We start from the raw sequence: 57,671 nt of genomic DNA, 5'->3' as shown, positions 1-57,671 counted from the left end.
GGGTTCTGATTCGAGGGAATTTTTGAATAGGCGGTTTTCTTTGCAGTTAGTACTCTTTCCAAGCCGGTATTTTGGGACTGAGGAGGCGAAGCTGTACATAATGGTGCCAATTGTTGTCAGCCATTTACACACTTAAATAGGATAGCATGACTGTATCTTTTCTTTGGAGGGTTGGTTGCCTTCAGGGTTTTTTGATGGCCTTTTTGGTTGGTTTTTTGCAGGCGCAGTCTTTACAGGATATACAATCTGTTAAGGTTGACAACCTCTCCGATGCCCAAATCGAGCAGTTGATCAAACGGGCCGAGTCGCAGGGTCTAAACGAGCAGCAAATGGTAAACATGGCGGCAGAGCGGGGTATGCCCATGGCAGAAGTCGGCAAGCTTAGGCAGCGCATCAACTCCCTCAAAAGCGGAGGAGGCAGCAACCTTCAATCCCAGCAGGGCACACGACCAAGCCAGTTGCGACAGACGCAGGGCGCCGTGTCCTCTGAAGATTTGTTTGATTCGCTACGTAAATCCGACCCCTATTACGATCTCAGCCCTTTTCAAAAGCGTATTTTTGGTTTCAAACTTTTTCATAACCGTAATCTTACCTTCAGTCCAAGTCTCAATGTGCCTACTCCTCCCAGCTACGTCCTGGGTGCCGGTGATCAGCTGCTTATAGACGTGTATGGGGCTTCCCAGCAATCCTACGATGTGACGGTTAACCCCGAGGGTCGGATTTTTATCCCAAATGTTGGGCCGATTGATGTGGGGGGAGCGACCATCGCAGCGGCCACGCCCCGGATCAGATCGTCGCTTTCACGCATTTATTCAGGGTTGGCCTCGTCCAATCCAAGCACCTTTATGGATCTACGACTAGGTAATCTACGTACGGTTTCCGTGTCCATGGTGGGAGAGTTGGTGCGTCCGGGCACATATACCCTTCCCTCCTTTGCAACGCCTTTCAATGCGTTGTTTGCCGCAGGCGGTCCAAATGAAAACGGGTCGTTTCGGCATGTACAGGTTTACAGGAACAATCAATTAATGACAGAGATTGACATTTATGATTTTTTGATAGAAGGAGAATTTTCGGCATCTCTTAATCTAAGGGATAATGATGTGATTATCGTCCCTCCGATTCGGTCTAGGGTGGAGATTTCCGGGCCGGTTCGCAGGGAGGGCCTTTTTGAAATGAAACCTGGCGAAACGGTTGATAAATTGATCGCGTTTGCAGGTGGATTTGACAGTCGGGCCTACAGGGAACGTTTGACGGTTACGAGAAGGACCGGGAGCGAAAAGCGCATAGAAGACGTAGATGCCGGCAATTTTGCGTTTTTCCATCCCCAAGATGGTGATGCTTTCCGTGTCGGAGAGATTTTGAACCGCTTTGAAAACAGGGTACAGGTTACGGGAGCACTGATGCGGCCGGGAACCTTTGCCCTTCAGGCAGGGATGGGCGTCAGGGATCTGGTAGAAATGGCGCAGGGCCTTAGAGAGGATGCATTCCTAAATAGAGCTACCCTCTATCGCACGAGGGGAGATTTTTCCCTTGAGATTGTTCCGATTGATGTGAGGGCCATTATGGAGGGGAAGGAGCAGGATATTGTGCTTCGTCGAGAAGATGTATTGAATATCCCCAGTATTTATGAGCTGAGGGAAGAGTATTACGTAAAGATTTCGGGAGAGGTAAACAGGCCGGGTGCTTTTGCTTTTGGGGAGAACATGACAGTGGCCGATTTGGTCCTAAAGGCGGGAGGTTTCAAAGAATCAGCTACCTCTTCCAAGGTTGAGATTGCCCGCCGGGTCAAGGATGACGTCTCGGGGAAACTGGCCGAAATAATTATTTTGGACGTCGACAGGGAATTGAAGGTAAGCGGAACCCGGGCATTGGAGCCACTGAAGCCTTTTGATCACGTGATGATACGAAGGAGCCCGGGGTTCCAGCGCGAGCAATTGGTGAAGGTGGAAGGGGAGGCTTTTTATCCTGGTTCCTATGCCATCGCCCATTCGGATGAGCGGATTTCCGACCTGGTGGCCCGGGCGGGTGGATTGAATGCCTTCGCCTATGCCAAGGGGGCTACATTGATTAGGAGGAATGAGTTTTTTAAGGCTCCCACCGAGGAAGAGATCAAAGCCGAGACCTTGACAGGTGTGAAGTCAAGAATCAGTAGGGATAGCCTGGACAGGACTGAGTCGGACAAGATTCTGGCGGCTCGGATAGACCGGAAAATCGCCGAGAGCAGGGAGTATGACCGTCAGTTTGGCAACGAGGTAGATCCAGACGAACTTAGGCAACAATCTATGCAGGAGACAGGTGCCGCCTTGGAGGGTGTGGGAGAAATCAATATTAGGGATATCGAGTTGATCGGGATCGATTTGGAAGCCATTCTCAGAAATCCACATGGAGCAGAGGACTTGCTTTTGCGGGAAGGGGATGTGCTCAGCATCCCTAGAGAATTGCAGACGGTACGAATGCGTGGAGAGGTATTGTATCCGACCTCCGCCCGGTACAGACCCTACTCTGGTTTTAAGGACTATATTTCAAGGGCTGGGGGATTTACAGAAAGATCCCGCAGGGGGCGGTCTTATGTGGTGTATGCCAATGGGGATGTGCAGCGGACCAAGAAGTTCTTGTTTATAAATGCGTATCCCCCTATAGCGCCGGGAGCTGAAATCATCGTGCCGACCAAGCCCGAACGAGAACCCATGAGTGTGCAGGGCTGGGTTGGCTTGGCGACTAGTTTGACGACGTTGGTGATATTGATTGATAGGGTTCGGAATTAATTCAAAATAACTCGTATTTTTCTATGAAAGGAGAGGCAAATCAAGGAGCCAAGAGGGAAGAAATAGATTTGATAGCTCTTGCAAAAGTGATTTGGGAAAGACGAAATGTAGTGATGTACACAGTAGTATTTTTTATAGTGTTAGGTTTACTTATTGCTTTTCTGTCTCCTGTTCAATTTACAGCATCCACTACGTTTGTGCCACATACTGCTGATGGAAATAGAGCAACTACTTCTCTAGGCGGGCTAGCTTCGCTTGCTGGTATTAACCTGGGTAATCTAGGAGGAGGATCAGAAATTCCCCCAGCTCTATATCCCAAAATTGTAAATTCCGTAACATTCAAAAAGGCATTGTTAGACGCGGAGTTTAAAATAGAAGGCGTAGAAGAGTTAGTTACCTACAGAAAGTATTATGAAACCATCTATTCTCCGGGAGTATTTGAGGTTATTAAGCAGAGTATCTTTGGATTGCCCGGTGTTTTTCGATCGGTGGTTAAAGGCAACCAAGAACAAAGGGAATCCAGTGAGATAGATACAAGACTAGTAAGGATTTCGGAGGAGGAAAACAAACATTTTAAAAGATTGGAAAAGCAATTATCCATAGTCCCTAACGGGAAGGAAGGTTTTGTTGTTGTCTCCTTTTCGTTTCCGGAGCCCACAATGGCTGCGCAACTGACATACTTAGCCCAAGATCTCCTTCACAGGGAACTAATTGCCTATAAGATTTCCAATGCAGAGGAGCAACTGAAATTTACTGAAAGAAGATATACCGAAAAAAAACTGGAATTTGAGGAAATTCGATCTAAACTCGCAACTTACAGGGATAGGAATCAAAATATTGCATCAGCAGCGGTTAACAATCAGTTGCTTCAATTAGAGGCAGAGTATAATTTTGCTTTCAATATTTACACTGAGCTCGCTAAACAGCTAGAGCAAGCTAGGTTCCAAGTAGCTAAAGATACGCCTGTTTTTTCTATAATTCAACCAGTTACTATTCCTAACGAAAAGTCAGCACCTAGGCGCGTTGTTATTCTATTGGTATTTTGTGTTATGGGGGTGATATTGGGATTTGGTTTAATTTTTGGCTTGGAGTTTTTGAAAAGCGTAAAGGAGCAATGGACGGGTTGATGAAATAAATTCAGACCACTAAGGATTTTTCGAAAAATAAGAACTGCTTGAGTACAGAAACAAGGCAAATAATATCGGGAGTTAAATGGACTAGTATCCAGTTTGCACTAAATACCCTATTCAAGTTTGGCGTGAAGCTATTACTGGCCAAGCTACTGTTGCCGGATGATTTCGGTTTGGTGGGAATGACTAGTATTTTTATTGCAATAGCTGAAGCAGCTTCCGAGTTAGGGATGGGGGCTGCTTTGATTCAGAAGAGTTCCGATGAGGAGGCAGTACCATTGTATTCGACCGCATATTGGTCAGGATTGGTTTGGGGGTTGGGACTGTATCTGATAATGGCATTAATTGTCGGTCCATTTGCAGCCTCATTTTATGAGGAGCCGTCATTAAAAGTTTTACTTCCCGTGCTAAGTATAGGGGTGCTGATCAAGCCATTAAACTTGATACACACTGTGATATTAACACGAAAGATGGATTTTAAGAAGTTGGCGTTGATCAATAATCTGTCAGCGCTAATTGCCGGGGTTCTTGGTTTATCTTTAGCGTTTTTAGGGTTTGGGATTTGGTCTTTGGTTATAAATAATGTTTTAGCTATCCTACTCTCAGTCCCAATGTTGTTTTATATAACAAAATGGAAACCTCTTTTTGAATGGAATGCAAGCTACTTTAGAGAGATCTTCGGATTCGGAGCTTTCTCAACAGGTACAGTGATTTTTGGCACAATAACGTATAATGTAGATAACCTGCTGATAGGTAAGTTTTTAGGGGCAAAAATGCTAGGGTCATATACAGTAGCATTTGCGCTGACTGAGCAATTACGAATGACGATCAGTAGTATTTTAAACAAAGTAATGTTCCCGGTGTTCGGTAAAAATCAAAAAAACACAGAACTACTTGGAAAATATTTTTTAAATATTTTGAATATAAACGCAATTTTTATTTACCCGATCATGGGTTTCTTGTTTTTGTTTAGTGAAGTGTTAATCTTAGGTTTTTTTGGAGAAGAGTGGGTTGATGCTATTGTACCATTAAAGCTGCTGTCAGTTGCTGTAATGGTTCATTTAATTGTTAATTCGTTTGCTGCAATAATTCGTGGTATCGGAAAGCCCGAGCTTGAAATGAAAATTATTGTTTCGTTGACTCTGTTCATATTGATTCCAGGTTTGTATTTTGGTATTTCCTTTTTTGGGCTCATAGGTGCCGGATATGCAGTAGTGTTTAATAAAATTGGATTGGCGATAATTGGCTTATATGTATTAAATAGAGAGATTAAAGTAAGAATAGATCAGGTATTTTACGCACTGAAAGGAACTTTTATAAGTATTGGTGTTGCAGGAATAGCTGTTGTTTTGATATTCACCTATTCAAACATAACGTATTTTATTTCTATACCTCTGTATTTTTTGATTTATTTTACATTAATATTCTTTTTGGAAAGAAAAAATATTCAGTCCTTGCTTCGGTCAATGAACTGATTTGTTTTATTTAGTTTTCATCTAATATCTCATTCAATATAAAGTATGAATATTCAAATAGACGGCACGAATAGTTTAAATAAGGGTGCAGAGTTGATGTTTTTTGCTGTTCTTCATCAAATCAAGAAATTTGATCCCCAAGCATCTGTATTTTTTAATTCAAATCAACTTAATGATTCTGGCATTAAATTAGACTCAGAACTTGATGTTAGATCGAATTGGTTTAATCGATTTAATCGTGTTCCAGTAGGCCTCTTGAAAAGACTTGGTCTTCCCTATGCTTTTTTAACATCTAAAAACGCAAGGAGGAATATCGACTTGGTATTGGACGCCGCTGGTTTTCAGTTTTCTGATCAGTGGAATTATAGTAAAAAATCCCTCGATATCTTAGAGAATTACTATTGTGGACTTAAGGACAATGGTACCAGAATAGTTTTTTTGCCACAGGCATTTGGGCCTTTTGCGACAACGAATGGAATTCGATCCGTATCAATTGTGAATAAGTATGTTGATCTGATTTATGCCCGTGAGAAGATTTCATACGATTTTTTGATTGGTGCAGGTTGTGATCCAAAAAAAGTCCGTGTGCGATCTGATTTCACATTACTGCTGGATGGTGTTTTTCCCAATAGGTTTGAGCATCTCAAAGGAAAGGTATGCTTGATACCCAATAGAAAGATGATTACTCATGTTTCCAATGGGCAAAATGTATATCTTCGATTTATGCAGACACTTGCATACGAGCTGCAGAAGAGAAATCTGGAATTTTACATTTTGAATCATGAGGGTGAGGGGGATTATGAAATCTGTAAAGCACTCAGTAACAGTCTACCGGGCAATATAGAGGTCGTTAATAAGCTTGGTGCTCTTGAGGTTAAGGGGCTGATTGGTAGTTCTAATATGGTAATATCTTCACGATATCACGGGGTAGCAAGCGCCCTTAATCAGGGAGTTCCTGCATTGGCTACGAGTTGGAATCATAAATATGAAATGATTTTTGATGATTTTGGGATGAAAGATTGTGTTCTTAATATAGAGGAACGTAGTTGCTTAGGACAAGTAATTGATGATTTTTTAAGTCGTAGGAATTTGATCAATAGTATCCTAACGGTTAAGAAGGCTGAATTAGCAAGCCAAACTGAAAGAATGTGGCAGGAAATTTGGAAGTTTTCCAGTGATAAAAATAGCAATTAGGTGAGAATATTGCATGTGGTTGCTGGAGATCTAAGTGGTGGGGCGGCAAAAGGTGCCTATATTCTTCACAAGGAGTTGCTGAAGCAGGGGGTTAATTCGACTATACTTTCTAATAGTAGTTTTAGAATTTCTGGCGATAATTCTATCTTCTATGTGTCAAAAGTCAATTTTTCTACGTTTATTTCTAATTTACTTTGGAAGGCACTAGAACGCATTCAGTTGTTTAAGTATACAAATCGAATGAATCGGATTTTTAGTACTGGCTTTTTCGGTACAAATTTTTTAAAATATTCCGTATACAGAGAGGCTGACATCGTTCACCTGCATTGGATTAATGCCGGTTTAGTTGATATTAAGACACTTCAGTCTATCGACAAGCCCATAGTTTGGACTATTCGGGACATGTGGCCGATGACGGGCGGATGTCATTATACCATGGGCTGTGATCGGTTTAAGGTTGGATGTGGGAAATGCCCTCAGTTGGGTTCTTTACGATTAAAAGATTTGTCATATGATGTGATCCGTAGAAAAGAGAAATATCTACAAAAGGACATTAGTATTGTGGGTATAAGTGAGTGGGTTAGTGAAATGGCGAGGGTTAGTTTTCTTTTTAATGATTTTGAAGTAATAACGATTAATAACGGAGTTGATACTTCTTCTTTCACTAGGTTTAGCAAGGAGTATGCCCGTAATTGTCTTGGTATTTCTACAAAGAAACGAATTATCCTTGTTGGGAGTGCTAAATTATCGGACTATTATAAAGGGTTCGAAAAATTTTTGGAATCCCTTAGTTACTTAAATAACGAAGAATGCTATTTAATGTTTTTCGGAAATATCGATTCAAATCTATTTCAGACTTTAAATTTTGAGTTTAATTCTCTGGGGTATATAGATAACTACGATAGATTGAGTTTGGCTTATTCTGCTGCCGATGTATTTGTCGCGCCAAGTATACAAGAAGCGTTCGGTAAGACTATAGTTGAATCTATTGCGTGTGGTACACCTGTCGTAACATTTGATGTTGGCGGTCCCAAGTTTATTGTTTCTCAGGGTATTACTGGTTACAAGGCGAAACCGTTTGATTCTAGAGATCTTGCTATTGGAATTTCCTGGGTTTTAGAAAACATTCCTGAGATTAACGTTTCTTTTTGCGATGATGTACGTGCAAATTTTGATGTATATAATATTGCCGGAAAATATATCGATTTATACCAAAAGCGGATAAATGGTCAATGATTATACAGGTAAGCAGGCATTGTTTTTTTCGTTGTCTGTGGTATCCATATCTATTCTTATTAATCCTCTTTTCGTTTTTTTTACTTTACTTTTTAGTCAGGTTATTTTTAGAGATTGTAATCCTGTTTACGTTTTTTTCTCCATACTTTTTCTTACTTGTATTTTTTTCTTTAGGGAATTTGGAGTAGATTGGACTGCTAATTCGACTGATGATTCAATAGAGTATATTGCTAGATATCATAAGTTATCTGAAGTCAGTTTTTTTGAGTTATTTAGTAGGTTTTTTGATCGACTTGGAGATTTAGAGCCTCTTTGGTATTTGCCTTGGTGGATTTTAAAAAAATGGTTTAATGGGTCTACCGAACTTTTTTTGTTTTTTCAGTATCTTTTGTCTTCTTGTCTATTAGTTTATTTATTGATTAAGTTGGAAAGGACATTCTTTCTAATACTTTTAACTTTTTATCTTTTTGTTTTTCCTGATGGGGTATATTCTTTTGTTCACCTTTTTCGTGCGCAGATTGCTTTTCTCATTTTTTCGGTTGGACTAGTTTACTTTCAGGAGAATAGAAAGGTGGGTTTTTTTTTAATGTTTATTTCCGGATTTTTTCAAATTATTTCATTCTTCTATGCTTTCGTTTTTCTCGCATTTTATCTTTTTAATAGGGATTTCAATAGAATTAAGGTAGTCGTATTTTGTTTTATTTGTATGTTTTTGTTTCCTTTCGTTTTTCAATTTTTTTTATATTTTTTGTCTGAATATGTTGGGTTTGTTAAGATTTTAAATTATCTTCAAATTGATGGATCGCTTAGATTTTCGTTCTATATCAAGTCTGTCTTAATTTTTTTATTTTTGTTTATTTATACAATTTTTGGTTCAGGGAATAAATTTGTGTTTGCTTCATTGATTTTAAACTTTGTGTCTGTTTCCTTTTTCGTGGCAATTCCTAATGCGGCAATAATTTACGAGCGTTTGTTTATTTTTACTCTACCTCTACTATCAATTAGTTTTGCTTTGTTTTTAATAGAATTTTTTTCTAAGAGATCTATTTATATTTTATCAGTTCTATTAGTTTGTTTAGCATTTGTTCGAATTTACGTTTCAAGTAAATATGAATCGGGTGTTTATCAGTATTTAGCCTTTGGGGATCTTCTGAGTCCATTTTCTGGATTTTATAGTTGGATATTTTTGCAATGAAATTTTCGATTATTACTGTTGTATTCAACGATAAAGAGGGTGTCCGAAGAACCCTTTCATCCATCAGTGCCCAAACCTATCGGCAAATAGAAGTGATTGTCGTTGATGGTCAGTCAACTGATGGTACGATAGAGATTGTTCGTCAATATGGAGAAACCGTTTCTTGTTTTATCTCAGAACCTGATAACGGAATTTATGATGCCATGAACAAAGGCCTCAGGTTAGCTACTGGGGATTTTGTTATTTTTTTAAATGCAGGCGATTATTTCTTTTCAGATAGTGTTGTAGAACAATTTGTGGGTTCTTCGCCTGATCCAAATAGCGTCTACTTCGGTAGAGTTTCTATTAATTCAAATTATGAATCGTGGTATTTCCCCCCATTTTCTGTAAAAAAAACTAATGTTTCTAGTTGGCTAAGGGGCAATGTGCCTAATCACCAGGCTATGTTTTTTCCTAAGAGCTTTTACCAGCTTAATATGTTCGATACTTCTCTTAAAATTAGTGCGGATGCTGACTACAAGCTTAGAGCGCAAAAGGTTTGTAATATTCCTTTTTCGTTTCTTGATCAAGTAGTTTCTGTTTTCGAAGTTGGTGGTGTGTCAACTACGTATAGTGATTTTGCTGCTGTTTTAGTTAGAGCCCGGGACTCATGGAAAGTAAATTTACGCTATTATGGCTTTTTTCATGCGGTAAAGATGTTGGTTTATCTTTCTAATAAGGTTATAATAACGAATATATTAGGTGAAAGGTTTCTTTCACGTGCCATTAAAACGATGAAGGGCAAATGAGACATTTAGTTATCTTTATTTTTCGTTTCATTCCTGATATTTTCTATACGAAACTCTTATTTTTATTTAAGCAACGTAAATTTTTAAATCTTTCAAACCCAAAAACTTTTAACGAAAAAATTAACTATATAAAACTTTTTTCTACGAATCAGCTTCGTGTGTTGGTTTCTGATAGATTGGAGGTTAGAAAGTATGTTGCAGAACGGACGCATTCCTGTAACCTGATTCCGCTGTTGTGGAGTGGAGTTGATTTTAGCCGTGAAGTTTACGATAAACTCCCTCAGAAGTTTGTGATTAAAGGAAATCATGGCTCTAAAATGGTCAAGATAGTTGACAAACATGTCGATAGGTACAACGATGTACTTGAATTTACTAAGCGGTGGATGAAGACAGACTATTATTTACGCGGCAGAGAGCGGAATTACAGAGATCTGAAGCGTTTTTTGGTAGTTGAGGCCATGCTCGAAACGAAAGAGTCAACTATTCCCCCAGATTTTAAATTTTTTTGTTTTGATGGGAAAGTTGGGTTTGTTCAGGTGGATCTTGATAGATTTAAACAACATCGACGTAATATTTATGACACTTCTTTTGAGCTGTTGGATTTTGAGTTGCATTTTGCCAAGGGGGATCCTATCAAAAAACCTGTTCAATGGGAAATTGCTTTAGGTGTCGCTGAGGCCCTTTCTGCTGATTTCTCTTTTATTCGGGTCGATTTATTTTTGGTTGATGGTGGGGTATACTTTGGGGAGTTGACAAATTATCCTGGAAACGGCTTGGAAAAATTTAATCCAGGGAAGTTTGATCGCATTTTTGGTGATATGATATCTGATTTAAATTAATCTTTGTGAAAAAACACAGTAAATTCAGCTGTTTGGTTTGTGTCTACGATAAGGATGATCCGATTCATTTTGACGAATGCTTGCAGAGTATTTTCAATCAATCCCTTCAAGCCTCAGAGGTACTACTAGTTCAAGATGGCGCTATAAATGTTCAGTTAAAAGGTGTTGTTGAGAAATGGAGCGATTTTTTACCAGTCCGTATAGTGGTCAATGAACAGAATTTAGGCTTAGGTCAATCGTTAAACCTTGGTGTTCCATTGTGCCGGTACGATTTAATAGCCCGTATGGATGCGGATGATATATGCCATCCAAGTCGATTTGAGAAACAAGTCGCTTTTTTGGATAGCCATCCCGAAATCTCAGTCGTAGGATCCTGGATAGCCGAATTTCAGGACACGCTGGACAATATCGTTAGCTACCGGAAGTTACCTGCAGATCCGGATGAACTTTTTTCGTTTGCCAAAAGAAGGTGCCCATTGAACCATCCCACGGTTATGTTTAGAAAGGATGACGTGTTGGCGGTGGGTAATTATGACCCCTACGCCAATCAACAGGATTATCAGTTATGGGCGCGCCTGCTAGTGAACGGGTACAAATTTGCCAATATTCAGGAAAGCCTGCTGTTTATGCGGATAAGCTCGGCACTTTTCAAGCGAAGGGGAGGCATAAACTATGGTAAGATAGAATTTGCGGTTCAGCGGGATTTTTTGCGGATAGGTTTTATCAACAGGGTGGAATTTGTCCGAAATGTTTCCCTGCGTATGTTTGTTCGGCTTATGCCAAATTCCCTACGGAAACTTTTCTACAAGAGGTTACTCAGGTAATCTTGGGCGGGATGCTTGAGAAGCACCGAGAAACGACTATATGCCCTCTTGTTATGTTTCCGGTAAGGGAAAGGGAGCGCAGGAGTAACGGGAGCTAATTTATGACCACTGAAAATCAACGTTAGATATATGAAAATATTAATCACCGGCACCGCCGGTTTTATTGGAATGCATTTGGCCGAGCGTTTGCTGGAACGCGGTGACGAAGTAATCGGATTGGACAGCATTAACGATTACTACGATGTGAACCTCAAATATGGCCGCCTAGCAAAGACCGGCATCCCGAAAGAAGCGATTAGCTACGGGAAGGTGGTGCAAAGTGAGAAGTACCCCAAATACCGGTTTGTTCAACTTAAACTGGAAGACAAAGAGGGCTTGTTCGATTTGTTTGCCAAGGAAGGCATAGATAAAGTGGTAAACCTTGCGGCACAGGCCGGCGTGCGGTATTCCCTGACCAACCCAGATGCCTATATTGAAGCCAATATCGTTGGATTTATCCATATCCTTGAGGCATGTAGGCATTATCGCATCAAGCATTTGGCCTACGCCTCCTCTAGTTCTGTGTATGGATCAAATACTAACATGCCCTTTTCTACCAGCCACAATGTGGACCATCCGGTGTCGCTGTACGCAGCCTCCAAGAAGTCCAATGAGTTAATGGCACATACCTATAGCCATCTTTTCGGGATACCTACCACTGGCCTGCGGTTCTTTACCGTGTATGGCCCTTGGGGCAGACCTGATATGGCCCTGTTCCTATTTACCAAGGCCATGAAAGAGGGAAGGCCTATTCAAGTCTTTAACTATGGCAACATGCAGCGCGATTTCACGTATATCGATGATATCGTCGAGGGCGTAATACGGGTCGTGGATAGCCCGCCAATAGCAGATCCAAACCTTGATTTGGGCAAAGCGGATCCGAGTGTTTCGAAAGCACCCTACAAGGTCTACAACATCGGCAATTCGAAGCCAGAGAAATTGCTGGATTTTATCCATGCTATTGAGGAATCGCTGGGAGTCGAAGCCATCAAGGACATGCTGCCCATTCAACCGGGGGATGTGCCAGCTACCTATGCGGATACTTCTGCGTTGGAACGTGAATTGGGCTATAAGCCGGATACTCCAATTAAAGTAGGTGTAGGAAAGTTTGTAGATTGGTATAATTCGTATTACCAGTAATATATTGCGGATAGCTAATCGGTTGTTTGCATAAAATTTACGGTTTTTGTCGAATCCTCCTCGCTTTATGATTACATTTGTACAAAACACATTTGGATGAATATTTTTCTGTCAACGGTTACTGCTTTTTTTATAGGATTTATTATCACGCCAATCGTAATTCTGGCGCTAAAGCGGGCCAATTTTATCGAAGTTCCTGGCGGTAGAAAAATCCATTCCGGAAGTGTCCCTTCCATGGGGGGGGTGGCCATTGTTGTTGCCACCTTTTTTGGCCTGATAGCCTGGTTGGATTTTGATCAGATCGTTCAAAGCCGCTATTTTCTGGTAGCATTCGCTATCATGTTTTCCGTCGGGTTAAGGGATGATTTGATAGAACTATCGGCTTTCCAAAAGCTACTGGGACAGTGTATTCCGGCATTTTTTGTGATCGTTATGGCCGATATTCGGGTTTCCGGTTTTTACGGCTTTTTGGGAATCTACGAACTTCCGTACGTCGTAAGTGTGGTCCTCACGTTTGTTCTACTGATCGTGTTGACCAATTCCTTCAACTTGATCGACGGGGCGGATGGGCTAGCGGGTACCCTTAGCCTCATTTCCTTTTCGGTTTTGGGGTTTTGGTTTTTGGACGTAGGGCTTGAGGCCTATAGTTTGATCAGTTTTACATTGGTAGGGGGGATTTTGTCGTTTCTGGTGTTTAACTGGCATCCGGCCAAAATCTTTATGGGGGATACCGGCTCTTTGAGCTTAGGGTTTGCGCTCACCGCGTTGGTTATTTTATTTGTTGATAAGAACGGTACCATGGGGCCATGGGAAGGATATAAACTGGAGGCACCTATTGCCGCAGGCTTGGCGTTGTTGATTGTACCCGTTTATGATACCCTGCGAATTTTCATCAAGCGGATGTCAAAGGGTAAATCGCCCTTAAAGCCGGATAAAAGTCATGTCCACCACTTTTTGATCCGTATGGGTCTGGGGCACGATAAGGTTGCCTTGATTCTTGGCGGGGTGAAATGTTTTTTCATTTTCCTGGCCTTTGGATTATCCGGCCTTAGCGATCACATCTTGTTGCCGCTAATGGCAATCATGATTGCGGTTATGGGCATTTGGATGGATTCTAAGACCTTGGAGAGAGTTAAAGTTCTTACCATGGCAGCCCCTCCTGTTTTGGAAAACTCACGTCATTCAAAAAAGAGGAAGGAAAAGAAGCGGCCGCAAATTGCAAGCGATATTTTAAAGCGAGACGAAATCAATATGAACTGATAGGTGCGGTGGCTGATGCGTTGCATTTTAGATAGGTTTACCACGTCAGTATTTTTTCTTAGAGATCTATCCAAAAAAAAGGAGGAGACAACTTGCCTCCTCTTTTCAAAACTTCCAACTTAATTAAGGTAGCTAAAAAAATAACCTATTTTTTTATCCCTATTCGAGGGTTGGGTATGTCACGCCCAGCTGTTCCAAATAGGTGTCGTATTTCGTTTCGTCATAGTATAATTTTTCAAGCTGCGGACGGTACAGATCCATTAACCGCTCATTGAGGAAGATGGCTGGTTCGTCCGATTCAGCCATCAGGGGTTTATACTGTGTGCTCTTTGTCTGCACTTCCCTGAAGTAAATCCATGCTTCCTCCAGTATTTTTGGCTTTAGGAGCAGGTCCAATACCGTTAGGGCTTCCACTTTCGCACCGGCCATTACGCCTTTATGCGCTATGGGGGTTGCCATGGCTACGCCGTTGGTCCAATGGTGTCCCGGTAGATCCGGTGCATTTGCAGGATATCGTAGTACCACCGTGGGGAGATTCCAGGACACATCTCCAATATCATCGGACCCCCCGCCCATGGAGAAAGTGGCAGGTCCACGGAGCTCCCCGATTTCGGTCAATAGGCCTGTCTGGTTGTCGCCCTTCTCGGGATTGATGTGCTTTTGAACTGCCTTGGCTAGTTGTTGATCCTCCTCGCTCCATGTGGGTAGCCCTACTTTTTGTATGTTTTCCTGCATAGCTTCCGCAATCGCCTTGTTAAAATGCCCGGGCCAAGAAGAACCCATCAGGTGATGGGTAACCGAGGTTTTGGTCATCATGGCCGCTCCTTCTGCAATGCGGATAGCGTCTTCATAGAGGCCTAGGATTTTTTCGTAGGTTCTTTCCCGGAGGAAATACCAAACCGAAGCGGTGGCCGGAACCACGTTGGGTTGATCGCCACCATCCATGATCACATAATGCGATCGCTGGGTGGGAGGAAGGTGTTCCCTGTAGAAATTCCAACCTGCATTCATCAGCTCCACCCCGTCGAGGGCACTACTCCCGTTCCAAGCACTTGCTCCATGTGCGGTCTGTCCTTCAAAATCAAAACGGACGGAAACCAACCCATTATTGCCGGAATCACCCCAAGACACCCCAAGGTTGCTGCTGACATGGGTGAAAATGCAGGCGTCTGCTTCTGCAAAGATACCTGATCGGACGAGGTAGGCTTTTCCAGCCAGTTGCTCCTCCGCAACCCCGGGCCATATCATCAGCGTTCCTTGTATATTTTCCCGGTCCATGATATTCTTCAGTGAAATAGCGGCCGCAATGCTCAGTGGTACGCCTGAGTTGTGGCCCTCGCCATGGCCGGGTGCTCCTTTTACCAAGGGTTTATGGTAGGCAACCCCAGGGGTTTGGCTGGTGTTTGGTAACCCATCTATGTCAGACCCTATGGCAATAAACGGTTTCCCACTTCCCCATGTGGCGGTCCAAGCCGTGGGCATTCCCGCCACGCCCCGTTTGATGGCAAATCCATGTTCTTCCAACACACCGGTTAGGTAGTTGGATGTTTCAACTTCCTGAAATCCCATTTCTGAAAAGCTGTAAACCTTATCCACCATCACCTGGATCAGTTTTTCCTGTTTCTCCACCTCTTCCAATAAATCCGCTTTCAATCGGATTATCTTGGATTCCTTTATTTGGGCGAACAAGATCGATGGGAAAACAAGCAGAAAGATTGCAGCAGAGATTACTAGTCTTCGTTTTTGCATTTGTTCATCATTGTTTTTTCAACGGTCGGATTTGGTTTTCTATCGTGGGTACACAGGGCATTAGATGCCCTAGTGGGTATCCATGCTGTGGTCATGGCTGCATATAGGTTCGAGCCAGTTCTGGACGGTAGTTCCAATAGGGGCCCCTGCGGGCGCGGCCATCGGGGTAAGGATGGTTACTTTTTCCTGCGGATTGGCAAAGAACCCATCGAGCATAGCCAAACAGTACTGGTTGTGGGCCATCTGGTGGATATTGCTTGTTGATTGGGTCTTGATGGCTTTTTGCAATTCACCCACTTTCAACATGGCAATCGCCCTAGCTTGAGAGGAGGCATCCGAGTCCATGGAAAGTGCCAGCAAATGCTGTAAAACCAGTTTAGCGACTACCCGCTGGATTTCTCCTTCGTATCCGTTTTTCACAGGAGCTTTCCAGGTTAGGGAGATCAATTGATCAAGTACCTGGTGAAGGCCGGGAAGGCTGCTGTCCCAAGCATGCTGATTTACAAGCCTTGATGCCCGCTCTGGGTGCAGAAGAAGAGAAAGCGTATGGTGTGCCGCAATTTCAGCTGGAGAAAGTATATCAAAGACCAGCCCGGTATTTCTATTGAATATTTCCCTACTATTGGCCGGAAAGCCATAGGGGCGGGGAGGAATCAGGGATACGACGTTTTTCGGTAGTGCGAGGGTCTCTGGAGTCAATGTTGTCAGCAGCGATTTTAGGGCACGCGATTGCTCCTCGGGGGATACTGTAGCTATGGGGCTGCCTGCTTCACCGCGTAGCATGTAACTGTACGATAATCCGGCCACTACTTTTGCTGCCGCTTCAACTTGGTACCGGTGAAACATGTACATGGGAACCAATACCTCTTCCAAGTTCGCCATGGGGGTACCCATTGGAATTTTCTTTTCTGAAAAGTTGTCCAAGACGATCTTGCGGATTTTTAGGGTGTGATCCAACTCATCAATGGCGTTTTCCCCATTGTCCCACAAGTGATTTTGGGGGTGTGCACTACCCGGCGGCCGGGCGTCTTGGTCGGAGAGGAATTTCATTCCTTTAGCCTGGTACTCCTTTACCAACTTGTCAATTTCAGCTGCTTCGTCGGCTCCTTCTGGAAAAGTTGCATACGCAATTTTGATGGCCACTTTATCCCATTCTCCTATTCCTTCCGGATAGGCATCCGAGATGTCGATCTTGTTGTCAGGAGTCAGCTTAACGGTAGGGTGGGGGTAATCCATTACGGAGGCTCTTCCAAAGGTACTGGCAATGTAATTGTGTGGCAGTCCGAGTGTATGCCCGACTTCGTGGGCTGCCAGCTGGCGCATACGTGCCAAAGACATATCCATCAATGCTTCGTTGTCCGAAATGCCGTCAAATTCACCGACAAGCCCTTGGGCCAAAAGATAGTCTTGGCGAACCCTGAGTGAACCCAAGGTTACTTTACCCTTGATGATTTCTCCGGTTCTTGGATCCGTCACTCCGCCCCCGTATGACCATCCTCGGGTAGATCGATGTACCCACTGAACGAGATGGTACCGAATATCCATGGGATCGGCATCTTCGGGAAGGAGCTTTACTTCAAACGCATTTTTAAATCCGGCCTCCTCGAAGGCTTCTGCCCACCATTTTGTGCCTTCTATCAGCGCGGTTCGTATCGGTTCAGGCGTACCTGGATCTACATAATAGACAATTGGCTCCACCACCTCACTGACCGCGGCGTTGGGATCTTTTTTTACCAGTCGGTGGCGGCGTATGTACCGCTTCGTGATCGATTCATCAACAGGCGTGGCATAATCGTAGAAGCTAACCGAATTGATTCCGGCACGGGGATCGAAAACCCGGGGGGTATAGTTGTCATCAGGCAGTTCGACAAATGAGTGGTGCATGCGCAGTGTAACGGCGTTGGTTGACGGAGTGACCTCTCTTAGGTAAGGACCCGCCTGATCGCCTGTGAGTGTGATTGTGGCCTCTATTTCCGTATTTTTAGGAAAGCTTTTGGTGCGCGGTAAATATATGGCACAGCGGCTTGGATCCAACCGGTAGGATCCTTGGCGGGTTCTGCTGATGGCCGCTGCAGCCCCGGCAGCATCCTGTAGGAAAAAGGCGGTTCCGTCGACCAGCACCTTGCCACCTTCTTCGGCGGCTACTTCAAACCCCCAGTGCACCGACTTGGCAAAGGATTCTTCTACGGCCTTTTTTTCCATTTCATTGTCGGTGATGGCACGGAAGCCATAGTTGGGTTCGGTAAGCAGCACTTTGTTGCCCGACCGCTCAAACTTCACTACATGGGAGGGGAGAATCCGGCCTCTATCCAAGCCAATATCATTTGAGCCCAATCCGGCGGCCAGGGAAGGATAATAAAGGATTTCTTTTTCCAATTCGGCAATTTCCATCCATAGTTTGCCTTTTTTTCCATCCCAAAACAGCGTGATAAATCCGGGCATTTTTTCCATGCCTACGGTAAAGGTGGTGATGGTAGGGGTATTCTGGGCAAGTGCCTTACCAACGCCTCCTCCCAAAAGGGAGAAGGCCATCAGTAAGATAAAACCATAAATCAACTTACTGGGTGCTTTTATCATGATATAGTCAGGTTAATAATCAGTTCATTAAGGCTTTATTGTTGATGATTTCCAAATTTGGCATCGGGAATATGTATTCCGTCTGCGAAGGGGTTATTTCCGGGGCGAATAGGCTGCTACTTCCTTTGGCAGGTAGTGGTCTAAGGAGCCGTAGAAGGTCATTCGAGCGGAAGCCCTCGCCGATTAATTCGATTCTTCGTTCGGTAAGAATGGTTTCCAATAATGCATCCGATGTACTTACGGCCTCAATAGGAAATGAAAAGTCCGGATCAGATCGGTGTCTTACCGCTTCCAGGAGTTGTAAGGATCGGGAAAGATTTCCGGTCAGTGCCAAGGCTTCCGCATAATTCAGCAATACCTCTGAATAGCGTATTACAGGGACAAAATCCAGAAAAGGAGCTGGCTTTGCGTATTTGGTCATAAAATACCTTCCATTGTTCACTCTAAACATGCTTCTACGGGCGTCCACTGTCCTCCAATCCGCCTTTCCCCATATTCCTTCCGGGTTTAGGAAATATTCGGCGCTGACGTTATAGATAAATCCAAGGGAATTCTGTCCAGTAGAACTGCTCAGTTCGGTCATGGGCATGGAAAAGATTGACTCCGGGCTGGTATAGTTCGTTCGGAATATCTCCAGAATATCCGGGTGCAGTTGGTGGGCAACGCCTGAAGTTGCGGTAAATGGAGCTGTCTCACTTACAATCTTAGATGCTTCTTCTATCACTTTTGCATGATCACCCATGCTCAGATAAACCCTCGTTTTCAGTGCAATAGCCGTGTTTTTGTGCGCGCGGGTAGTGTTGAGTAAGGCTGTGCTGTGTGTGGCAGGAAGTGAGTTTTCGGCATCGTTTAGATCAGACAGTATCTGCGCATACACTTGTGCTACCGAGCTCCTTGCAAGGTCGTTGTTCTCTGTGTCGGTTTCCGCCTGCAATCGCAAGGGTAGCCCTGGTGATGCTCCTGCATCCTCGGTATAAGGACGCGCATAAAGCGTTACCAGTGCAAAGTAACTTAAGGCCCTCACAAACTTTGCTTCGCCAATGTATTGGTTGGCAAGGCTTTCAGAGACTACACCCGGGTTTCGTTGTATGCCATCTATGAAGAAGTTTGCCAGGTTGATTGTTAGGTAGGCATCTCTCCACAACAACTCCACTTCATTGGAATTGGAATTTACAGTATGGCTCCACGTGTCGTATCCTGTAAAGATATTGTTCGTAATGTTGACAAAATCCTCTCCTCGGAAGTCTCCATACATTACGTATCTTCCTCCATAGAAATAATTAGCTTTCAGTCCATTATAGAAGCCATTTACCAACCCAAGCACACGCTGTGGGGTTTCGAAAATATTGGCATCCGTAAGACTGGTTTGTGGGGCAGGAAAAAGGAGTTCATCCTCGTTGCACGCAGATAGAATTACCAAGGCCGCCGAAAATATAATTATTATATAGTTATTTATATACCGTTTCATTGTTGACAGATTTTAGGGTGATTAAAAGCCTATGTTGATTCCCATCGTAAATGTTCGGCCTTGGGGCACGGAGTTTTTTTCCACACCTGGAGATACATTCGAGTTGCCGTTTGACGATATTTCGGGATCGGTTCCGGTATATTTTGTCCATACAAAGGCATTGAATACCTGCGAGTATACTCTGACAGATGAAAGCTTGAGCTTACTGACGATAGATGCAGGTAACCTGTAGCCGATGGAGGCAGTCTGAAGCCGCACAAAATCGGCATTTTCGGCGTTGGCCGAGATCGGCCACGAAGAGCCGTTGGACAAAAGGTCACCATAAACCACTCTTGGCATATCAGTCACCTGTCCGGGTTCTGTCCAACGGTTCAGCACAGCGGTTGAGTTGTTCCAGAAGCGCTGATCCCTCCAGGTTCCTCTTGATCCATTCATCACCATATTGCCCCCGGAGTAGGTCAGGAGGAGATTGAAGTCAAAATTCCGTACGGTGAAGTTTTGATCCAAGCCGCCATACCATTTTGGCAGAGCATTTCCGATAAGGTCAAAGTCATTTCCTGTGATAGGTGGGGCCGGTGATCCATCCAGGTAGGTCCAGCGGCTTTGGCCGGGAGCAGATACATGGCTGTACTGAACGCGTTCCCCGTTTGCATTTACAAAGACCCGCAATCCGGTCTCAGGGTTTACCCCATCGGTGATGGCTCCGTAAAGACTACCGACCGAATAGCCCACACGGGTGATATTGGTTGTTTCGGCAGCCCCACTCGTGATGCCTATGATATCGCCGCCTGCCAGTTCGGTTACGCGGTTACGCATGTTGGTATAGTTCAAAGTGGCTGACCACTGCAGATTGGTACTGTTCACGAGGTTGGCCGTCAGTGCCGCCTCGATCCCGCGGTTGTACATGGATCCGACGTTGCTGAGGATGCTCCCGCCAGGTATACCTTTGGAAGGCGCCTGCGGTACTCCCAAGATCAGGCCGTTTACGTTATTATAGAAATAGGTCAGATCCAATTGAAAGCGATCGTTCAAAAACCCAATGTCTGCACCAATGTTGGTTTGCTCGCTGGTTTCCCAGCCTAGGTTGGGGTTGCCCGCTTGTGCAAAGCTCCAAGTGGCTGCATTTCCGTATAGAGAGGCATCGAATAGAACCAAGGAACCAAATGCATTTGTCAGGTTACCGTTTCCGACCACTCCCCAACTGGTTCGCAGCTTGATGGTGTTCATGAAATTTGCCAAATTTGAATTGGCATAGAAAGATTCACTGGACAGTTCCCATCCTGCTGAGGCACCTCCAAAGAGGCCATGTTTGGTATCTGCTCCCAAGGCTGAATTGCCATCTCTACGCAGATTGAGGGTCACAAAAAACCGTTTGTCGTAGTCATAGTTGACACGGGAAAACTGGGATATGTAGGAAAACTCATTTATGAAATTGCCTACAGGATTGATGTTGCCGTAGTTGCCCTGAAAATTGGTAAAAAAGCCGTCAGAGCTATTCGATCGGTTGGCACCCCATGCGGAATTGTCAAAGCTCTGCGCATCATATCCTACCAGGAAGGACAAGTTATGTCGGTTAGAAATGGAGGTTTGGTAGGCCGCCGTAGAGACGAAGTTCCAGTTGTCCCGCAGTGCCGATACATTGATCGCTTGGCCCCGTGGTGCAAATCCAGGCCCGTGAATGGCGTTGTTGAAGGTTTGGTTTTCGGTTCGAAGCCTGTCTATCGAATAACCCATGGTTAGGGTAAGCCCTTCTATTGGTGTTGCGGTAAGGTTGAAATTGGCGATTAGCCGGTCATTTTCCGAATCATATCGATCAAGCTCCAAAAGCGGCAGGGGGTTGTAGAAATTGCTGGCCACGTTGTTGTTGCCCATGCCCATCTGGTTGTTGGTGGTAATATTGTAGCTGCCGTCTTCCCGGAAGGGCCCGACATTTGGCGCTGTTAGCCAGGCAAGGCGAGCGGCACCAACAAGACCAAAGGCATTGCCCTGAAGGGAGCCGGTAGCGGGAGATGCATTTACAGTATTGTTGTAATTAAGATTGCCCCCGAATTTCAGCCAATCGTTAACTTTATGTTCGACGTTGAAACGCGCTGCTTTTCGCTCAAAGGAATTGCCCACAAGTATACCCTCCTGTTTGCTGTAGTTGGTAGAGAAGAAGTACGTGGTGGATTCCGATCCGCCGGAGATGTTAAGGCTGTGGTTCTGGGACTGACCGGTTCGGTAGATATAGTCATACCAATCGGTGTCTATCATGGTACCGTCGGGATTGAAAGAGGGGAAGAAGAGTTCGGACGCCACTGCATCGTTGCTGGCATTGCCACCGAGAATTTTCGCATTTAGAACCGCCTCATTTTTGATCATCATAAACTGCTCTGCATTGAGCATGGTAGGTAGGCGTACCGCATTGGTCAAGCCTCCCCACGCTTCATAATTGACGCGGGCTCTTCCGGCTTTGCCACGCTTGGTGGTAATGAGCAGTACCCCTGCTGCGGCACGTGAACCGTAGATGGAGGTAGACGCGGCATCTTTTAATATGTCAATGGATTCGATATCAGCCGGGTTGATATCTCCCAAGGGATTATTGGCCACATTGGCATTCCCAGATACATTTCCTGTGTTGATCGGTATTCCGTCGACCACGATCAATGGGTAGGAGCTTAACGAGATGGAGTTGATCCCCCGGATACGAATTACGGGAGGGTTATTGAGGACGCCATTCGGTTGGGAAATGTTAACTCCGGTTGCCCTCCCGGCAAGGCCTTGATCGAAGCTTTGCACGGGTAGATCCTTGAGCTTGTCACCACCGACCGAAGCAGCTGATCCTGTAAATTCCCGTTTGGTTTGGGTTCCGTAGCCAATCACGAGAACCTCTTCCAGTGTTGAATCGGGATCCAGCCTTATCGTCAGCGTGGATTGGTTGCCTACTACTATGTCCTTGGTTTTGAACCCAAGGTAACTTACCCTCAGGGTGGCACCCTGATCCACGTTGATGGTGAAGTTACCGTCTATATCGGTGGCTACACCGTTGGACGTGCCCACTACCATAATGGAAGCGCCGATTAACGGCTCCCCAGAATCTCCGTCAATGACGGTACCAGTCACCGAAACTTCTGCTTCTGTATGGGCCAAAATAGCCTCATAATCACCTAGCTTCACATAATTCGTTGAAACTGCCCATGCGGCAGGAGCCAGCATTACCTGTAGCCCGATAGATTTTGCCGTTATTACATAAAATAATCGGCTACATAACCATTTTGACGTGGTTTGTAATTTTTTTTTCATAATTTTCAATCGTTTTAGTTTGACACAACTAGGACATGCATGCTTGAGGGATCTTTGGGGCCTAATCCAAGATCCCTCTTTCTTTATTTGTAGGTAATCTGAATGGTTACAATCTGCTGATAGTTAATGGGTTGTTTTTAATTCTGACAAAATTGTATTAACTGTTAGTCGGCGATAAAAGGACGTTGAGTCTAGCTTCGCAGGTGCTTCATCATTTCTTCTACGGTAGATAGGTATTTTTCCTTTACCAACGGGTCTGGATTCGTGTCCCAATTTCCGTCTATACCGTTTCCTCCCAGCATGATGCCGTCTCTGCGAGGAATGAAATAGACACCTCCCATATTCGCGCGATAGGTCAACTCGGGCTGTGGAATTAGAAAGCAAAGCTGCCCTGAAACAGGCATAAGTTCTTCGTCCCCAAATATTTCCTGAGCTCCCAATCCGGTGCAGTTTACCACACAGCTTTCCGGCAGTGCATCTACATCCTCCGGCCTGGAAAACGTTTTATTTTGGATTTTGCCGCCAGCGAGCAAGAAGTCGTCGCGCATCATTTTGAGGTAGGCAGGTATGTTGAAGATGGTGGTCGGGTTTCTGCTTACCGTCGGATAGGTGAAGGGGTTTTCCTTTTTTGAAAGGATCTCGGCTTTCGGGTAAAAGTCAACTGCCGGTGTATTCAGCTTGCTCCTTAGCTCATCAGAGTAATCACCCCTGCGCTCCTCACCCGAATGAACTCGGTAGTTATCCATCCAATCCACCACTTGGTTTAGCCCAAGGAGTCGCTGAAAGGTTCTGTAGGAATGTGTGCAGGCCCTTTGGTACATGGCTGCGAATTCCGGTGTCACTTTGCTGGGGTGGACCAGACGGGAGGTAGGCGACCAAGTACCGGTGGCCATGGCGGAGGTTATATTTGGATAGCTGTCTTTGGTATAGATCGTCACCTCATAGCCATTTTGTTGTAGGGTTCGGGCCGTTGCCAATCCAACCACACCGCAACCCATTACACCTACTTGACGGGCGTTGGTTTGCTGTACAAGTTCGGTTGCTATCATGGCGGTGCCCCATGAAAGCGACCAGCCGCTTCCACCGTGACCATAATTATGTACAATTGTTTTTTTGCCCAGCTCTTGGGTTTCCACCCGTGGCCCACTTTGCCTAAATGGCCGGAGGCCAACGGTTTCCTTAATTACGCGGTCGGCGGAAACTTTGACTTTTGGCAACCTGGCTTTTGAATGGATGGCAAAGTCTTTCGTGATGGCTGCCTGTGCAGAAACGATTGTTCCCAGGACACTGGAACCGATGGCAGCAACGGTGATTTTTCGGATAAAGTCCCTTCTTTGATGACTCATTGGGTAAGATATGTTAGTGGTTTTTGGTGTGGTGATGGGGTAATTCACCGGCAGTGAGCTATTTTGGGGGAGGTACTCGCTGTTTTTCTCGGTTTAAATTTAAACTATAAATAAGTAAAAAAGCAAAGAAAAAATAAAAAACGGTTAAAAATACAATCTTATGGCATCTGTACTATTGGTTATTTTGAGATTGGTATGTATTTATCAACCTATTGGTTAGCTTGCTGTATTTCTGTTTTCGAGGAATTGATTGGCTTGCTCGGGGATCCCTGTGGTGTTCCCTTATTCATTGGTCATCTGAATTTAAGATTCGTCAGATATTGTGGTTTTAAGCTTTTTTTATTTGAAGTTGTATTATACATCAAATTGGCTTACATTTATACAAAATATTTTCGCGGAGACATCCTCAGCAGGTCTCCTGTTGTTTTTTGCACAATGACAGATGTCACCTTTGTAAATATCCCTAAATTCATACAAATGGCCAACCAACCAGGTAACGGGACGGTTGTCTATTCAAGTTTTGTTCGCCGGAGGGTTTGCGCCCACCTGGCTTTTTGATTACATCCAATGGAAGAAAAAATCACATTTAAAGATTTCAATTTAATTGAAGCGCTCCAGGAAGGACTGGACGCCATGGGCTTTGAAACCCCTACACCCATTCAACAACAGGCTATCCCGGTGATATTATCAGGGAAAGACCTGATAGCGACTGCGCAGACCGGCACCGGAAAGACCGCTGCGTTTATTCTTCCCATTCTTCATCACATCGTGTCCCGACAGGTACAGGGCGTCAATGCGCTGATTTTGGCACCTACCCGGGAACTTGCCATTCAGATCGACCAGCAAATCCAGGGACTGGCCTATTTTCTGGGCATAAGCTCCATACCGATTTACGGAGGTGGTGATGGTGTCACGTGGGACCAACAAAAAAAGGCATTGCAAATGGGTGCCGAGATCATCGTGGCAACCCCGGGCAGATTGATCGCCCTGTTGCAGGGAGGCAAAATTAACCTGGAATCCCTCCGCTACCTTATATTGGATGAGGCAGATCGGATGATGGATATGGGTTTTTCGGAAGACCTGCTGACGATTGTCAATTACCTGCCCACAAAAAGGCAGACGCTGCTGTTTTCCGCGACGATGCCACCTAAAATCCGGAAGTTTTCCAAACAAATCCTGGTGGATCCTGCTGAAATATCCATTGCTTTGGGGAAAACGGCAAAAGGGGTGGCCCAGTTTGTTTACATGGCCTATGATACGCAAAAAGAAGGCCTTATTCTCCACATTCTGAAACAGAAGCCCTATGAAGCCGTTATTGTATTTTGTTCCACCAAGGACAAAGTGAAGTCGTTGTTCAAAGTGCTGCGAAAGTCATTCGATGTGGAGGCCTTCCACGCCGACCTAGATCAGGCAGAGCGGGAAAAAATCATGTCGGCCTTCAAAAGTAAGAAGGTGAAGATCTTGGTGGCTACGGATATCCTTTCCAGGGGCATCGATGTGGAGGACATTGAGTTGGTCATCAATTTTGACACACCCAATGATCCAGAAGATTATGTGCACAGGGTTGGCCGCACAGCGCGCGCGCAAAAAGAGGGTACGGCAATTACACTGGTCAATGATAAAGACAGATACAAATATGCCAATATCGAGAAGTTGATTGGGTTGGAAATCGAAAAGCTTCCCCTGCCTGAGGAGCTGGGTGAAGGCCCCTCGTTGGCCGGCTCTGCCAACCGAAAAGAGGGGCCACGAAATAAGCCAAAACGGAGTGGAGGGAGTGGATCTAAACAAGGGTTGCGTTCTGGTCAGCACGGTAAACGAGCCAACCTTAGCGAAGCTCCAATTCAGGAGACTGGTCAGAAGCCAAAAGGTAAATCCAGACGCTTTCCTCCCAGGAAGAATTCCGAAAAAGGAATATCAGAAGGATCTTCTCCACAGGATGGGTCGGCCAATCCGACTCCTTCCGGAGAATCCAAACCTCAGAAATTTAGAGCTAGAAGGAATATTTCAGAGTAAATTATAAATTTGGTCAGAATTCATGACAGATAGAAAAACGTACATCATTGGTGCAGGTATTTCAGGTCTGATTGCAGCGTTAGAGCTTGAAAAGGCTGGATTTGCGCCGGTCATTCTGGAGGCGTCCGACTCGGTAGGGGGAAGGGTGAAGACCGACCATGTAGATGGCTTTGCTCTGGACCACGGTTTTCAAGTGCTGCTCACCGCTTATCCCGAAGCAAAGGCTTATTTGGATTATGACTCGTTGGACTTACAGCTTTTTATGCCGGGTGCGGTCATTTTCAAGCCCGGTGATGCCTTTTCCATCTATGATCCCCTTCGGAATCCGGCGAGGCTTCCCGAAATGGTTTTTTCGAAAGTAGGGTCACTCCTTGACAAAATACGGATCTACCAGCTTACCAAAGAGCTGCGGGAAAAGCATATCGAAGAAATTTTTAAGAGCCCCGAGACGAGTACCTATTTGTACCTTAAACAGCGGGGATTTTCAGAAAAAATGTTGAAGAACTTCTTTATCCCATTTTTTAGGGGGATTTTTTTGGAAGAGAAGCTGGAGACCTCGTCGAGGATGTTTGAGTTTGTGTTCAAGATGTTTGGCGAAGGGCACGCCGCGGTGCCGGCAAAAGGGATGGGTGAGATCCCCAAACAGCTGGCGTCCAAACTTACGCAGACTTCGATTCGTTTTCAGACCAGTGTCGACCGCGTGTCCCATAATGTTATCCATCTTGCCTCGGGGGATAGTATTACCGCTGATGATATCTTGCTTACCTTGAGACCGGAAAATTTGGTGGATGGATTTGACAGGGCAGATGGAGGGTATAGGGAGGTAACCACGCTATATTTCTCCTTACAGCAGTCATTTATTGCCAAACCCAGCATCGGATTGATTCCGGACGACCACTTTCTGATCAATAACATTGTTTTCATGACCGATGTGAGCAAAGCATATTCGGAAAATGGTAGAGCGCTTTTATCAGTTTCCATCGTCAAAAAAGTGGATCACATCGAGCAACTCGATCGCCTGGTCGCCTTGGAGCTGGAGGCTCTTTCCGGGGTTTCGGCCTCCCATTTTCGTCATATCAAAACCTATCAAATCCGAAAGGCCTTGCCGGTGATTGATAGTTTGCGCTATAGTAGACCGGCGGTTCATTATCAGCTGCACGATCATTTGTTTGTGGCCGGAGACCACCTGTTGTATGGTTCGATCAACGCGGCAATGCAGGCGGGCAGAAGTGCCGCACAGGCCATCATCTCCAAGAAGCTTTCCTAGTTTCGCGCCTGTTCCCGAATTGGGATCCATTGTACGTCTATCGATAACAAAATTCCGGTTTTTCGCTTTCTTTTAATAAAGGTATCAACATGAAGCAGAAAGTAGCGATTGCCGGTGCCACGGGGTATATCGGAAGATGGTTTATGGATCGGTTTCGAAACAAGTACCACCTGATAGGGCTTAGCCGAAAGGAGGTCGATCAGAACCCGGTACCTGAAATTGAGTGGAGACAGGTAGAACTGTACTCCATCACCTCTACCCAAAAGGCACTCGAAGGCGTGGATATTGCCATTTATTTGGTGCATTCCATGACCGTGTCCACCCGCCTCAACCAAGGAAGCTTTGAGGACACAGACTTGATTCTGGCGGATAATTTCGTCCGTGCGGCAGACGCCAACGGTGTTCGTCAGATCATCTATCTGGGCGGAATATTGCCCAAGGATTCCTTGCCTGATTCCTGGTCCCGCCACCTCCGAAGTCGGCTTGAGGTAGAGCAGACGCTTGCTTCCAAATCTCCTGCACTGACTGCTATACGGGCCAGTATCATCGTAGGGCCCGGGGGCTCTTCCTTCGATATGATGAAAAACCTGGTAGATAGGCTTCCGGTACTTATGTGTCCTAAATGGACCGAATCCAAGACACAGCCAATCTCGCTCAACGATACCTTGGAGATCATGGATAGTTGCCTCGATAACCCTGATTACTTTGATAGATCCATCGAAATAGGGAGTCCCGACATCATGTCCTATAAAGAAATGCTTATCGAAACTGCTTCGGTTATGAAGCGTCGAAGATGGATTTTTTCGGTGCCCATCTTTTCCGTAGGCCTGTCGAAGCTGTGGGTAGGGTATTTTGGAAAAAGTCCCACCCAACTGGTCTCCCCGCTGGTGGAGAGCCTAAAGCATACCATGACGGTCTCCCATGATTTGGCATACAAAGATAAAGAGAGTGCCTACCAAACGTATGCGGAGTCTGTTCGTTTGGCTCTTTCCACGGAAAACGAAGTGCCAATGCCATCGTTCAAACCGCTTGTTGGAGCCGCCAATACAGTTAGAAGTATACAGCGCCTCCCGAATCTGCGAAATAAAAGTGCTTATTGGGTAGCCAATCGGTATAAGCTGTGGCTGCCAACCTTTTTTAGGTTTTTGATCACGGCAAGAGAGGAGACCGACGGTACGGTGTCCTTTCACCTGCTGAGATTTTCTGTACCCATGCTTCAGTTAACCTTGGAGCGAAACCGTAGTGACCGAAAACGGCAACTCTTTTACATCAGTGGCGGGTGGTTGGTCGGTAGGGTAGACTACGGATGGTTGGAGTTCAGGGAAGTGCTCGAGGGCCGGTATATTATCTCGGCCATACACGAATTTGTGCCAAGAATCCCTTGGTTTTTATACTTAAATACACAGGCCCGAATACATCTATGGGTGATGAATAGGTTTAAGGCTTACTTGGAGGGATAGTGGCTGCTTGGCGAGGATTCAAGAAATTTTTAAATTTTCCGCTTTAAAATTACACAAATGGTTTAAAAAATATTTAAATTGATTGTGTAATTTAATTTTGCAAGAAATTTAAGCCCAAATTAACCATGAAGAAGTTCATCAGCATCGGGCTGTTGGCGTTTCTTATATGCCATAGCCTTGTCGCCCAGGAGCGGCGTTACCTAGTATTTGAGTTTATTCGGGTAGATGCCGGTAAGACGGTGGATTACCTGGAGTACAAGGATTTTTTGGCCAAAGTGTATGGACAGGCGGTCAAAAAGGGAGATATCCAGGGTTGGGACCTGTGGTCGATGAAGACCGGTTCCGATCCGGATGCTTATCAATTTGCCACGATAACCTACTATAGCGATCCGGTCAAAATGATGGACGGAACTGAACCGGAGATTTTGATCAAATATGCCCAACAGGCGTTTCCGCAGATGCAAGAGAGCCAACTGCTTCAGCGCCTCAAGGCAGCGGCAGATGATAGGGATCTGGCCATTCGGAGTTACATGGTAGAGATCGCCCGCACCAATGACCAATACCACTTTAAACCGGGCACCTTGGCGTCCTTCGACCTGATGAAGGCAGTCGAAGGAAATTTTGAAGAATATGAGATGGCTGAACGGGAAGTTTTTCTTCCCATACATCAACGGAAGATTTCAGCCAATCTCATGGAGCACTGGTGCCTTCTGCGCACCGCATTGCCGACCGGCAGTCAGGCAAATTCTACCCACATGACAATGAACGTGTACAAAGACTACCTGCAGTTTTTCAATTCGATGGAATACGAAGATATAGAAATGTCGGACCGTATCCGTCAGAAGGTTGAAAAGGGTCTCAAATCACGGGATCAAAAGTGGGTTTATTTGGCGACGCTGGAAACCATGGTGCGCTGAACCGATCAAAGTAGGTTCGAACAAGAAAATAACAAGCTGTCGGCTTCTGCTGCCGAGGGAGGGTTATTCCATTGCCTTTGTTTCGACGTGAAACACCGGATCCACCCAGTCCATTTTTTTACATATGATCCCCATCAATAAATTAACGCCCGAATGGAATACCATCAAGAGAAGAATGGCCAGCAACGGAACCCCAAGTATCTGGTAGGGCCAATTATAGGTCCAAACGCCTAGGTAAATGGTTATCATCTCTCCGATTGTTGGGAAGACCATGGCAACAAGGAGCGCAAGGATCACTTTGCCAAACAACGTATGTATACGAAGGCAGAGCACTAAATCTCTCTCAATCCCGTAGATATAGGTAAATGCAAGACCCCATGCGAATGGAAGCCAAAAGGGAAATTGTCGTGATCCAGACAGGTCATGATACTCCCAATGCCCGAAATGGATTCCCCATAACTCACATAAAACGCCAAATACGCTGCTTATCAGGAAGCCGGCAAGGAAGATACCCCGGTCTGCAGATCCGGACAGGAATTTCTTCCCAAGGGTATACCCGGCATAGGCGGCTAAAATTAATGCGACCAGCGCATCCTGAGCATGTAATGTCCCGATAAGTATGCCGGCTACTGTCAGCTTGAGTAGGTTTCTGAGTATAGTTTGCATTGCAGCGGCAAACGGCGGTCTGATGGCTGTTTGCCTCGCTTTCAAAGAAATGGACATAGTGAATAAAGGCTCATATCGGCTAAAAAGCGTTTGTCTCCAAAGATAAGGAATGTATTTGCCCTTTTTACCTTTTGATATGAATTAAGCCTGGTTTTAACCAACCTTCCAACACAAGCAGAAGCTCTATTCATTAAGCCAGCTTCGCAACATGTCAGCCATCTTTGCAACACCGGTACTGGCCGCTTCCTCCAGTTTGATCAATCGAGGAGCTGCGGGAATCTGAGGGATCTTCGGGTCAACAATGAACAAAGGGACTACCTCGGACACATAATCGATCAGTCCAGCCGCAGGATAAACAAGTAGGGAGGTTCCCACAATGGCAAAGAAGTCGGCCTCCTTTGCCGCTGAAATTGCGGCAGCCATCATCGGTACCGCTTCCCCAAACCACACAATAAATGGCCGCAACTGTGAGCCTCGTTCGCATGTATCGCCCTGGTTTAGCTCTGTTCCCTCTATGGGGTACACCAATCTGGGATCTATAGTACTCTGCGATTTAAAAAGTTCACCATGAAGATGGATGATACGGGTGGATCCCGCTTTTTCATGCAGATCATCTACGTTTTGGGTGACGATGGTAACCTCAAGATCATTTTCCAGTTCTGCTAGGATCAGGTGCGCAGCATTTGGTTCGGCATTCAAACAAGCCCTTCTGCGCTGATTGTAGAAGTCCAGCACCAGTTCCTTGTTTTTTTTCCAGCCCTCAGGAGAGGCTACTTCCATGATGTCGTGGCCTTCCCACAGCCCATTGGCATCCCTAAAAGTTGCGATACCGCTTTCAGCCGAAATTCCAGCTCCCGTCAATACAACCAGTTTCTTCATTTGTTCCTTGGCTACTTTAGTTTGGTTTATGGTGGTTATGCGCTTCTGCCATTTTTTATCCGATTAAATTACCCCTATCAATATAGCGGTTTGAAATCATTTTTTTAATTTCGTGAGTACCCAAATCAACAAATATGTCAATTTCAGACAAAACCGATACAGCCATTCCTACCAAGCACAACCTGATCGTTTGCGGTTCCGGAGCGAAGAGCGTCTTGGAAGCGTGTGTGAATTGGCAATCCCTACCGTACGATAAAATGTTTGTCGTAGATGATACCGCAATTTCTGGTTCGGCAAGCCAGTATGTTTGGGTTCCATTTACGGCGCCGGAAGCGTATTATTTTACCACTCCAAACCTGGGAAGGTTTCCCTCAGGCAAAGACATACATCCTGTGCCAATTCCCCTTGATCTTCAAGTCCTTATCCTTGAGCCAAGTACGCAATGGACTGTGATGGCCTGTTTGGGAGGGGTTACTGGCACGATGCTGTATCTTTCGATAGCTGCCTATATGGCAGGGAAACAAAACGAGGTGCGATTCATAGGAACGCTACCCTTTGAATTTGAGGGAGTAAAAAGGAGAAGAAATGCACAGGTTGTCATCGACTTTGTTTCGTCGCTTCATTCGCAGCATGTAGCGCTACTTGAGCCAATAAAAAAACGGCTTGATCCATGCCCATTGGCGCATTTGTTCGATGCCGTCAATGAGGAGATGTTTGCTATGCTTTATGAATGATTCATCGTACGACAGGGATAAAGCCAAGGTGGGTTGCTATTATTTTTTGTTTGACACTTCTGCGGTTTTTTGGAATAAAAGAATTTTTGATCGCGAGTAATCTTTATTTTATTTTGGAATTGTTCAAAATCATGAAATGATTTTGATGGCCTTTATTTGTTTGTTTTGCAGTTTTTTTCTGGTTGTGCCAAAAAAATTAAAAAAAAGGGCGGATTTTTTAGGACAAAACTGACACCTTCTACGTATTTGGTTGTAAATTCGATGCCGAAACTATTTCAATTACCAACTACCATGAAAAAGCAATTACTGTTTATTCCTGATATCTTTTTTGTGATGCTTATTATTTTTAGCTGTGAGCGCTCCGATCTTACCGAATTGCGACAGTCCGGGAACTATTTTTATTCCGATAACCCACTTGCGCTGAATAACTTGGACATCGAAGAGATGCTAATAGACACCGTAAGCTGGACGGAAGTAATAGAGGGGTATAAAGGCAAAGCGGTATCTTTGGCACACCAGTTAAAAGGCTTTTTCACTGAAAGAGTATAGGTTTCTCTAGGGTGCTTCGCTAGCGGCTTTTCTGATTTTTGAACAGAATGTGTCTGTTCGTTGCTTTCAGTAGCTTCCCGTTCAGTATGACGAAGTCATTGTACTTACGTTTTGTTTTTTTCTGTTTTCTAAGGCGAAAAAAAACGAGGGGATAGAAACGTCGGTTCCATCCCCCGGCCTAATAGGTTTGATAAAATAAATAGGTGTTAACTCTTTAGCGTAAATGCGGGTAGCGGAATTATTTCCCCTCCCTTCATTGCAGACTCGTGCGCGAGTATTCCCACACATGTAATATTGGCGGATTGACGTGCGTCCGGATAGGGAGCACGGTTTTCGTGAAGGGCGGTAAGAAACTCATGCACAAGATGGGGGTGTGATCCACCATGTCCGGCACCTTGGATAAAGGAAAGGTGCTGATTATCATCCGAATCGTATACGCCCGCTGTGGTAAATGAAGCGATTTCCTCCGGCAGCAAATGGGCATAATCTGGGATTTTGACCCTAGATGGCTCCTCGCCTGTGTGGATCACGCTGTCCTCATGCTCTATCAGCGTCCATTCAAAGGATTTCTTGGAACCGTACACATCAAAACTTTCCCGGTATTGTCTGGCGGTATTGAAAAGGGAACGGGTAACCTCCGCAGAGAGATCCGAATCTTTCAGTTTGATATGACAGGTTTCGATGGCAAATGGAGAACCGTATTTTTCGATCAGGTTTTCATCAATCCGTCCCGAACCAAAGCACGAAACATACGCTGCCTGCGCATTTGGCAAAGCCAGTACGGGTCCCACGCAATGGGTGGCGTAGTGCATGGGAGGGAGACCTTCCCAATACCCGGGCCATCCAGCCATCTCCTGCTGATGGCTCGCCCTGAGGAACTGGATCTTACCCAATTCACCTTTTTCGTACATTTCTTTGACAAACAGGAATTCCCTACTGTAAATGACCGTTTCCATCATCATGTAGGTAAGGCCGGTTCGCTCCGTCTCTTCCACGATCTGCCGGCATTCCTCTACGGTGGTGGCCATTGGTACGGTACAAGCGACGTGTTTGCCGGCCCTAAGTGCTTTTAGTGACTGTTCAGCATGGGCCTGTATGGGGGTGTTGATGTGGACAGCGTCGATGTTGGGATCCTTTAGCAGTTCATCGTAGTCAGTATACCGTTTTTCCACGCCGAATGCGTCGCCAATCTGGTGCAGCTTATCTTCGTTTCGCTGGCAGATGGCATACATATTGGCCAAGGGATGCTTTTGGTAGATGGGGATAAATTCGGCCCCAAACCCCAATCCGATAATGGCAATGTTTATTTTCTTATCACTCATGTTAAAAATGGTTTTATGATGGGTTGATGAAGTTACTTAGGAAGCCCAGGCCTTCAGGAATTTCAGGCCTTCAGAGGCAAAGGCATCCTGGGATTCTGCCAATGGCCTCCAGATACATACGGCACCTGCCAACTCTTTGATCTCAGGAGTAAAACTTTCAATAGATACCACACCACGATACTCTACCAGTTCCAGTCCTTTTCGATAATCCTCCCAGCGGGTTTGTCCTGTTCCGGGAGTGCCTCGGTAATTTTCCGACACCTGCACATGGATCAGTTTTTTTCCTACCAACGTGATAGCGTCTACGATGTTTCGTTCCTCTATATTCATGTGGAACCCGTCCAGCAAAACCTTTGCGGCGGGATGGTTGATGTCGCTGATAAGCCGCATGAGGTCTTGTGCGTTGTTGATTAAATCCGTTTCAAAACGGTTTAAAGGTTCAAGCGCGATTTCCTGGCCATATTCTGCGGCCATTACACAGACTTTGTGCAGGTTGTTTACGGCTCTTTCCCACTCTATTTTCTTTTTCTCTGGGGGTAAAAGCCTGGCTTTTCCCACCGCAGAGTACATCGGACCCGCTACGAAAGAAGCGCCAACTTCGGCACTGATTTGGAGGCAACGACGGATGTAGTCAAAGCTGGTTTTGTGGAAGGATGGATCGTCGTGGGTGAGGTCCCGGGTGGGGCCAAAGGCCCCACAGATGACCGGTTTTAGGTTATGATCTTCCAGCGCCTGTTTGACGGAGGGCACATGGAGTAATTCCGGATCTTCGACCGGAATTTCCACCGCATCAAAGCCCATCCCCTTTATTTTCGAAAAGAGGGACGTGGTTTCGGTGGTGAACGGGGATGTCCATAGCCAAGTCGTTGTGGCAAAGGTTACGTTTAAACTCATGTTTGGTTGGTTAAGTACGTCTAGGGAGGCATACTCCCCGGAAGTTCAAATGGTAAGTCGGGTTACTCAACAATCATGATACCGTTCATGATACGCCAGTGACCAGGTACGGTGCAAATGTACACGTACTCTCCGGGTTCGGATGGAGCCCTGAACACCAGGGATTCGCTGGTTTCGGGATCCACCAGTCGGGTGGAGGCGATTACCTCTGGAATCTTTGGTACGTAGTTCATGTCCGCGCCTTTCGGGTCCCGGGCCAATTCATCGGCAGCTTTTCCAACGGTCTCAAGGGTGCCAGGCTTCGCGATCACGAGATTATGCTGCATAAAGTCGTTGTTTTCGAAGTCGATGGTTACCTGTGCGTTTGCCTTTACCGTAAAGGACGGTTTGTCGTATTTCATTTCGTGTTGGATTACTCCCAATTTCACCGTCACGGTACCCGAAGCAGGCGTTTCCTGTGCAGATGCCGCGCCCTCAAGTGTTGATGGGCTGTCACCACGGGGCTGAATCAATCGGATGACCGAAGTTCTGGGGTTCATTCGGCCTCTAAACCAGAAGGGACGAGGATAATCTCCCACTTGGTTATCCCCCATATTGTCGTTGGCAATTCTGACCCGCTCATGGGAAAACGCCTGCTGGAACAGACCGCTGCTACGTCCGGTTGCGACCTCGCTGTCGTTGATCAAAAGCTTCATTTCCCCTTCGGAAAGCAGCTGTGCCTGTACGGTAAACTGTTCGGTAGGTATGGCTGCCCGTGTGGTCAATTTAAAGCTTTTGCCGTCCTGTTTTACCAGCCAGTGTATGGCGTTGTTTTGGATGTAGAGGCTATATCCGTTTACGTTGTTTCCCTGCGCAATGATCACCCCCTCCAACGGCTCGTCTCCTTGGCTGATCGTAGCGTTAATGTAGATTTCTTTTTGAACCACACTCGGTGGAAAGGGGATTCCTGAACGTCTATCCAGGTTGTACTGCTCTTCCACCAGACTTTTGGCAACCCTTTCGGTGAGCGTGAGAAGGGAATCCGGCTTTGAAATGGATCCAATCTGATTGACCTGTTCGTCAAATGACCTGGGGTGGGAAAGTGCCGCGGCAAAGATAGCCTGTGGGAGGTAGCTGTCTGTGTTGTTCTCTTCACTCAGACTAGCGTCCAACAATACCTTTCCAACGGCCGCGGAAGTAGGCATATCGGCAAGTGCCAAGAATGCCGCTTTGCGGACATTGAGATCCGGATCGTTGGCGAGGTTGGCACTTACGATGGCCTCGGCAGAGGTTTCGTTTCTGGGCAAGACCATAAGTGCATTTTTTCGAACACCTGCTGCTTTATGCTTCAACGCCTTCACGACGGTTCGGTTGGCAGCTTCGTTGCGACCATCCAATTCACCGAGCCCATGAAGGGCCCATAATGCATGTACTGCCGGGCTATTCAGCCCAATTTCATCGACCTGATTGTTGTCTATTATTTTTAACAAATCATCTACAACGCCTCTATTTTGGCTTTCGACGATCAGACGCTGCGCCGTTCTTCTCCAAAACATATTGTCACTTTTGATACCGGCTATCAAGTCCTTGTTGCTGGAAGGGTCGATCTTCATCACTTTACCCTCCGGCGAGCCTTTATACACCAGTCGGTAAATGCGTCCGTGTTGGGTATCTCTAAGCGGATTTATGTACGCGTTGCCAGGCCCATTTTCAAAGCCTTTTGGCGTAGGGTTATGTTGGATGATGAAATTGTACCAATCGGCGATCCAAAGTGCCCCGTCGGGGCCCACTTCGGCATGTACGGGTGAAAACCATTCATCCGAGCTTGCTAGGATATTGAAGCCATTACGTTCCCTAAATCCGGAACCATCCGTTTCCAAGATAGCGTTGTGCAGCACCCGTCCGGTAGGCTCTGCGACGAATGCCACGCGGTTCCAATAGGATTTCGGAAACTGTCTGGCCGTATACAGGTGATGCCCGGCCGCCGCAGTGTAGCTACCGTGCCAATCCACTTGGCGAAGGAAGGGCGTTAGGTGGGGCATGTCGTAGTGTGAATCGATTCCATGCACCGCATTTACGGAACCTCCGTGAATGGGTCTTCTCACAAAACGGCTTGGCATTGCCAGGTAGGCACTATGTTGGCCATTTGCGGTAGAAATAAATACGTTAAACTCTTCCGAAAAGCCCAGCCCCCATGTATTGTTACTGGTGGTGCCAAGAAATTCGAAATCAGTTCCATCAGGGTTAAAACGGTATACCCCTTGTCCAAAATTGAATGGCTTGCCATCAATGGTACCGTTAAATCCAGAGTACCCGAGCACTCCCCAGATCTTGTTGTCGAAGCCATACATCAGGTTGGAAGGGCCCGCATGGGTGTCGCTTTTTCCCCAGCCGGTAATAACGGTTTCCCTTACGTCGGCTTTTCCGTCTCCGTTGGTGTCTTTAAAAAACACAAAGTCAGGAGCCATGGAGACGAGTAGACCCCCGTTTACATACACCATGCTGGTGGGTATGTTCAGGTTGTCTGCAAAAACCGTAATCTTATCTGCTTTTCCGTCGCCGTTTGTATCCTCAAAAATCTTGATTCGGTCGTTTCCTCCTTCACTACGAACCTCGTTCGGATAATCTTCCGTTTCGATCACATAAAGCCTGCCTTTGTCGTCCCAAGTCATGGCCATAGGGTTTACAATGTCTGGTTCGGAAGCAAACAATTGCAACTCAAAGCCTACCGGAACCTGTACCAATTTCATGGATTCGGCGGGTGAAAGTGGGTGCTGGTATTGCGGAGGAGGGTCGCGGCGTTCGTAGTTGGGAATATCCGCATCGGTAAATTTGGGGGTTGGGATCTGGTAATCCGCCACCAGCTGGGCTACTTCTTCACCTATTGCCCAAAGTACGCCGTTCGCTACGAGCTGATGAAACCCAGGCTTGGACCAGGTACGCTCATCGTGGCCATAGGCAGTGTAAAATACCCTTCCTTTGCCCTCTTCCCTGACCCATGTCCAAGGTTCCCGATGGTCCCCTTCCACCCGCTCCATCAGCACGGTCATATCGGGGTTGATGTGGCTGTGTACATAGGTTTCGTCCCAAGTCTCAAACTCTTCCACTCCGTTCATTACGGGGTGGTCGCTACGGATTATATCTACGGTGAAGTCACCGACCCCGTGCGATTTGAACTGGCCCCCTACGGCCTTCACATACCAATCGGAGTTTCTGAAGCAAAAGGAAGCACTATGAATTGGGATCAATGCCCTTCCTCCCTGTACAAAATCCCTAAGTGCCTTCTCTTGGGAGGGAGTGATCTCATCGTGGTTTGCGTAGATCATCACCCCGTCAAAATACGCCAAGTACTCGCTGTTGAGGTCATCGGGATCAGAAGTATAAGTTAGATTGATGCCCTGTTGAAAAAGTGGCCTGGCCAGCATGGGCATTAGTTTTTCAGAATGGTGGTGCTGACTGTCATGGCCAAGGAAAAGGATTTCGGCCCTTCTTGGTCCGTCAGATCTCCGGTCTTTGTTGGTGCCTTCCCCGCAGGCAAACCATGCCAGGCAGGAAATCAATAGCAAACCGATCTGTCTCATCTTAAGCAGTTTATTTGGGTGTTTATTCTTTTTCTAATGTAACCGTAAAGTTGGAAAAAAAAAGGCTGCAATTCTCACTGTATTTTAGCTGATTCTGACTTTATTTTGACATTGTATTTCGACTTTTTCGTATATTTTGTGCAAATATTGTTAGGAAAATGAAGAGACCCTTTCAAAAAACCAGAATACCCGAGAGTAAAGCCTTCGTGGTAAAAGAGCTTATAGCTCCCCATTTTGACAAAAACTGGCACTTCCACCCCGAATACCAATTGTTCCTGGTGCTGGAAGGTAGGGGAACCCGATTTGTCGGCGACCACATGCAGGCATTTCGGGAATTTGACCTAGTTTTTACTGGTCCCAATTTACCTCACCTGTGGCGCAACGACCAATCGTATTTCGCTCGGGGAAGCGAGAAAAGAACCCACGGAATCGTCGTCTATTTCCCGGAAGATTTTATAGGCAGGCAATTGATCGAAAAGGAGGAGTTCGAATCGCTTGGGCAGCTCCTCGCAAGGGGGGCAAGGGGGCTGGAAGTAACTGGCGAGACCAACAGTAAGCTACGGGTTCTGATGAAAGAACTGGTCAGCCTAAAGGGTTTGGACAGTGTGATCTGCCTTTTTGAAATACTGCGGTTAATGGCCAGCTCTAAAGAATGCCACCCGATCGTGCAGGCCGGTTACATCAACCTGAACAAGGCCTCGGAAGAAGATCGCATGAGCCAGGTGTACGAATATGTGATGGAGCGATTTTCGCAGGGCATCATGCTGGAAGAAGTAGCTGCCCTCACCAATATGACCGCAAGTTCCTTCAGCCGCTATTTCAAATCCCGTATGAATAAATCGTTCTCGGATTTTTTGGCGGATGTGCGCATTGGCCACGCATGTAAGCTGTTACATGAAGAATCTTTGAATATCAGTGAGATATGTTATGAATCAGGATTCAATACACTTTCAAATTTTAACCGGCAGTTTAAGGACCGCATGGGTGTGACCCCTATGGCCTATAGAAAGGATTTTCAGCAACGCTTTGGCTAGCCTCTAGTCGTCGATCTTGTCCCACTCCTCTGTATGGGCGATATCCAAGGTGTCCGAGTTGAACGACGGATCCAAGCCTTTTGCTTTTTGTTCCTGATAGTCTTTGAGTGCGTCCAAGGCTGGTTTCCGAAGCAAAAAGATGGCGATGATATTTAGCCAGGCCATGATTCCCACACCTATGTCACCAAGTGTCCAGGCCAATTCGGCGGTGCGAATGGTTCCGTAAAAGGTGGCCACGATAATCAAAACACGAAGAACCGTTACCGGCCAGCGTCGTTTGCCATCCTTCTGTAAATAGCTGAGGTTCGTCTCTGCGATGTAATAGTAGGCCATGATCGTGGTGAAAGCAAAAAACACGAGCGATAGCGCTACGAATCCCGATCCAATGGTCGGGAAATGCTCGCTGATGGCGAATTGTGTATACTCCGGCCCTATGGATACGCCGGGCAGGTTTTCAACCAAGAATCCTCCCTCTGGATCCACCACATTGTATTGGCCGGTAAAGAGAATCATAAAAGCGGTAGCCGTGCAAATAAACAACGTATCTACATACACGGAAAATGCCTGCACCAATCCCTGCTTTACGGGGTGTGACACCTCGGCTGCCGCGGCTGCATGTGGGGCGGTGCCCTGTCCGGCCTCATTGCTGTAGATGCCCCGTTTGATTCCCCACGCCAGCGCCATTCCAAATACGCCGGAAAACGTAGCTTCCAGATTAAAGGCTGAGGCAAAAATAAGCCGTATCGCTGCGGGAATTTCCGTGATATTGATGATCATGATCACAATGGCCATGAATATATAGATAGCAGCCATAAAGGGTACGACAAATTGGGCGACTTTACCGATTCGTTTTACCCCACCAAAAATGACAAGTGCCAAGAAAATGCAGATTGTGACCCCGGTGATTTCTACGGGAATATTAAAAGCGTTTTCCACGCTGAGTGCTATACTGTTACTCTGAACTCCCGGAAGGAAGAAGGCCGTACTAAGAATTGTGGCAAAAGCAAACAGCATGGCGTACCACTTAATCCCCAATCCTTTTTCAATATAGTATGCAGGCCCGCCCCGGTATTGTCCCCCTTTGATTTCTTTGAAGATCTGTCCCAAGGTAGCCTCAATAAAGGCCGAAGAGGAGCCTAAAAAAGCGATTACCCACATCCAGAAGATCGCGCCCGGGCCGCCCATGGCAATGGCGGTTGCCACGCCCGCGATGTTTCCGGTACCGACTCTGCCCGATATGGCAATCGAAAAAGCCTGAAAAGAGCTGACGCCGCGTTCGGAGGATTTGCCCCCGAAAAGCAGACGCACCATTTCCCGAAAATGGGTAATCTGCAGGAAACGCGTTACAATCGAAAAGTAGACACCTGCACCCAAACACAGAATAATCAGGGCATTACTCCAGACAATATCGTTTAAACCATATATAAAATTTTCCATGCAACGTGGTTAAGGTCTTACTTTCGGTGCGCAAGTAAAGACAAATTCACTAAAAAATGCAGAGGTTCAGTTGAAAAAAATCACATTTTTGTGGTAGCATTCTTCAACGAATACAATCGTTATCGGGCAGATTCTTGGAGTTTATAAAAAACAATCCCTGGAATGGGGCATGTGATTTTTTCGTACCTTTACGTTTTTTAACATCATCAATAACATTCATGGAAGAACTAGGAGTCATATCCACCTTGCCCATTGCACGCTTTACAGACAACGGTGCCTACCTTACCTTATCGGATGGGGGAGAAGTATTGCTGCCCAAGGGATACCTGCGGGGAGACGAAAAGGAAGGAGACGAGCAGGAGGTTTTTATTTATACGGATAGCGAAGATCGCCCCGTAGCAGTAAAAGAGCGGCCGGTGGCCATGTTGGATGAATTTGCGGTGATGGAAGCCAAGGAAGTTACCAAGTTTGGTGCCTTTATGGATTGGGGCCTGTTGAAAGACCTGTTTGTTCCCAAGGCAGAGATGCTCAGCCCCATGGAGCGGGGAAAAAAATACCTGGTCCGCGTGTGTGTGGATTACCGGACCAACCGGTTGATAGGGGTGTCCAAGTACAGGGATTTTTTGTTGGAGGATACCCGGGGCTATCAACCCGGCCAAGAGGTACTGGCGTTAGTTTTTGAAGAGACAGATCTTGGGCTTAAGGTGCTGATCGAAAACAGCTTTGAGGGACTTCTGTACCGAAATGAGGTGTTTTCTCCGATCGAAGTAGGGGACAAGGTGCGCGCATTTATCAAGAAGGTACGCGAAGACGGCAAGCTGGACTTACTCCTGACCCCCATGGGCAGACAGAAGTACGACGAAGGCTGTGAGCAAGTGCTGAAAGAATTGTCTAAGACCGGGTTCCTGCCCTTGCACGACAAATCTGACCCTGACGATATTCGCAAGGTGCTTGGCATGAGCAAGAAGCATTTTAAGCAATCCATTGGTCAATTGTATAAACAAAATAGAATCCTCATTCAGGAAAACGGAATTTTGTTGGTCGAGGAAGAATAAGCACGTATTTTTTCGCAATGAATATTTCTCTTTAGTATTTTAGCAAATTAAATGAAGCGATAGCAATATGACAGATATAGAATCTAAGTACTTTTTGGGCATCGATGTTGGCGGTACTTATGTAAAAATAGGATTGGTCAAAACCAACGGGGAGATCGTCGAATTTCACAAGGAGGATACCAATCTGCTCCGTAACGACCCCAAGGGGTTCAACGAGGCCTTTGTGGATGTGGTCGGTGCCTACCTGAAAAAGTATCCCGATGTGGAACACGTAGGGATAGGTCTTCCGGGATTGGTCAGCAAGGACCGAAATACTACCCTGGAGATTCCTGCAATCGGTGAATTGAACGGATTTGGCCTAGGCTATGCGTTAAAGGAAAAATATCCGACCATAGGGTTTCACCTGGAAAATGACGCGAGTGCAGCGGCTGTTGGAGAGTACCACTTCGGAAGCGAAAAGACATCGGGCAATTACCTGTTCATTACGCTGGGAACGGGTATCGGAAGTGCCTTGATCATGGACGGGGAGGTTTTCAAAGGAGTCAGGGGAAACGCGATGGAAATGGGGCACATGCTTTCTAGGGAAAACACCCGCCTGGAAGTTCTCATTGGCCGAAAGGGAATCATCAAGATCATCAAACGAAAAATGCAGGAAATGCCCGACGTGGTAGGAGATCTTGCTTCCGAAGAACTTGGCATGCACTTGCTCGTACGCACGGCCAATGCGGGAAATGAAGTTTCGCTCGCCGTGTTCAAAGAGGTGGGAGAGATATTGGGAGAGGCGATCGTATCGACTGTCCGAATTCTCGATGTTACGGAGGTCTATTTTGGCGGGGGCATATCCGCAGGACTACCCCATATCTTGCCTTCCCTTCAGCATACCATCAAGACCTACTTATCTCCATACTACCTGGATAATTTTATCCTAAAGCGGGCTACGTTGGAAAACAATGCCGGGGTACTGGGAGCAGCAGCACTTTGCTTTATGGATTGAGCGTAGTGACGGTCACTTCGCTTACTTTATTGATGGCATTCAATCGAAAAAGAACCTTGAGGGGTTCTTTTTTTGTGCCTTCGCCGCATTCTTCCGCCGGCTCCAGGTAATAAATGAAGAAACTTTGACTTCTGTCAGCCAATTCCACGCGGTCAGGACGTCCAAATGTTTTGATAATTGTCTGGTTGGTACTTGCCAGAAAGGTGTTCTTGATTTCCTTAAGTTCTTCAACATGTTCCAACCGCAGACCCTTGCAGGCAAAACGGTCATTTTTCCAGGCCCCGAGGTCGATCGATCCTGCCTCCAAAACCCTACCACAGCCAGTTAGGAACATTGTCGGTATCGCAAGGAAAATAAGGAAGGGCACTTGGTAGCTGGATTTCATAGAAGGTTAGACTTTTGGTGATGAGAACCCAAAATTAAGGGGAAAGGTTGGATCTGAGGTTTCAAAAAGCGCATAAGTTTCCAGCCTTTCTGCCCTCACCCGGCAATATGGGCCAGGTGATTGGGCAGATTGGTCTATTTGGAGGCATGCTGATGAATCCGTTTGAATAAATCGCCGAATATCCGATCCCGGTTAAGGTGGGTTGCCACCCTATAAAAATGCCTTCTATGGTCAACGCTATAGGTGAATTGATCCGTCAGCAAGGGGCTGTGCCGTATCTCGGTTTGAAACCAACCTGGATTCACGATGTAGGCGATCACGGCAATGTCCCAAATTACTTTGGACCAGCCAAAAGGGTCTCCTTTGTTGTAACCCTTGAATATCTCTACGAGGTAATCGCCGATGGCACCTTGGCCTTTTAGGTAAACCTCAATTTCAGCCACGCTGGTGAGCAGATGAGAGGTTACAGGCTCCGTAGGTAGCTGAATCAGCGGTGCCCCTGAGTCAAACATGACTTTTGAGGCCAACAGATCCTGCATCAGGTTAAATTCCGTGGCGAAGGGCCAGTTGAGACCCTTTCCGCCTAGCCAGACAATAACAATATTATGAATAATGCTCGGATCCATCAAAATGGCTGATGCGACATTGGTTGGCGCGCCCAGCGTGAGGACATACAGAGGTTCCGCAGAGGATTTGGCCCGCCTGATCAGATCCTCGGCTGCAGGGCTTTGGATCGGTGCCGAATAGCTTTCCAAAAATGAGTCAGAGCCCTTCAGCACAGGTCCTGGAGGCTTCATGTCAAGTTTTTCCAGTAGACGCAGTATTTCCTCATAGCTTTTCTCCATGCCATCGGCTGGGCTGGTGGATCGGTTGTTCAGATACGGAGCCGCATAAATAGCTTCCAACTCGATTTTTTCCCTTGCCAGAAGGGCATATACTACCGCAAATTGGTCATCAATTTCATTATAGGTATCGGTATCGATCACCGCCCGGATTTTTCCAGAGGCAGGCTTGAGACGGTCCAATAGGATATCGGCAGGTAATCGCTGATACTGCTGGGCCAGCGAAAGGCTGCTGGTAAGCAAAGCCAATACAAGCAAACTGATTAGAGTTTTCATAAAGTATGGTTCATTGGGTTAATTACTGGTCAAAAGTACTCATTTTAGAAATAGCGGGACAAATGCTCGTAAGGAATAGGTATTGCCACTTATGTAGACACGTACGTCCCGATCGGATTCCACGGCCGTTGGGGTTCCTTCGTGATGCCTTACCACAAAGTTACAGATCTCATCGAAAACCAGATCCGGCTTGCCATCTTGGTTTAGGTCCAACGTTTTTCCGCTTCCCCCGCCCGACCAGCGACCCAGGTAGGTAGTGTCGAACACCTTGCCCAACGGAGATTCAAACCCATCGGAAGTCCATCGAAAACCGGCTGCCACCGATTCCGCCAAGGGGTCGGTCCCTTTTCGGGGATAGATAACTATATCCACCTGTGGTTCCTCGGTAGAAAACCGAAGGGGTTTCAACCATCCCACGCTGCTTTGCAGGGACGGAGCAGACTGATCTATGTGTACCTGCTTATTGAGGGCAATGAAATGCTGGGAGTCCTCTGAATCCGGATACTTGGTACTGGCCATTCGGTCGGATACCTCGATTTCGAGAGGACGCCCATCGTTTTCCAAAAGCGGCACCGTCAAGCCGAATTTCGAAGGTTGGAGTGGTCTCAGGCCTGTGACCACCGCATCAGGGGTAAGAATAAAATCCTGGGTAAAATAGGTGCCTCCTCTGCCGGTCACGTAGGTATAATGTACAGAAAATCTCACAAGTAGGGGGTGGACAAAGTGTACCTCGGGAATGGCCTGGTAGTTGGCAGGAAGGTCGCCTATTCGAACCCAATGGGTTCTTTCCACCCACTCAGGTCCCAAGGTAACGGCACTTTGATAGCGGTAATTGTCCAGTGTTTCGCCTGCCGGGGTCTGTAGCTGAAAGGGGGTTCCCGCTGTTAGGTCATGGATACCATCCGATGGACCGAGTCGGGCATCCCAGCCCGATTTGCTGATTCGGATGGTTCCCAACGGAGTCCAGCTTTGCCCATATTTTGGGATGCTGGCACCGCGAAGGTTAACGACCACCTGCAATCCGCCGGCATTGGCCGTCAGGGTGCCGAATTTGGGATCTGTTTCCAATACAAAGCCGCCCAACTCCGAGGGAGTAGGAACTGGAGGAATCTCGGTGTTCCGTATATGCCATGCTTCTGCCAGGTGATAGATTAGTGTTCCGGTATAGTTGCCCCACTGACTGGCCGGCTGGTATCCAATCCGATCGGCATGATCGAAGAAGTTCTTGGTAATCGAAAAGGATCCTGTCCAGTCCGGGTCTGATCGCTGCCACCGTAAAATACTTTGAAAGGCTAGGTTTGCCGCTTGTTTGTATTGACCTGCCACCCTGCGTTCCCCTCGGTTCCAATGCACGTTGGCCATGGCTTCGAAGGAAAGAAAGTATAGCACGTCATTGAAGACGTGATTGTCAGTTCTTCCGTTGGCAGGAGCCTGTCCATCGGGCGATTGAAGGTAAAGGGTGGCATGGGTACCGTTGAAAACGGCTTTTTCTATTTCAGAAGCAGAGGGGCCATCGTACCCTTCGAGTACCAGTCCCAACAAATTGCCTCTGCCGACGGCCTCTACTGCCAACGATTGAGGATCGGAGCTCCAATCCTGGTATAAGTTGTACTTGTCGGTCAGGATGCGGGCCCGCTGTGTCTGTTGCAGCCAGGCTTTCTCGATAAAGGCCGTTGCCTCCCCTCGATCCACCAGCCCAAGTTTTGCCCTGTCCCACTCGCCTTTCATGGCGTAGGTTCGCCAGTTGTTGATACGTCCTTCTTGGTTTTCCATGATCGTTTCCAGCGGCGTACGCATGATTTCCTCCCACTGCGAATACTGTTGCATTCCGATAAATGGTTGGTAAAGGGAGAGAGCCTTCGCAAGGGGAGCGAGATAGAATTCGCCATGGGCATCGGGTATTTCCTGGCTACCCTTACCGAGACAGTATAGGCTGTGTTGCATCGCACGGATTCCGGCATCCCTGAGTTCCTTTCCTCTACCCGCATGCAGCAAGGTGCCCACGGCATAGGCAAAATACGGTGTAGCATATTGATGCTCCCTGCCAAGGTAGGGGTCTACGATCGCTCCCAGGTCGTTTTGAAAACGGGCGGCCACCTTACAAGTGGCTTCGATTACCTCCAGCAGCTGCGCTTGGGAAACCTCCCGCGACTCCCATGGTCCTGCCGTAAGGTGAAACCCCGGTGCCGGTGTAGGTTGGGCAAAACCCAAGACAGGCAAAAGGAGTGCGAAAAGACATAACAGGAAGGTTGGGATTGGCGGCATGGGTTATCGATTGGTGTTATTGGCACAAGTTAGTGTATTTTGGGAAAATTGAGGGAGTACGAAGATGGAAAGGTTCGTGCCTTAAGAACTTTGCGTTAACGCGTATTTTTTGTATAACTATAGAGGTTATTTTATTAATTTTTGGAAGGTGATAAGTTGGATACCTGATTTTTTTGCCGTAGTTTTTCAACAAGTCAAATGGATATGCTTTTTAAAATGCGTACCTTAATCCCGGAAACATTGATCTTTCTTTGGCTCAAAGATTTGTACGTGCGGCGTGTAGACAAACCTGCATGCAAGTTCAATTTAACTGATTTGGTTTATTATACGCATAAAGTGGCTGGAAATCATCCCCGGTATTGGGAAATGATCAGAGTTAATGATTTCATAAACGTATTGTTGACCGCAGCTAGACTATTTGCAACTATCTTGTCATCGAAAAACCATCAACATACATGCTTGACACGGATAAGGAACTGCTTTCATTGATCGGGTTGGACGATGTTCGGGCTTTTCAGAAGCTATACCATAGGTATTGGGACCAGTTGATCAAACAGGCCTATGTGCGGTTGGGAGACATGTCTGCCTGTGAAGATTTGGTACAGGATATTTTTGTCGATATTTGGAATAAACGAAAAACCATTTCTGTACACAGTAGTGTGAAGGCCTATTTGCTCACAGCTGTAAAGTACCAAGTGTATCGGGTGATAGACCTTAGGCAGCGGTCTTGTGATCTGGAAAGTTCAGGGCTTATCGACCGGATGAGGGACGAGACCGATGTACTTTCATTCGAGGAAATTTACCATCGGATTGAGGTGGTAGTTGAGAAATTGCCCCCGAGGCAACGGGAGATTTTTAAACTCAGCCGCTTTGGCCAACTGAGTGCCCAAGAAATCGCAGAAAAGCTTCAGCTTTCCCCTCAAACTGTACACAATAAGATATACCAAAGCTTGACCTTCATCAAAGCGGAGTTGAAGCATTTTATTTTTTGGTGGGCCTGTATCCTTATTTTTCATTTTCTCTAGGCCGTGAAACCACGGATTGGCTCCGTATTACCTCCAGGTAATTCTTTCTTTTGAAAAAGCTATTATTTTTTTCGTTTCCGGAGGGTAGTAAGGCCTTCCTTTTTGCACTTACTATAAACGGCATCAAATGAAGGTACCCGATCGAATAGCGGAATTGATTGGAAAGGAGTTAAGAGGCAATCTAACCGCTGCTGAGCGCGTGGAATTGGACCAATGGTACTTGGATCGCGAAGAAGAAATTCCTCACCTTGCTCCTGCTCGCTGGCCCAGTCCCAACTTTCATTCGCTGAAAAGAAAGGTAGGTTTGCGGCCTGATAGGCGTAGATTTATTCAGGCCGCCGGGTGGGCAGCTGCTGCAGTGTTGCTCTTTTTTGGCTGGTTTGGTGGGGTATGGCGCAAGTCCTCGGTGGGTACGGAATTGCAGGTTTTGTATGAACAGCCATTTGAACGGGTGGAAAACCCCTATGGTGTCCGACGAACCATTACCCTATCAGATGGCTCTACCGTGTACCTGAATGGAGGTAGTGCGCTGGGTATTCATCGTAGGTTCTCGGAAAACCGCATCATCCAGTTGGAAGGCGAGGCATTTTTTGATGTAAAGCCAGACAGCATCCACCCCTTTGTGGTACATACGGTGGGTCTTGAGACAAAGGTGTTGGGCACATCTTTTTCCGTGAGGGCTTTTGAGGGTGAACCACAATATATTGCCGTAAAGTCGGGCAGGGTTTCGGTAAAGGATGTATCGGAGACGACACGGCTACAGGAGCTTCACGTCAATGAAGCCCTGGAGGTAGCCGCTTCGCAGGAGTTTGGCAGGGTGCGCCGCATCAACCCAGAGGAAGCCTTTGCTTGGGTAGATGGAACCATCATCTTCAAGCAGCAGCCCATTAAGGAGGTGTTTTTCGCACTGCAGCGGTGGTATGGGTTGGAGCACCTGGATATTCAAGCGGTAAACGGGCGCTGCCGAATAACGGGAACCTATTCCCAGATGTCTTTAAAGGAAATATTGGAATCAATAACGTATGCAACCGGAATAAGCTATGAACTAACAGGAAAAAGACTTACGGCAAAAGACGGAAACTGCTAATGGAGTGACGCTACTGGCATAGCGCCACTCCGACGGTCAGCAGAGTTCCATTCGGAAATCAGTAACAAACTAACCTTTACAAAATTATGAAAAAAAAGTTACCCGTCCTTCTTATGAGGATAACCCTACACATGTGCATGATCGGAATCCTATTTTATGTGGGTTCGGGCGTAGTTTGGGCCATTCATTCAGATGCCCAGATAATGAAGGATACCAAGATTACCTTGGTGAAGAATACGGATACCCTGGCGGGGTTTTTCCGTACGATTGAACGGCAGAGCAAGTTCAAGTTTGTGTTTGAAGGAAAGCTGGACACCAGTCAACGTATCGAATTGGCTTCGTTGGAAAGTAATTTAGAGGAAGTCCTACAGGAGGTTGGCCAAAAGGCGCAGCTTAACTTCAAACAGATTGGGGAAACTATAACCGTGAAACAGCTCGTACGGTTGGCTTCGTCTGAGCCAGTAGCTACCCGTGCCATGAGGGAAGTCGTAGTGACCGGTAGGGTTACCGACGCAGCATCCAACGAATCACTGCCAGGAGCTACGGTGATCGTTAAAAACACCGCTAGGGGTACTTCTACCGATATTGACGGCCGCTACAGTATCACGGTCAATGCTGGGGAGGTACTTCAGTTTTCCTTTATTGGCTATAATGTACAGGAAGTGGTGGTAGGCAACCAGTCGGTGATCAATGTTGCCTTGACCTTGGACAGCCGCAGTTTGGATGAAGTAGTGGTGGTAGGTTATGGAACCCAGAGCAAAAAGGACATTACCAGTGCCATTGGATCCCTATCCGTTGGAGATAAAAAATTGGCTGACCTGCCTATAACCGGTCCCGAGCAACTGTTGCAGGGCAGGGTGAGTGGCGTCAATGTGACGCAGAACTCGGGTACCCCAGGTGGCAGGTCTACCGTGAGAATTCGAGGTGCCAGTTCCATTACCGGTGGCAATGATCCACTGTATGTAGTGGATGGCATTCCGATCAATACGGGTAATTACAGTGGTGCGGCGGCTGGATCGGTGCAGCAAAACCCACTCGCCAACATCAGTCCGAACGATATTGCTTCCATTGAGGTATTGAAAGACGCCTCAGCGGCTGCCATTTATGGTTCAAGGGCATCGAACGGTGTGATCATTATCACTACCAAACGCGGTGCGGCGGAATCTACCCGTATCAGCTACAATATGTATTATGGTTTCCAGGAGGTAGCCAAGCGTATACCGCTTTTGGATGGCCCTGAATGGGGTGAGCTGATCAATGAGGCCAACCGAAATGTGGGCAGGCAAGAGCCCATCGCAGATCCCTCTGCACTTCCAACCACCGATTGGCAAGATGAGATCTTTCGTTCTTCGCCTATTCAAAACCACGAACTTTCCCTTTCCGGAGGCACCCAACGTTCGCAATATTTTCTTTCAGGCAGCTACTTGGACCAGCAGGGCGTGGTGATAGGAAGCGGATTCAGCCGTGGCAATTTTCGCTTTAACTTTGACCAACATATAAATGAACGGCTAAAAGCAGGCGTCAGCCTAAGTCTAAACCGGTCAAAGACCGATAGGGTAAGTACCAGCGACAGACAAGGTATCGTTGCCGTAGCCATTGTGAAGTCACCGGCCGTACCTGCCCGCCTGCCGGATGGCAGCCTTAACCCCAATGATCCCTATATCAGCAATATTGATAATCCCCTGCTTATTGCAGATCAGGTAACCAATGAAGCGTTTAACAACCGGGTGTTGGGCAATACTTACATCGATTACGAAATCCTCGAAGGATTGACGCTGCGCAGTACGTTTGGGGTGGATTACCTAAGCTTGGAGGAAATCTACTTTGTGCCACCCAATAACCTGACGGTGGTGGGTAGGACAACAAACGGAACCGGAACTAACAGCCATACCCAAGACATCGGTTGGATCAATGAAAATACGTTGAACTTTACCCGGGAAATTGGTTCAGACCACCGGATAAGCGCTCTGTTGGGATATTCTAATCAAGAGTCGGTCTTTAGCCGCACGATCTCAGCCGGCTCAAACTTTGCGCTGGAGAGTATTCCCACCCTTGGGTCTGCTTCCATCAAAAACTCTTCGTCAACAGGTAGCAGCTGGGGATTGGTTTCCTACTTCAGTCGATTTAACTACGGCTACAAGGATAAATTTAACTTTGCAGCAAGTTATCGGGTAGACGGATCTTCCAGGTTTAGCGAAAACAACAAATATGGAACCTTTCCCTCCGTGTCCGCTTCCTATCGCCTAGGCCAAGAAGCCTTCCTTCAGGACAAAAGCTGGGTAGAGGATTTGAAGTTCAGGGCGAGCTGGGGAAGGACCGGCAACCAGGAAATCGGCAACTTTACCTCCCGCGGTCTTTCCGGTGGTGGATTTAACTACATTGGTCAAAGTGGTCTGGCACCAACCCAGCTGGCAAATCCTGACCTGACCTGGGAAACCACCGAACAGACAAACCTCGGGGTGGATTTCAGTCTATTGAAAAACAGGGTTAATTTGACCGTGGACGCTTACCTTAAGAAGACTTCCGGCCTCTTGCTGGAGGTATTGCTGCCGCGTACCTCCGGATTTGTCAGCTCCCTCCAAAACGTGGGGAATGTGGAGAATAGGGGTATTGAAGTTTTGTTGAACACGGTAAATGTGGATCGTAATGATTTTCGTTGGACGAGTGATTTCAATATCGCCTTCAATAGAAACAAGGTCACAAATCTCCCAGGTGGACCCCGGCCTTTGGGATTTAATGGTTATGCGAGTATCGTCAAGGAAGGCTACCCACTGGGGACATTTTACGGTTGGAAGATCCTGGGAGTGAACCCGGAAACCGGTGACTATATCTTTGATGACCTGAACGGCGACAACAATATACCGTTTGCCTCGACAACGGAGGACGTGCAGGTAATAGGTAGCGCACAGCCTAAGTTTATCGGGGGTTTGACGAATTCCTTTGTATTCAAAAATTTTGATGCGTCCGTGTTTTTACATTTTGTATATGGCAACGAGATTTTCAACCAAGCGGAGTATTCCTACGGAAGGCTGCATACTTGGTTTAACTCCTCTACCCTTGCCAGAGAGAGATGGCGTCAACCAGGAGATATAGCAACCCTGCATCGTGCGGCTTGGGGCGACCCGTATCGAAACGGTTCGGTTTCGGATAGGGTATTGCAGGACGGCTCATTTCTACGGATCAAAAACATTTCACTTGGTTATAATATGCAAGGAGAAGTGCTTAGAAAATTGGGTGTTAGCAACCTACGGATCTACCTAGCAGGACAGAATCTGTTAACATTCACCCAGTACCGTGGATATGACCCCGAGGTTAATGCGTATGAGGATGATTCGAGGTTAGGGTTTGACTTAAGCTCCTATCCTCAGGCACGTTCATACACCATGGGATTAAATCTAACTTTCTAAATCGAACATTACGCAAAGCCGGACGACCATTAAACATGAAACCAGTACGCCGTTAGGCAAGGATTTCCCTTCCGACTGGAGTCGACCGTGCGGGAATCCCGATATTCCGGGACAAGTTGTGACCGTTAAAGAATAAATTATAGACACATGAAAAATATCGTATATCAATTACTTATCATTTTTGCCCTTGGATGGGCTTGTAATGTGGTAGACCAAGAACCCTTGGATGCAGTATCCAACGAACAGCTATTTGTGCGTCCGTCTGACGCAGACGCAGCCATTATCGGTGCGTACAGGCAGTTGGCTGAATTAGGGTTCAACTACGTCGTGTTTCCTGAATTACCGACCAAAAATACCGTCGGTACGGCACTTAACCGACAGTTTGAGCAGATGAATAACCTACTGTTTCTAGACGATAATCCATGGTATGAAACCTATTGGAACCAGCATTTTGTGTTAATTAATCGTGTAAACGTAGTAATTGCAAGGGTTCCCGAAATACCGGGAATGGACGAGCAGCGAAGAAATCAGGTATTGGGTGAAGCCCGCTTTTTACGGGCCTTTACCTACTTTAACCTGGTGCGCAATTATGGGGATGTGCCGCTCATCACTACACCGACTGTAAGCCCTGACATTCCCTCGCTACAGGTTTCTCGCGATCCGGTGGCCCAGGTATACGCCCAGATTGTCGAGGATTTAAATTTTGCCAAAGCAAACCTGCCCGAATCCTTTCCAACCGCCTTAGCTACAAAGGCCCGAGCCACCAAGAACGCTGCCTTTGCGCTTGGTACCCGCATTTATCTATTCAGAAAGGAATATGCGCAAGCCATTCAGGATGCGAACAGAGTGACGGGATCCAAAGGTTCTACGCTGACTATTCCCTACCAGTCTTTGTTCAGCAACAAGAATTCGGACGAATCCATCATGGAAATCAACTATGATCCACAGGTACAAAACAATCTGGCAACGAATTTTTTACCCGGTTCATTAGGGGGAAACAGGGTTATAGAGGTAAACCCTGACATCTACAAAGCGTACGAGTCAGGAGATGTCCGAAAGGAGGCCACCTTTGGCTTTGCCAATAATGGTAATTACATGCGGAAGTATTTTCGGACTAGCAGTCGTGACGATAACGTCATTTTGTTCCGTTTGGCGGAGGTTCTTCTTAGTAAGGCCGAAGCCCTAGCCGAGACTTCTTATCCAAACCAAGAAGCGGTGGACTTGTTGAATGAAGTGAGAAGGCGCGCTGGTTTGGCGCCTATTGCCCCGGCCAACCTTGCTGATTTTAGAACCGCGCTATATAAAGAGCGTAGGTTAGAACTTTGCTTTGAAGGGCACGAGTGGTTTGATCTAGTGCGAACAGACCGGCTGGCTTCGGTGATGGGTATTACCGACCGGAACAAAGCCATTTTACCGGTGCCTGCGGGCGAAATTCTCAGAAATCCCAATCTTTTACCTCAAAACCCAGGGTATTAAGTATACATCAGGGGTTTGTTTATCAGCTACACAGGGCGCTGGAGTCATTCCAGCGCCTTTTTTGGCAATACGCCCATGTCATGTTGGTTTCCTGGGAATTTTGCCTTGGATGATTTATCTGTTTTTTTACCATTTTTTAATTCGCAGGTAAAGGCGTAATTTTACAGGGTAGGCACATGGTGTCGTTTATTGCTATTTTAAGGAAACTGAATTCCTGTTTAATAGGGAATGCCAAGCGTACATTATTCGCTCATGCAGAGGTAGAAATTCTCCCAATTGGCACTTCCGAGTACCTGGGGCAGGCCACTGACCATCGTGCGCACACAAGGACGAACCGCCAACAAATGGCGATCGCCAAGCTCCTCCATTAAAATACCGAACCGCTGTCGAAGGTGAAGAATTCGCCGGTTATATTCCTCACGTGACAACTGTCCGCTCTGCGCTGCTTCCAACACCTGCTGCCGTTGCTGCTCCAAACGTTGAAAAAGTGCTTCCCGCTCCGTTCGGAATGTCTTCACAGCCTCGGACCGGCAATCGGTTAACTCCTGCATCAAGTGGCTGATTTGTCGTCGCTGATCGATGGAGGGCGTTTGTTGCAAAATACAGGCAACCAACCGGCCTGAGGGACTTCCGGTAATGCTCATCTGATTGGAATCGTTGTCACCATCGTAGACTGTCCTCAGCCCGTATGAATCCGTTCCGGCACTTTGTGTGGTTATTTCCCGGAACAATTCCATGGCGATAATTTCGGTGAGTTCTTCTATTTCCAACTGATAGGTAGTTGTTGGAACCACATCGATGGTTTCCTCACAGGAGGAGAGGGCGAAACTCCCCCAAAGCAATACAAGGGACAAGCAGATACGATGTAACATATGGAAAACGGTTAAAATGGCAGATAAAACTAACCAAAAGGAGCCTAACTCCCAATCAAAAACTATAAAAATGCCAATTAGGCCCCGAAAATTACCCCGATCAGGGTGTTTTTTGGGCGGCAAATAAGCCCTATCTTTATCGGTAGCTGTCGGCAGCGGATCTCGCTGAACGTTGTTGGGATCCATGGGGGGAGATAGGAATAACCTTGTAAGCGTCGACGAGATAGAAGGCAACCAAACCAGACCAATCCAGGAACAAAATGCGAGAAGGATCTGGGCAAACCAGACCAATAAGAAGTTGGCAACAAGCTTAAAATGAAACAGACAACTATCAAATTACTTTTTTTATCGAATTTTTTGTTTGCTCAAACTGACAAAAAATTTCTGAAAGACTTTATGCTCGGTAGCGAGTTGAAGCAAGAAAATGTTTTGGATAAATACAATCAATTCGACTTTTCTAGTATTTGGTTGAAAACAGAGAATAGTGAAGTTTATGGCATAATTGGGGATGAACACCAGCGAATTAGGATAAAGCTTTTAATTGCAAAGAAAAATCAAGAAAATCCTTATGAATATTCAATTTCAGGGAAGTCAAATGTTAAAGAAACAATCTGTGATTTTCAAGGGACAATCAATTTGGTTGAAATTTATGAAGTTAAAAAGCTACACTTTGGAGTTGACGATGAATACGCAAACAAGGGAATTAAATCACAAGGCATTTTAATTGCTGATTACGAATTTAAAGAGAATAAGGAACAAAATCACAGCGGAATTTTTAAGGGTAAACTCTACACCAAATGGTATTTGAACTCAAAGAATCAGATAGAGTATGACAATATTGAGTTCTTTTCAGATGGATATTTCAACAATTCTTTTGTTGGGATTTGGGAAAGCTATTCAAATGGGAATAGTAAAATTTGTAATTGGGCTGATTATAGAGTTCCGAATGCAAATAAAGACTTTGATATTGGAGTTGGTGAATTTAATGTGTCTGAAAAATATTGGAATAAAGGTTGGTTAGACATTGCCCTGAAAAACCAAATCCCAAATCACGCCATTAAACGAAGTAAAGGAAAAAAGAAAATAAATGAATGGTGGGAATAAAGCCAGTTGCCAACAGCGTGTATGTGGCAATAGCGGGTGTAGTGATAAATCGAGGGTCTTTGCTTCTAAGGAACTTTGTGCTAAACGGAAAGGAAAGTGCTTCTAATCCGCTACTGCACACACACGTTTTTCAGCTATACGCAGGCAGGGATTTTACCACTGAACTACCTACGATCCCGATAGCTATCGGGAGAACTTCAAATATACCACTTTTCGCACAGCATGCCCTGTTTTTCACAGGGGTGGTTTGCCGTGAGAGGAGCGAGCGTAAAGAAAACTTCCAGTGGAAGTTTTTAGTGAGAGCCTGTCCCGGTAGCGGAGCGTATCGGGAGGCCAGGCTGCGGGGGAGGAAGTCCTGAAGTCTCAGGATATGCTAGAAGCGAGACTGCAAACCCCGGTTCCAACGAATATGCCCGAGCACGGGAATGCCAAGGGGACGCACGCTTTGCGGCATTTGGAGGCCGGAAGGGGAGGGTGAGCAAGTACGACCTGTCCCGAAAATCGGGATCTTTGCAAAACCTGCCAACTATATCCCTTACCGTTTTGGTCACAGCGTGTCACCGTCTTTCGCTGTCTACACGTCACGACATTTACATGGCAGTTCACCTATGTTGACCATACCAATCAAGCCTAACTCCCCCGCATCTGACGTTGGTGCGCAACAGGTATTCTTCACAGCATCCCTTTACGGGCTATATTGTCCGGATAGCTTCGCACAATCCCGTTGCCAGAAATGCACGTATCCATAGGCTACTTGTAATGGAACACAAGGTTTAATCGTTCATTGAACGTCAAACAGTTATCAAAGCGACTTCTTGTCGCACTACGGTGGTCCCGAGGGTCGGGATAAATAGTGATGGCCTCAACCTGAGCTAGTTAGCTCAGGTCGGGCTACTCGATTATGCACTGTTCTTTTTTTAGGCAATTAGTTCAAAAATCAATTCTTTCAATGTTACCAAATCACTCTCTATTGTTCCTTTCATATATCTTTCATACACACTTTTATTGTCAGGAGGGTTTAGGTTCAGAATCAATCCTTTTTCCAAGGCCAACAACCTTAAAAACTCTCTTTGTGCACGTCCGTTCCCTTCTCTAAAAGGGTGAAAATAATTTACATTATCTAAAATTTCTGCCAACTTCTCTGCTAATTCTTTTCTTCTGTTTTTTCGAATTTTCTTGTAGTCAGCTATCAAAGAATTAATGTAGTTACTGGCATTATCAAAATGGGTGGTGGGAAAAAATTGTTTTCCGTCTTTACTTATTTCCACTATCCGTTTTTTGCCAGCCCAGATATATATATCTTGAAATAAATGCTTGTGAATATCAAAAAGGTTTTCAACCCCTTTAATCTTAATGGGATTGTTGTAAAGTTCCTCAAGCCTTTTTGTGACGGCTCCACTTTCAACAAAAAGTAGTACATCTGGGTCTGTAATTCCCAGAATATTTTTTAAAATTCCTGTTTTGGGGTCTACATAAGTATAATCAAAGTCAATGTACTTATAAAAATCAGACATAAGCCTTTTCTTCCGCAAACCTCACCAATTCACCCAATGAAATTTTGCCTACTACATAATCCCTGATTATTTCAACCCCTTTGGCCGTAGGTTTAAAACCTTCAAACATATTACTTCCTAAAGCATTTGCCGTGCTTTCTAATGTCTTTAAATCTGAAAATTTCACTCCCATGATCGTTAGGTTAACCCTATCAATTTCGATTGCAGCAAACATATGTTTTAGTTTTAATCCCTTGACGAATTTACAAAATTTCCGTCATTTAATTATTAGATTCTTCTTTTTTAGAATTCTGACTAACGTACACAAAAACCCTCAAATTTGAGCCAAAT

General features: G+C 46.1%; 43 protein-coding genes. 26 read left to right on the top strand and 17 right to left on the bottom strand.

What is annotated here, in order from left to right:
• Nucleotides 1-146: 146 nt before the first annotated feature.
• The 11 genes from ADIS_RS09140 (at nt 147) to ADIS_RS09090 (ending at nt 13,885) form a co-directional block, all read left to right on the top strand.
• Nucleotides 147-2,765 carry an SLBB domain-containing protein gene (locus tag ADIS_RS09140; RefSeq protein WP_010854173.1) on the top strand — a complete coding sequence of 873 codons (2,619 nt, stop codon included), beginning with the start codon at nt 147-149 and terminating at the stop codon, nt 2,763-2,765.
• Nucleotides 2,766-2,788: 23 nt separating this feature from the next.
• The gene (locus tag ADIS_RS09135; protein WP_010854172.1) at nt 2,789-3,892 is read left to right on the top strand and encodes a Wzz/FepE/Etk N-terminal domain-containing protein; all 1,104 of its coding nucleotides are present in this window, start codon (nt 2,789-2,791) and stop codon (nt 3,890-3,892) included.
• A 47-nt stretch (nt 3,893-3,939) separates the two neighbouring features.
• Entirely contained in the window at nt 3,940-5,370 is a 1,431-nt protein-coding gene (locus ADIS_RS09130) for a lipopolysaccharide biosynthesis protein (RefSeq protein ID WP_010854171.1), read from the top strand.
• 45 nt (nt 5,371-5,415) lie between these two features.
• The gene (locus ADIS_RS09125; RefSeq protein ID WP_010854170.1) at nt 5,416-6,564 is read left to right on the top strand and encodes a polysaccharide pyruvyl transferase family protein; all 1,149 of its coding nucleotides are present in this window, start codon (nt 5,416-5,418) and stop codon (nt 6,562-6,564) included.
• Nucleotides 6,565-7,800, top strand: coding sequence for a glycosyltransferase family 4 protein (locus ADIS_RS09120; protein WP_010854169.1), 1,236 nt, complete (start codon nt 6,565-6,567; stop codon nt 7,798-7,800).
• A complete protein-coding gene (locus ADIS_RS22295) occupies nt 7,790-8,995 on the top strand; it encodes an EpsG family protein (protein WP_010854168.1) in 1,206 nt (401 codons plus the stop codon). Before ADIS_RS09120 ends, ADIS_RS22295 begins: the two co-directional genes overlap by 11 nt.
• Nucleotides 8,992-9,783, top strand: coding sequence for a glycosyltransferase family 2 protein (locus ADIS_RS09110; protein ID WP_010854167.1), 792 nt, complete (start codon nt 8,992-8,994; stop codon nt 9,781-9,783). The genes ADIS_RS22295 and ADIS_RS09110 overlap by 4 nt, the downstream gene beginning before the upstream one ends.
• Nucleotides 9,780-10,622, top strand: coding sequence for an ATP-grasp fold amidoligase family protein (locus tag ADIS_RS09105; protein WP_010854166.1), 843 nt, complete (start codon nt 9,780-9,782; stop codon nt 10,620-10,622). The genes ADIS_RS09110 and ADIS_RS09105 overlap by 4 nt, the downstream gene beginning before the upstream one ends.
• Before the next feature lie 5 nt (nt 10,623-10,627).
• On the top strand, nt 10,628-11,446 hold the full coding sequence (locus tag ADIS_RS09100; RefSeq protein WP_035805356.1) for a glycosyltransferase: 819 nt from the start codon (nt 10,628-10,630) through the stop codon (nt 11,444-11,446).
• Between the two features lie 129 nt (nt 11,447-11,575).
• Entirely contained in the window at nt 11,576-12,625 is a 1,050-nt protein-coding gene (locus tag ADIS_RS09095) for an NAD-dependent epimerase (RefSeq protein WP_010854164.1), read from the top strand.
• Between the two features lie 96 nt (nt 12,626-12,721).
• Entirely contained in the window at nt 12,722-13,885 is a 1,164-nt protein-coding gene (locus tag ADIS_RS09090; protein ID WP_010854163.1) for a glycosyltransferase family 4 protein, read from the top strand.
• Between the two features lie 159 nt (nt 13,886-14,044).
• On the opposite strand, the gene ADIS_RS09085 is transcribed toward ADIS_RS09090, so the two are convergent.
• From ADIS_RS09085 to ADIS_RS09065, 5 genes are all read right to left on the bottom strand, one after another.
• A complete protein-coding gene (locus tag ADIS_RS09085) occupies nt 14,045-15,634 on the bottom strand; it encodes an amidohydrolase (protein WP_010854162.1) in 1,590 nt (529 codons plus the stop codon).
• A gap of 69 nt (nt 15,635-15,703) precedes the next feature.
• The gene (locus ADIS_RS09080) at nt 15,704-18,211 is read right to left on the bottom strand and encodes a zinc-dependent metalloprotease (protein WP_010854161.1); all 2,508 of its coding nucleotides are present in this window, start codon (nt 18,209-18,211) and stop codon (nt 15,704-15,706) included.
• Between the two features lie 19 nt (nt 18,212-18,230).
• Nucleotides 18,231-19,679 (bottom strand): RagB/SusD family nutrient uptake outer membrane protein, encoded by a 1,449-nt coding sequence (locus ADIS_RS09075; protein ID WP_010854160.1) that lies wholly within the window; start codon nt 19,677-19,679, stop codon nt 18,231-18,233.
• Between the two features lie 21 nt (nt 19,680-19,700).
• Nucleotides 19,701-22,961: a SusC/RagA family TonB-linked outer membrane protein gene (locus ADIS_RS09070; protein WP_010854159.1), complete on the bottom strand. Its 3,261-nt coding sequence runs from the start codon at nt 22,959-22,961 to the stop codon at nt 19,701-19,703.
• A gap of 191 nt (nt 22,962-23,152) precedes the next feature.
• Nucleotides 23,153-24,307 carry an FAD-dependent oxidoreductase gene (locus ADIS_RS09065; protein ID WP_155907329.1) on the bottom strand — a complete coding sequence of 385 codons (1,155 nt, stop codon included), beginning with the start codon at nt 24,305-24,307 and terminating at the stop codon, nt 23,153-23,155.
• A gap of 567 nt (nt 24,308-24,874) precedes the next feature.
• Here ADIS_RS09065 and ADIS_RS09060 point away from each other — a divergent pair.
• From ADIS_RS09060 to ADIS_RS09045, 4 genes are all read left to right on the top strand, one after another.
• A complete protein-coding gene (locus ADIS_RS09060; protein WP_010854156.1) occupies nt 24,875-26,320 on the top strand; it encodes a DEAD/DEAH box helicase in 1,446 nt (481 codons plus the stop codon).
• Between the two features lie 22 nt (nt 26,321-26,342).
• The gene (locus ADIS_RS09055) at nt 26,343-27,587 is read left to right on the top strand and encodes a protoporphyrinogen/coproporphyrinogen oxidase (RefSeq protein WP_010854155.1); all 1,245 of its coding nucleotides are present in this window, start codon (nt 26,343-26,345) and stop codon (nt 27,585-27,587) included.
• An 89-nt stretch (nt 27,588-27,676) separates the two neighbouring features.
• Nucleotides 27,677-29,047, top strand: coding sequence for an NAD(P)H-binding protein (locus ADIS_RS09050; RefSeq protein ID WP_010854154.1), 1,371 nt, complete (start codon nt 27,677-27,679; stop codon nt 29,045-29,047).
• A 125-nt stretch (nt 29,048-29,172) separates the two neighbouring features.
• A complete protein-coding gene (locus tag ADIS_RS09045; protein ID WP_010854153.1) occupies nt 29,173-29,964 on the top strand; it encodes a class I SAM-dependent methyltransferase in 792 nt (263 codons plus the stop codon).
• Nucleotides 29,965-30,027: 63 nt separating this feature from the next.
• On the opposite strand, the gene ADIS_RS09040 is transcribed toward ADIS_RS09045, so the two are convergent.
• Both ADIS_RS09040 and ADIS_RS09035 read right to left on the bottom strand, forming a co-directional pair.
• Nucleotides 30,028-30,630 (bottom strand): hypothetical protein, encoded by a 603-nt coding sequence (locus ADIS_RS09040; protein WP_035805375.1) that lies wholly within the window; start codon nt 30,628-30,630, stop codon nt 30,028-30,030.
• Nucleotides 30,631-30,813: 183 nt separating this feature from the next.
• The gene (locus ADIS_RS09035) at nt 30,814-31,509 is read right to left on the bottom strand and encodes an SIR2 family NAD-dependent protein deacylase (RefSeq protein ID WP_010854151.1); all 696 of its coding nucleotides are present in this window, start codon (nt 31,507-31,509) and stop codon (nt 30,814-30,816) included.
• 134 nt (nt 31,510-31,643) lie between these two features.
• Here ADIS_RS09035 and ADIS_RS09030 point away from each other — a divergent pair, with 134 nt between their 5' ends.
• Both ADIS_RS09030 and ADIS_RS09025 read left to right on the top strand, forming a co-directional pair.
• Nucleotides 31,644-32,243, top strand: coding sequence for a hypothetical protein (locus ADIS_RS09030; protein ID WP_010854149.1), 600 nt, complete (start codon nt 31,644-31,646; stop codon nt 32,241-32,243).
• A gap of 291 nt (nt 32,244-32,534) precedes the next feature.
• On the top strand, nt 32,535-32,792 hold the full coding sequence (locus ADIS_RS09025) for a hypothetical protein (protein ID WP_010854147.1): 258 nt from the start codon (nt 32,535-32,537) through the stop codon (nt 32,790-32,792).
• 206 nt (nt 32,793-32,998) lie between these two features.
• Here the strand turns inward: ADIS_RS09025 and ADIS_RS09020 are convergent, their stop codons facing one another.
• The 3 genes from ADIS_RS09020 to ADIS_RS09010 form a co-directional block, all read right to left on the bottom strand.
• Entirely contained in the window at nt 32,999-34,114 is a 1,116-nt protein-coding gene (locus ADIS_RS09020; protein WP_010854146.1) for a Gfo/Idh/MocA family protein, read from the bottom strand.
• 36 nt (nt 34,115-34,150) lie between these two features.
• Nucleotides 34,151-35,008: a sugar phosphate isomerase/epimerase family protein gene (locus tag ADIS_RS09015; protein ID WP_035805353.1), complete on the bottom strand. Its 858-nt coding sequence runs from the start codon at nt 35,006-35,008 to the stop codon at nt 34,151-34,153.
• 62 nt (nt 35,009-35,070) lie between these two features.
• The gene (locus tag ADIS_RS09010; protein ID WP_010854144.1) at nt 35,071-38,568 is read right to left on the bottom strand and encodes a PVC-type heme-binding CxxCH protein; all 3,498 of its coding nucleotides are present in this window, start codon (nt 38,566-38,568) and stop codon (nt 35,071-35,073) included.
• A gap of 158 nt (nt 38,569-38,726) precedes the next feature.
• Between ADIS_RS09010 and ADIS_RS09005 the strand changes: the two genes are divergently transcribed.
• Nucleotides 38,727-39,602 carry an AraC family transcriptional regulator gene (locus ADIS_RS09005; RefSeq protein ID WP_035805351.1) on the top strand — a complete coding sequence of 292 codons (876 nt, stop codon included), beginning with the start codon at nt 38,727-38,729 and terminating at the stop codon, nt 39,600-39,602.
• A gap of 3 nt (nt 39,603-39,605) precedes the next feature.
• Here ADIS_RS09005 and ADIS_RS09000 read toward each other — a convergent pair whose 3' ends face one another.
• Nucleotides 39,606-41,039 carry an alanine/glycine:cation symporter family protein gene (locus ADIS_RS09000; RefSeq protein WP_010854142.1) on the bottom strand — a complete coding sequence of 478 codons (1,434 nt, stop codon included), beginning with the start codon at nt 41,037-41,039 and terminating at the stop codon, nt 39,606-39,608.
• 218 nt (nt 41,040-41,257) lie between these two features.
• On the opposite strand from ADIS_RS09000, the gene ADIS_RS08995 reads away from it, so the two are divergent.
• Nucleotides 41,258-42,094: a CvfB family protein gene (locus tag ADIS_RS08995; RefSeq protein ID WP_010854141.1), complete on the top strand. Its 837-nt coding sequence runs from the start codon at nt 41,258-41,260 to the stop codon at nt 42,092-42,094.
• Between the two features lie 67 nt (nt 42,095-42,161).
• The gene (locus tag ADIS_RS08990) at nt 42,162-43,088 is read left to right on the top strand and encodes an ROK family protein (protein WP_010854140.1); all 927 of its coding nucleotides are present in this window, start codon (nt 42,162-42,164) and stop codon (nt 43,086-43,088) included.
• On the opposite strand, the gene ADIS_RS08985 is transcribed toward ADIS_RS08990, so the two are convergent.
• From ADIS_RS08985 to ADIS_RS08975, 3 genes are all read right to left on the bottom strand, one after another.
• Nucleotides 43,078-43,473, bottom strand: coding sequence for a hypothetical protein (locus ADIS_RS08985; RefSeq protein ID WP_035805349.1), 396 nt, complete (start codon nt 43,471-43,473; stop codon nt 43,078-43,080). The two genes, ADIS_RS08990 and ADIS_RS08985, sit on opposite strands and share 11 nt — an antisense overlap.
• A 134-nt stretch (nt 43,474-43,607) precedes the next feature.
• Nucleotides 43,608-44,591, bottom strand: coding sequence for a nucleoside hydrolase (locus ADIS_RS08980; protein WP_010854137.1), 984 nt, complete (start codon nt 44,589-44,591; stop codon nt 43,608-43,610).
• Nucleotides 44,592-44,630: 39 nt separating this feature from the next.
• Entirely contained in the window at nt 44,631-46,856 is a 2,226-nt protein-coding gene (locus ADIS_RS08975; protein WP_010854136.1) for a hypothetical protein, read from the bottom strand.
• Between the two features lie 455 nt (nt 46,857-47,311).
• On the opposite strand from ADIS_RS08975, the gene ADIS_RS08970 reads away from it, so the two are divergent.
• The 4 genes from ADIS_RS08970 to ADIS_RS08955 all read left to right on the top strand — a co-directional run bounded on the left by ADIS_RS08970 (nt 47,312) and on the right by ADIS_RS08955 (nt 53,851).
• A complete protein-coding gene (locus ADIS_RS08970; RefSeq protein WP_010854135.1) occupies nt 47,312-47,881 on the top strand; it encodes an RNA polymerase sigma-70 factor in 570 nt (189 codons plus the stop codon).
• A 127-nt stretch (nt 47,882-48,008) separates the two neighbouring features.
• A complete protein-coding gene (locus ADIS_RS22290) occupies nt 48,009-48,968 on the top strand; it encodes a FecR family protein (RefSeq protein WP_010854134.1) in 960 nt (319 codons plus the stop codon).
• 86 nt (nt 48,969-49,054) lie between these two features.
• The gene (locus tag ADIS_RS08960; protein ID WP_051113291.1) at nt 49,055-52,375 is read left to right on the top strand and encodes a SusC/RagA family TonB-linked outer membrane protein; all 3,321 of its coding nucleotides are present in this window, start codon (nt 49,055-49,057) and stop codon (nt 52,373-52,375) included.
• A 147-nt stretch (nt 52,376-52,522) separates the two neighbouring features.
• A complete protein-coding gene (locus tag ADIS_RS08955; protein WP_010854132.1) occupies nt 52,523-53,851 on the top strand; it encodes a RagB/SusD family nutrient uptake outer membrane protein in 1,329 nt (442 codons plus the stop codon).
• Between the two features lie 242 nt (nt 53,852-54,093).
• On the opposite strand, the gene ADIS_RS08950 is transcribed toward ADIS_RS08955, so the two are convergent.
• Nucleotides 54,094-54,723 carry a hypothetical protein gene (locus ADIS_RS08950; RefSeq protein WP_155907327.1) on the bottom strand — a complete coding sequence of 210 codons (630 nt, stop codon included), beginning with the start codon at nt 54,721-54,723 and terminating at the stop codon, nt 54,094-54,096.
• A gap of 315 nt (nt 54,724-55,038) precedes the next feature.
• Here ADIS_RS08950 and ADIS_RS08945 point away from each other — a divergent pair, with 315 nt between their 5' ends.
• Nucleotides 55,039-55,827, top strand: a complete 789-nt coding sequence (locus ADIS_RS08945; RefSeq protein ID WP_010854128.1) for a hypothetical protein — start codon at nt 55,039-55,041, stop codon at nt 55,825-55,827.
• A complete protein-coding gene (locus ADIS_RS08940) occupies nt 55,815-56,186 on the top strand; it encodes a hypothetical protein (RefSeq protein ID WP_035805346.1) in 372 nt (123 codons plus the stop codon). The genes ADIS_RS08945 and ADIS_RS08940 overlap by 13 nt, the downstream gene beginning before the upstream one ends.
• Before the next feature lie 558 nt (nt 56,187-56,744).
• Here the strand turns inward: ADIS_RS08940 and ADIS_RS08935 are convergent.
• Together ADIS_RS08935 and ADIS_RS08930 are read right to left on the bottom strand one after the other, a co-directional pair.
• Complete coding sequence (locus ADIS_RS08935) at nt 56,745-57,341, bottom strand: Fic/DOC family protein (protein WP_010854127.1); 597 nt, start codon at nt 57,339-57,341, stop codon at nt 56,745-56,747.
• Nucleotides 57,334-57,555: an antitoxin VbhA family protein gene (locus ADIS_RS08930; protein ID WP_010854126.1), complete on the bottom strand. Its 222-nt coding sequence runs from the start codon at nt 57,553-57,555 to the stop codon at nt 57,334-57,336. Before ADIS_RS08930 ends, ADIS_RS08935 begins: the two co-directional genes overlap by 8 nt.
• Between the last annotated feature and the right edge of the window lie 116 nt (nt 57,556-57,671).

This window comes from Lunatimonas lonarensis (genome assembly GCF_000390185.1).
In the GTDB taxonomy this organism is placed as follows: Bacteria; Bacteroidota; Bacteroidia; order Cytophagales; family Cyclobacteriaceae; genus Lunatimonas; species Lunatimonas lonarensis.
The sequence above is the reverse complement of the archived record's forward strand: the minus strand, read 5'-3'. Positions and strand labels throughout refer to the sequence as shown.

Coding starts and splice junctions, on each gene's coding strand:
- ADIS_RS08975 (WP_010854136.1), bottom strand. CDS start 46,856: ATGCCGCCAATCCCAACCTTCCTGTTATGTCTTTTCGCACTCCTTTTG.
- ADIS_RS09135 (WP_010854172.1), top strand. CDS start 2,789: ATGAAAGGAGAGGCAAATCAAGGAGCCAAGAGGGAAGAAATAGATTTG.
- ADIS_RS09000 (WP_010854142.1), bottom strand. CDS start 41,039: ATGGAAAATTTTATATATGGTTTAAACGATATTGTCTGGAGTAATGCC.
- ADIS_RS09055 (WP_010854155.1), top strand. CDS start 26,343: ATGACAGATAGAAAAACGTACATCATTGGTGCAGGTATTTCAGGTCTG.
- ADIS_RS09050 (WP_010854154.1), top strand. CDS start 27,677: ATGAAGCAGAAAGTAGCGATTGCCGGTGCCACGGGGTATATCGGAAGA.
- ADIS_RS09095 (WP_010854164.1), top strand. CDS start 11,576: ATGAAAATATTAATCACCGGCACCGCCGGTTTTATTGGAATGCATTTG.
- ADIS_RS09030 (WP_010854149.1), top strand. CDS start 31,644: ATGTCAATTTCAGACAAAACCGATACAGCCATTCCTACCAAGCACAAC.
- ADIS_RS22295 (WP_010854168.1), top strand. CDS start 7,790: ATGGTCAATGATTATACAGGTAAGCAGGCATTGTTTTTTTCGTTGTCT.
- ADIS_RS09025 (WP_010854147.1), top strand. CDS start 32,535: ATGAAAAAGCAATTACTGTTTATTCCTGATATCTTTTTTGTGATGCTT.
- ADIS_RS08955 (WP_010854132.1), top strand. CDS start 52,523: ATGAAAAATATCGTATATCAATTACTTATCATTTTTGCCCTTGGATGG.
- ADIS_RS08970 (WP_010854135.1), top strand. CDS start 47,312: ATGCTTGACACGGATAAGGAACTGCTTTCATTGATCGGGTTGGACGAT.
- ADIS_RS09110 (WP_010854167.1), top strand. CDS start 8,992: ATGAAATTTTCGATTATTACTGTTGTATTCAACGATAAAGAGGGTGTC.
- ADIS_RS09020 (WP_010854146.1), bottom strand. CDS start 34,114: ATGAGTGATAAGAAAATAAACATTGCCATTATCGGATTGGGGTTTGGG.
- ADIS_RS09035 (WP_010854151.1), bottom strand. CDS start 31,509: ATGAAGAAACTGGTTGTATTGACGGGAGCTGGAATTTCGGCTGAAAGC.
- ADIS_RS08995 (WP_010854141.1), top strand. CDS start 41,258: ATGGAAGAACTAGGAGTCATATCCACCTTGCCCATTGCACGCTTTACA.
- ADIS_RS09080 (WP_010854161.1), bottom strand. CDS start 18,211: ATGATAAAAGCACCCAGTAAGTTGATTTATGGTTTTATCTTACTGATG.
- ADIS_RS08940 (WP_035805346.1), top strand. CDS start 55,815: ATGGTGGGAATAAAGCCAGTTGCCAACAGCGTGTATGTGGCAATAGCG.
- ADIS_RS08960 (WP_051113291.1), top strand. CDS start 49,055: ATGAAAAAAAAGTTACCCGTCCTTCTTATGAGGATAACCCTACACATG.
- ADIS_RS09105 (WP_010854166.1), top strand. CDS start 9,780: ATGAGACATTTAGTTATCTTTATTTTTCGTTTCATTCCTGATATTTTC.
- ADIS_RS09125 (WP_010854170.1), top strand. CDS start 5,416: ATGAATATTCAAATAGACGGCACGAATAGTTTAAATAAGGGTGCAGAG.
- ADIS_RS09075 (WP_010854160.1), bottom strand. CDS start 19,679: ATGAAACGGTATATAAATAACTATATAATAATTATATTTTCGGCGGCC.
- ADIS_RS09005 (WP_035805351.1), top strand. CDS start 38,727: ATGAAGAGACCCTTTCAAAAAACCAGAATACCCGAGAGTAAAGCCTTC.
- ADIS_RS09040 (WP_035805375.1), bottom strand. CDS start 30,630: ATGCAAACTATACTCAGAAACCTACTCAAGCTGACAGTAGCCGGCATA.
- ADIS_RS08930 (WP_010854126.1), bottom strand. CDS start 57,555: ATGTTTGCTGCAATCGAAATTGATAGGGTTAACCTAACGATCATGGGA.
- ADIS_RS09140 (WP_010854173.1), top strand. CDS start 147: ATGACTGTATCTTTTCTTTGGAGGGTTGGTTGCCTTCAGGGTTTTTTG.
- ADIS_RS09045 (WP_010854153.1), top strand. CDS start 29,173: ATGAAGAAGTTCATCAGCATCGGGCTGTTGGCGTTTCTTATATGCCAT.
- ADIS_RS09070 (WP_010854159.1), bottom strand. CDS start 22,961: ATGAAAAAAAAATTACAAACCACGTCAAAATGGTTATGTAGCCGATTA.
- ADIS_RS09085 (WP_010854162.1), bottom strand. CDS start 15,634: ATGCAAAAACGAAGACTAGTAATCTCTGCTGCAATCTTTCTGCTTGTT.
- ADIS_RS09015 (WP_035805353.1), bottom strand. CDS start 35,008: ATGAGTTTAAACGTAACCTTTGCCACAACGACTTGGCTATGGACATCC.
- ADIS_RS09060 (WP_010854156.1), top strand. CDS start 24,875: ATGGAAGAAAAAATCACATTTAAAGATTTCAATTTAATTGAAGCGCTC.
- ADIS_RS08985 (WP_035805349.1), bottom strand. CDS start 43,473: ATGAAATCCAGCTACCAAGTGCCCTTCCTTATTTTCCTTGCGATACCG.
- ADIS_RS09065 (WP_155907329.1), bottom strand. CDS start 24,307: ATGAGTCATCAAAGAAGGGACTTTATCCGAAAAATCACCGTTGCTGCC.
- ADIS_RS22290 (WP_010854134.1), top strand. CDS start 48,009: ATGAAGGTACCCGATCGAATAGCGGAATTGATTGGAAAGGAGTTAAGA.
- ADIS_RS08945 (WP_010854128.1), top strand. CDS start 55,039: ATGAAACAGACAACTATCAAATTACTTTTTTTATCGAATTTTTTGTTT.
- ADIS_RS08935 (WP_010854127.1), bottom strand. CDS start 57,341: ATGTCTGATTTTTATAAGTACATTGACTTTGATTATACTTATGTAGAC.
- ADIS_RS08990 (WP_010854140.1), top strand. CDS start 42,162: ATGACAGATATAGAATCTAAGTACTTTTTGGGCATCGATGTTGGCGGT.
- ADIS_RS09010 (WP_010854144.1), bottom strand. CDS start 38,568: ATGAGACAGATCGGTTTGCTATTGATTTCCTGCCTGGCATGGTTTGCC.
- ADIS_RS09090 (WP_010854163.1), top strand. CDS start 12,722: ATGAATATTTTTCTGTCAACGGTTACTGCTTTTTTTATAGGATTTATT.
- ADIS_RS08980 (WP_010854137.1), bottom strand. CDS start 44,591: ATGAAAACTCTAATCAGTTTGCTTGTATTGGCTTTGCTTACCAGCAGC.
- ADIS_RS08950 (WP_155907327.1), bottom strand. CDS start 54,723: ATGTTACATCGTATCTGCTTGTCCCTTGTATTGCTTTGGGGGAGTTTC.